Genomic DNA, 40,772 nt, shown 5'->3' with positions numbered 1-40,772 from the left:
TAGTACCTATATTAACATGAGGTTTACTTCTTTCAAATTTAGCTTTAGCCATTGTCTAAATTCCTCCCTTAATAATATTATTTTTTATTTATCTTATTGCAGTTGCAATATGTCTATGTTATGTATTTTACTATTAATCATTTACATTTTCAAGATGTTTCTCTAATTTTCTCTTCACTCTCTGCAATGCATTGTCAATAGATTTTGGTTCCTTACCTATTATGTCGGCGATTTCTTGATATGATTTACCGTTTAAGTACAATCCAAGAACCTCCTGCTCTAATTCACTAAGCAGTTTATTTATCTTATCTTCTATATTTTTTAACTCTTCCTTACTTATAATAAGCTCTTCTGGATTAGTAACCATACTAGCTGTTATTATATCAAGCAGAGTTCTTTCTGACTCTTCATCGTATATTGGTTTGCTCAATGATACATAAGTATTTAGCGGAATATGCTTTTGTCTGGTAGCAGTCTTTATAGCGGTTATTATCTGTCTAGTTATACAAACTTCAGCAAAAGATCTAAACGAATGAGCTTTAGTTTCATCAAAATCTCTAATAGCCTTATAAAGTCCGATCATACCCTCTTGTATTATATCTTCTCTATCTGCTCCTATTAGGAAATAAGACTTCGCTTTAACCCTTACAAAATTTTTGTATTTTGCCATTATGTACTCAAGAGCCATTCTATCCCCATTAGCTGCTCTTTTAACTATTTCATATTCTTCTTTTTGTTGCTGATTTTCATTCTGTTCTACATTTTTTTCTTCCACTAGCTCCATCCAATCTCCCCCAATAAATATTTTATATTCAAAGGCATATATTATTTACTTTTTATTAATTCTCATTCTTTCTAATTTGTCCCAAACCTCTCTGTTTTCATGGTTCAACCTATCGCCTATAGTATTTCTCTGTATAGTTTTCTTATGACTGCTATTTTTTTCTCCTATCTTTTCCTTAGACTTCATAACATCTAACTGAAGTTCCCTAGCAGAAATTCTTGCAGCTCCTTTACCTAGTACAATCTGCTGCTCAGCGTAGTCACTTGTAGCAACTTTTAAGTCGATAAACTCCTTATTAGGCAGCTCTGCAATATACTTTTCTATATAACTATCCGCTGTCTGATGCTCTTTAGTAAATACTATCTGCACAGAATCTGATCTCTTTTCTTCATATCCAGCAGAATTCTTTACATTATAAGCATCAAATACTATAGTTGTTTTGTATCCCATATACTTAGAAAACTCTATCATATAATCTACTAACTTCTCTCTAGAGCTTTCAAGGTTTATCTTAGATAATTCATTCAAATCATCCCATGCGTTAATTATATTGTATCCATCAACTATAAGAATCTTTTTCTTTTTTTTCTTTTTAAACTTTGCAGCCATTATTTACCCGAAGTTCTCTGTCTAAATACCTCATAAAGCAGTATTCCACCTGCTACCGATGCATTTAAAGACGTTACATTACCTACCATAGGCATACTAACTACAAAATCACAGTTCTGTTTAACAAGTCTTGATATACCAAATCCTTCACTTCCTACTACTAATCCTAAAGGACCTGTTAAATCCTGTTTATAGAACACTCCTCCATCCATGTCTGCAGCTGCAATCCATAGACCTTCTTCTTTTAGCATCTTTATAGTATTTACAATATTAGTTACCTTACACACAGGAACATACTCTACTGCCCCAGCAGATGCCTTTGCAACTACAGGAGTTATATCTACTGATCTTCTCTTAGGAATTACAACAGCATGAGCACCTACTGCATCTGCTGTTCTTATTATAGAACCTAAGTTGTGAGGATCTGTTATCTCATCTAATATGATGATAAATGGATCTTCTCCCTTTTCCTTAACTTCTCTTACTACTTCTTCTATATCTTTATAGATATAATCACTTATAGTAGCTATAACACCCTGATGGGCGTGGCTAGTACTCATCTCATCTAGCTTATGTCTATCAACATACTGAATAACTATCTTCTTTTCCTTTGCCATAGCTATTATCTTCTTTATTGAACCTTCTTTTGAAGAATTAGATATAAGCAATTTTTCTATATGTCTATCGTTTTTTATCGCTTCTATTACGGGATTTCTTCCTTCTATTATAGCCATAATATTTTCCTTCCTATAAATTCTTAAATTTTTCTCTTATCTCAACAACCTTACCACAAGTCATCTTTCCTTCTGGACAAGGCCCTTTCACACATTTTGGTCCACAGTTTCTAAACATTATAGGAGCTACTTTTTTCACTTCTTTAAGCATCTGTGTAGCCATTTCCCTTATTTCCCACTGAGCTCTTTCGCAACATCTGTGGTCAAAGAAATTGTAAAGACTTCTAACATTCATAGTCATTACTATTTTTGTTTCACAAGCATTTGGGAAAACATATCTAGCATCTTCTATAGCCTTCTTCTCAGCTAATCTAGTTGCTTCTTTTTCTGATTTTCCTTCTTCCATAAATTCTTTTTTATGTTTTTCAGATAATATATCTACTATTCTATCGTAGTCTTTCTGATCTCTTTCCATAGCTTCTACAAATATCTTTTTAGCTTCCTCAGATTTTTCTATTTCTGGTGGAATTATATATTCAAACTGATCTAGTTTTACATATCTCTGAGATTGCTGGGAATAACTAGCTATTCTGTGACGAACAATCTGATGAGAACATGCTCTAGATATTCCCTCTACTCCAAAAGTAAATGACACATGCTCAAGTGGAGACTCGTGTCCTATATCAGTTAACATTTTTAAAAAACTTTCTATCTTTTCATCTGTAAGATTTTCTTCTATTCCTTCAACACCAACTTTAGAGTAACAAAGCTTTGCAGCCATTGATACAACTTTCTCTGGTTCAGGTGTATGTGCAAGTAATTTAACTTTCATTTTATCACCCCTAAAATATAATAGTCCAGTCTATATTATATCATTAAAATAATATTCTGTCGCAGTTTTTCTGAAAATATAAAACAAGAATAAAACACACTAAAAATAAAATATTTTCCAAAACAAAAAAGGAACAAGATACTAATCACTATTTCTCTTGTTCCAATTTATTATTGTTTTATTTATTTTTTCTTACTTTATTTATAATATCTATACTCACTATCCTTATAACCTGGATATTTTTCTAAAGTACACAAATCTTCTATATTTAATATATTTCCATATTTTTTATCCAACTGTTTTGCCATACAAGGTCCTTCACAATAATAATCATCTGAATACGGTAGCACATGAGCTGTTCCATATATACCTACAATTCTTTTATCTTCTAGCTTTTCATACTCTTCTACAAATTTTTTTACCATTATATTTTCTCTATAAGTTTCAGTATTTTCATCATCTTCATAATATTTCTTTCCTTGATTTATATCTTCAACAGCCTTATTATAATCATCAGTTCCAACTTTTCCATTTTCTTCCAAGTATTTTAAATATCTTTTTCCACCCGTTTTGTATGTATGACATAAATCAGTTCCGTAAAATACTGTTTCTGGATATTTTTCCTTTATTTCTTTAAAGAAGTTTATATTTTCTTCTGAATAGGCTAATGTCTTTTCATAATCTTTAAAAAGCTCATTTAAAATTTTATCATCGTCTGATTTCATCCATATATTTAAAAATTGAGCATCTACATACGAATATTCAATAAATAGGTTTCTCATACCATATTCTTTATAATATTTGCCCATAGATCTGCTTCTATTTTCTTTATGCCGTTATAATCATGGGTTTCACCATATAGAAATATTCCTTCTTTACTTTCTTTAGAAAAGTCTTTTAAATCTCTATAACTTATTTTAAAATCACCCTTGTGATTTTTTGCTTTTATACTAACTTTAACCTCAGGAGAAACTTTTACATTAAATATATCCATCGATTCATTATCAATCAAATGGTCTGATACTGTTTGATTAAATAGTTTCTTACCATTCCTATCTTCTACTATTATGTTAACTTCTCCAAATTCAGATATTACGCTGATAAATAGGTTATCTCCCTTGCCACTCATGTTGGCTTCTTTTTCACCTCTGAAAAAATTATACTCGCAGCTCCAAGAAGAGTTATTCTTTTCTTCAAGAGAATTAACTACTATTCCTTCATCAGTTTTGAATCTAAATAGCAAAAATACAAACAGAAGGATTATTGCATATACCGTCATTAAAAGTGGTGATGTTAGTATGTCTTTTAAATTTCTTTTACGCATAGCTACCTCCAGAAAAAGCATTTATTTTTAATATATAATAAAATATACTTTATTACCTTACTATTAATTCTAACATACCTACAATATTAATGATAAAAAAATAACCACTACATATTTAATATAAATAGTGATTATTTTTTTACTTTAACTTTTATGAAAATTGTATTATACAAAAGACCCTACATGATTCCATTCTTTTTTTACAAGAAGATGGTGAAGGACCTCCTCCAAGTCTTTCTTCATTTGAATTACATTGTGGTTCATTAATCCATTTCATAGCTCTATCTCCTTTACAAATAAATTTTTTTAACATCAAAACCTTTAAATGCTTCCTCTTCATGAGAAGCAAATATAATAATGCTATCGTCCTTTATTTTTTCAATCAATTTATAGAACCTTTTTTTATTTTCATAATCTAGGGCAGATGTTATCTCATCAAAAATATATACTTCCTTTTTTTCAACAAAGGCTCTTGCTATTAAAATCCTCTGCTTTTGACCACCGGATAAATTACTCTCTTTATTTATAACCGTATTATACTTATTTGATAAACTATCTATAACTTTATCTAAATCCAAAGTTTTACAAACTTTTTCTACAATTTTTTGTTCTATATTCCTATATAAAGATATATTTTCATATATTGAGTCTGTAAATATATATGAGTTTTGATCTATATATACAAGATTGTTTTTATAGTTATTAAAATCAAATTTTTCACTTTCATTTATTATAAATCTATCTGATAGCTCAGGATATAATCCTGCTAATATATCAAAAAATGTGGACTTACCTTTACCACTTTCTCCAACAATTTTATAAATATTCCCTTTTTCAAATTTAAAACTAAAATCATTTATAACACTTATATCTTCTGTATAAGAAAAGCTAACGTTATTTAGTTCTATTGAATTTATATTAGTATTTCTATCATCTATAATTGATATTGTTGAAATTTCATCTATTTTATAATTTGAATATATATTTTCTATTCTTTCTAATGAAACACTTATATCCTGTATTAACGCATTAAAATTAGATAAATTATTACTTTCTAATTTGAATTTAGATGCGTAAGAGTTAAAACTGACTAAAGTTCCTATTGTTATTATATTTTTCAAACATAAAATACTTCCTATTAATAATATTAATATACTAGATATAAAAGAGATAAAATCAACAACAATATACATATCTATTTCCATTTTTTTCTTATTTACGGCTGCTGTATATACATCATTTGTTAATACTTCAAATTTTTCATTTCGTTTATTACCTATATTAAATATTTTAAATATTTTTAAAGCATTAAGAGAGTCATTTATAAAGTTCATATATCTATCTTTCAATTCCATTAACTCTTTTAATCTATTTTTTATTAATTTTCCCATTAATATAAAAATAATAGCTTCTATTGGAACAAATAATAAAACAATTGCACTAAGTCCTATATTCATTGTTAACATTATAACTAGTATTATTACTATAGAAACTACACACTTAATAAAATTCAAAAGTTCATTAAATATGTTTGAAGCTATCATTCCATCTTCCTCGATATTATTTATTAATAAACCTTTGTCAATATTTATAGTGTCTTTATAACTAAACATTAGGATTTGAGAAAATATATCTAATTTTATTTTTTTCTCTATCCTTGCTGTTATTTTTAATAAATATATAGACTCTATTCTATATATAATAATTGTTAATATAAATAAGAATGTTAATAATAATATATACTTGTATATATCTACACTTTTTGAAGAAATACTATCTATAATACGCCCTACTATAAAGGGATCTAATAAAGAAAAAAACATTTCTATCAAGATTAATATTAACATTATAAAAAATTCATATTTTTTTATATCTAGTTTTTTTATATATTTGATTATTAATAACACATCCACACAAAATTCTTTTATTTTATAAATTATAGTAATCACTTCTTTCAAATATATAATTTATAGCCACAATATTTTAATATATTTTTATTTATTAGTATTTTTTATACTTTTATTTTTTCTATTACATTCTACAATACATATATTGCCACTAGGTGTTTTTATATCTTTTCCACCATTTACTCTATCTAAGAACTTTGATATTGATTCCACATCTAGTGGATTAAATATCCATTTCATTCCTTTCATAAAGTATCACCTTCTATTTGTTACCTTGAACTAAACAAAAAGTTTTACAAAACTTTTTGCAAAGAGCAAAAGCTTTACAAAAACTTTTTCCGCTTGCTATTTCTGCATTTTTAGGTTCATTTATCCAGTTCATATTGTACCTCCTTAAATACTGTGACTATAAATTTTAACAATTTTTATAAACTACTTTTATATGCGTTATCTAGCATTTGATCTATTAAGAATTTTTGTTCTCTGCATACAGCTTCTCCACGTTTTCTCTTTTGGAATGGACATCCTCCCATACAAATTGGTAAAAGTTTACATTCTAAACATTTTTTATCATCGAAAGGATTATAATTATTATAGAAGAAAAATGTTTCATTATATTCAAATCCATCTTTTACATTACCTATAATTCCTTCTTTTCTACCAATCTCATCCCAACATTTATATAAATTACCTTCTGGATCTATTACAAATCCATTTGAATTAACAGAAACACAAATATTAGGATTTATCATAGGTATATGATTGAAAGTTTTATTATTTTCTGTGAACTTATTATGTAAATTTGAAAATTCTTCATAAGTTAAAATAGATTTATTTTTATTTGTTTCTTCAGAATAATCATCTACTTTTGCTACATATAGAAAAACTTTATCATATATGTCATTTTCTTTTAAAATATTTACTAATTCTTCTATATAAGCTTTGTTTGTATTATCTATGTTAACCCTTATTGTTATATCAATTAAATCACACGTATTTTTTATATTCTCTATTATTTTATTAAAAGTACCTTTCCCTGAAGCAAGCTTTCTTCTAGCATCATGTATTTGCGGAGGACCATCTAATGTTATTTGAGCTGTTTTTACTTTATATTTATTTAATTTTTCCGCATACTCCCTTGTCAAAAGATATCCATTTGTTACAATTGATGCATTGTATTTATCAATATTTATATATTTAAAAACCTCTTCACTAATTTTTTCAATTACATCTATTGCTAATAAAGGCTCTCCTCCATACCAAGTTATATCTAAGTCTGAATTATTTTTCAGATTATTTCTTATGAAGTCTACTATATTGTTAGCAGTTTCATCACTCATATTTTTAAATTCAATTCCCTTTTCATAGCAATACGGACAAACAAAGTTACAAGCTTGAGTTGTTGCTATTGTAAGTCCTAAATAATCTTTATCATATCTAGCAGAATTGCTTATATATTTAATAAGTTCTACTTCATCTAAAAAATCATCTACTAGCATATTTCCCTTTATTAATTCTCTTTTTAAATCAGTATTAGTTTTATCAATAAATTTACTATTCTTTAAAGACTCATATTCTTCTATTTTTTCACCATCTAAGAAAAGTATTCCTGAACTTATTGTGTTATAAATCAACTTTCCTTTATCTACATCTCTTTCTATATTAAATGCTGAAATTTTCATAGTCTTATATTCCTCCAGTATATAAATTCATAATTAATGTTATCTTGAAGTTGGATATATTTTTGTTTTACATGCTACAGGATATTTTGATGAACATACCTTTATAACACATCTAAGCTTACATTCTTTACAACTTTCCTTTCTCTTGCTATTTTGTTTATTTGGCTCATTAATCCACTCCATAAATATTTCCTCCATTTTTTATATTTTATTATCATAGTACTTTACTACATCTATATATTTAATATGTTTTAAAAATAACATTCCCCCAAAAAATATTCAATATATTATCTCCAACTGGTCATTTTAAAGCTCCAACTGGTATTAATTTTACTGCATGAAAGCAATTCTTTAGCTAACTATATCTCCTAACATATATGTAAACTTTGTTTTAAGTCCTTTCATTCTATATCTACTTACACTTATTTCTTCTTCTCTAATATATACACTATGTTTATTTATACTATTTATATATTCCATATTTATCAAATAACTTTTATGACATCTATAAAAATTATATTTTTCAAAATCTTGCTCTATCTTATCAAGACTTCCTTGTGTGTAATAATTAGAATCTACTGTATGTATTGTTAATTCTTTTTTCTAACTTCTATATAAGTTATTTCTTTTATTGATATTCTTCTCATACCATCTCTATTTTCTATTATAAAGTTTCCCTTTTTCCTTTTTATATCTGATATACAATTTAACAAATGTTTTTTAAGCTCTTTGTATTCTATAGGTTTTATTAAATATCTATACGCTCTAACTGTGTATCCATCTTGTACATACTCAACTAAAGATGTTACAAATATTATTTCTGATCTATCACTTTCTTTTCTTATTAATTTTGCTAAATCCATTCCTGATAATCCATTCATTTTTATATCTAATAGAAAAATATCAACTTCTTTTAATATAACCCCACTTGATAATAAATCCTCTGCCGATTCAAACTCTATTATTTCTATTTCCTCTTTATATTCATAAAATATTTTCTGAATATACTCTTTCAATTTTTCTCTTTGTAATATTTCATCCTCACAGATAACAATTTTAAACATTTTTTTCTCCTATAAGTTATACTCGTTCTGTTAACTTATTTATTATTGAATCTCAATCCCCGTAGGGTTTACAATAGTTTCACCACAAAATAAATTCCCCCTACAGAAAGGAGTCGAAAAAATTGAAACCTAAATTTAAATGCCCTGTTTGTGGTATTAGCTATAGTCATCAAGAAAAAGTTAATTGGTTTATAAAATATTGCATACGCAGCCTAAAAATTTTATAATTTTCTTAGGTTTAATTGTTGTGTATTTTTTTATATTTTAAAACTTTTCAAAACCTATCGATTATTTTTTCGGTTCAAATTCTATTCAATTTTTATTTTTATCATAACAAGTTAACAAAAACAAATACTTTTTAATTATATTTAATATTATACTATTTTTTATTATTATCTATTACAACCATAAAAAAACTGCTATAGAATATTTTTAAGTTTTCTATAGCAGTTTTTTTATTTAAGTTTTCTAAATTTATCAACGTCTTTTGGAACTGTGGGCTGATTAGCAATCCACATTGATGTTGTATTTGCCGATAAAAATAACATACAAATAGCCAATGAACCTATACTCTTCAATATCCTATTTAATATTTTCTTCATCTTCTACCTCCAAACTCTTGCTTAATAATTCCCATTATCAGCATAATAAATATACATATAATAGATGATGCTACATAATATATAAATTTATATGCGTTGTTATATCTTATTCCTATCCATACTAAAAATACAACAATACTTGCTAAAACTACCGCTACTCTCTTGAATATTTTTAACTCTTTTTTACTTAAAGGATTATTTCTATGTTCTAATGGAGCTAAAAAACAAATCCCTATATAACTCATTATCATCTCAAACAAAATTAAATAATCTAACTTATAGTAAAAAACAAATTCAACAAAGCATATATTAACTATATAAAGTAGCATAAATGCTAATAAGCATCTTTTGTAATTATCTGCGTGATAACCACCTGTAAATTGCCTAATTGGACAATAACATAATAAGAATAGTACTGTTTCCTTAAATATATTTAACGAATAAGCTATAATCAATATTGCTGATATATTAACTAAAAAAGCTATTAATATACTAAATGCGTATGAGTATAATTCGCTTTCTTTTTCTTCTATTGCCTTATTAGAAATTAAAAAAGATGTTATCTTGTTAGCAATGGATTCGACCATTTTAGTCCACCTCCATATCTTTTATGCTTACAAAATAACATCTTTTTTCTGAATATTCAACGATTTATCCCCAACTGGTCGTTTTAGAGCTCCAACTGGTATTAATTTATGTCTATAGGTATATAAATTATCATTACAAACCTATTTTCTTCTATCTTTATTTCTACATTTCCATTATATTTTTCTACTGAGTTTCTTATGCTGCTTATACCAATCCCATGTAAAAAGCTATCCTTTTTATCTGTAATTATATTGTCTTTATCTATATTAATAGGATTTACTTTTGTATTTTCACACCTTATCACAAAATATTTATTTACAATTGCACCTCTTAATTTTATCTTTCTTTTTATATCAGGGCTTTCTATCTTTTTACAAGCTTCTATCGCATTATCTAGCATATTTGAAAATATACTACAAAGATCTGTAGCTTCAATAAAACTACATTTTTCAAAGTTTAAATCAACTTCAAACTCAATATTATTCTTTTCACATATAGATTTTTCTTCTTCTAATATAACATCCAAAATCATATTTTTTGTACTAAATGTATTTCCACAAGATTTTATTTTATCTTCTATGTCTTTAATATAATCATTTGTAGCTTCATTATTTTCATACATACTTTTTATACATAATATATGATTGTTCATATCGTGATAAAGGCTTCTTGTTTTTTCTTGAGATTCTTGGATTCTAGAATAATATTTATACTGCATATCCATCTTTTCCTTTATAATTTCATTTTCTGCTTCTAGTTTACTTTCATTCATTAATCTACCTACAACTTTAATTATTGAAATATTTGAAAATAAAAAAACAATGGATAAAACGATTATAAGAATATGCTCTATGTGGCTTGTATCTTTATCCATTAAAATATATCCAAAGATAACAACAATACTTATAATATTTGTACTTATCGGTATCACCAAATCCATATAATCTTTTTTTAGATTTGATAAATCTATCTTAAAAATTTTGATTATCGGAACTATAAGTGTCAACATAAACTTTGACAATATAATAAGCTCCAATCCATAAATATTGTTTCCTACTATACCACTCATATCTTTTGTATTGTTCAAAAATCCAACTAAACTAATTCCTATAATATCAAATCCCATTAAAAGTAAATAATATATTAAAATTACAAATAACGCTTTTTTCAAACTTACATCATAATTGTATAGATATACAATATATGAAATAATAATTCCTATCAATAATTTTAGGTTCATCTCAAAATTTATAATCGTCAAAACTATTATTATAAGTGCTGCTATTATAAAACTTGTATTTATTTTAATCTTATTTACCTTTTGATTACTTATTTCATCCAATACTAACTTCAACACTATCCATTCTATAGCAGTAGATAAAACTGTTACCACATTCCAAAACACACTTAACATAATATATCTCCCAACATATATGTAAACTTTGTTTTAAGCTCATTCATTCTGTGCCTGCTTACATATATTTCCTCTTTCCCAATAAATACACTATTTTTAGTTATACTCTCTATATACTCCATATTTATTAAATAGCTCTTATGACATCTATAGAAGTTGTACTTTTCAAAGTCTTGCTCTATCTTATCTAGGCTTCCCTGTGTATAATAGGTAGAATCTACTGTATGTATTGTTAATTCTTTTTTTCTCACTTCTATATACATTATTTCTTCTATTGGAATTTTTCTTATTACATCTCTATTTTCTATTATGAAATTCCCCTTTTTCCTTTTTATATCTGATATACAATTTAACAAATGTTTTCTAAGCTCTTCATATTCTATAGGCTTTAGTAAGTATCTATAAGCTCTGACTGTGTATCCTTCTTGAATATACTCGACTAAAGATGTTACAAATATTATTTCTGATCTATCATCTTCTTTTCTTATCAGCTTTGCTAAATCCATGCCTGACAATCCATTCAATTTTATATCTAATATAAAAATATCAACTTCTTTTAAAACAATATTATCCGATAATAAATCCTCTGCTGATTCAAACTCTGTTATCTCTACTTTTTCTTTATTATCATCAAATATTTTCTGAATATATTCTTTCAATTTTTCTCTTTGTGATATTTCATCCTCACAGATAACGATTCTAAACATTACTTTCCCCTCTAAATATTTTGCCAAAAATTTATAACTATTACTTTAAGTTTTCTTTAATTATTTCTGACTAACTAAAAAATTATTATATTAATTACTTCATAATATTATATTACTATTTAATTTCTAACGATTCAACATATCTGGGCGTTTTGTAATGATTTGTGCATTTAAAAATTAGCAAACAAAAAATACTGCCATAGTTTATCTTTTATTAAGATATTCTTATGACAGTATTTTATAATAAGTCTTTATTACCAAATTTTAATTCTTTTCTAGTAAAACTACTTTTGTTGATATTTCCTTTATATCCTTATCATGTGTTGCAACAATTATCGTTTTACCTTTTTCATTTTCTTTTTTTAAAAGCTCTAAAATTACCTGCTTATTCTTTTCATCCAAAGATCCTGTAGGTTCATCGGCAAGTATTATATTTGTATCGTGTAGTAACACTCTTGCCATAGCCACTCTCTGCTGCTCTCCACCAGATAGTTCATATATAAAGCTTTTTATCTTATCACTCAATCCAACATACTTCAAAACTTCTCTTATTTTTTTGTCCTTTTCAGGTTTAGAGTGTTTCCTATATTCTAATGCCAATTTAAGATTATCATACACAGTCATCTCATCTATAAGAGCATAACTCTGAAAAAGATAGCTTATCTCATTTCTTCTCATTAATATAGCTTCTTTTGAATCTATCCCTATATTTTTTCTTCCATTTATTATTACATCACCAGAGTCAAATTTTTCTAACAAGCCTATTATATTTAATAGCGTACTCTTTCCGCTGCCACTCTCTCCATATATAGAAACAAACGCTCCTTCTTCAAACTCTATACCAAAATCTTTAAAGACAGTTCTATTTCCATATTTTTTATTAAGTTTATCTATCTTTATCAAAAAATCACCTACTTCAAATCTATATAGCTTATATCTGTTTTTCTTATCTTAATAAGAAGGTACACAAACTCTAAAACAACTAGTCCTACATATATTAAAATAACTGGAGTAAAGTCCATCTTATAATAGAAGTTCATTTTTATATACATATAGAACTCTCTCCAAATTATAAGAATATACGCAAAAGAGAATATATTTTTTAAAGCATAACCATTGAAATAAGATTTAAATATTTTCATCCTGTTATATCCTAAGAAATATTTTATACCTATTTTTTTCTTATTGCTTTCTATATATTCATCTAAGTCTACTTTTATCATTCCTAATGAGAAAATTATCATCAACACTACAAGAACCGAATATGTTATCAGACTTTTTCTTAACATAATTGTCGCTCTATCTTCCATTCCTTGTATTGTGTCAATTCTTGAAAATCTATCTAACAACTTTGTTTCATAAAGTATTTTCTCTACTTCTTTCTCTGGATTTTTTATATCATCAACTTTAAATTTCATATATCCATTGTTTATAGCTGAGAAATACATACTATTTCCAGCATATGATTTATTTCCCATATCACTAAAGTTTTCAGAGTTTATAACAAATGCTATAGGGGATATTATATAATTTGTTTCTCTTACCATTTCATCATTTAATGGAAATTCATTGCTAAGTGAATCAAATTTTTGATTGTCATCAATATATATTATTTTCTCTTTTAATTTATTTGCTTCTTCTCCAATATACTTTCTCTCTATAGTGGCAAAATAATTTTTATATTTCAAATACTCTTTATATGTATCTATTTCATCTTTTCCTTTATCATATAATGGAATTGATCCTTCAGATACTCTAAATAGGTGGTCATCTTTTATAAATTTTAAAACTTCTTTATTTCCTTTATATCTTTCAGGAATCAAAACTGTAATTGTGTATTTATCATCATCTATATTTTTTATTCTATTCCCATTTTCATCATATATTTTTATCTTTTCAAGATAGTTATTATTTATATAAACATAATCATCTAAAAATCTTGCTTCCTCAAAAGTTGTTATATTTGCCAAAGGTTTATTTCCTGGTCTTAAATATAGTCCACCCTGTTCGTTTGATAACTTCCATTCTTCAGCTTGCTTTTCCATAACTTCAAAAGTTGTATCCAAATCTCTACTTTCTAGAATTCTAAAGTCTGTACTTATAGTTACATAATCGTTGTTTCCCAATCTACTTCCGATATCTCTATTTTTATATTCAAAGAAATAATTTGCAAACATACCTACAAGAGCTACAGCAAATGCAGTAAATAAGGACATTAAAACTTTATTTACTTTTGTATATTTTATCTTTTCTTCCTTATTTATAGTATTTATATTTACTCTATATACCATAATAGTAGAAATCATCAAGTTTAATGTAAATAAAATGACTAAATACATTATTGTTGGCTTCAATAAGTATATTAAATACCTAAAATCTATAAATTGTGGATATGTTTTTAAAACAAAAAATACAATAAAACATATAATTGCTGTTATAAGACCTATAATATTTTCATTTTTATTTATAGTTAGTATTATTTTTGTATTTGAATAACCAAACATTTTATATACATAAATTTTCTTTCTATATATTTCTTTATTCTTACACATCATAACCAAGAGAATAAGAGATGATACAATAAATGCAGCAGAGTATAATATATCCATATCGTTAGTAAATCCAAGAATATATTCTGATTTTGGAATTATTGTCGCTTCAAACTTATTATCTTCGTTGATTCTATTAACAAAATTTGATACATTCCCATTAACTAAATATTCACCATATATTCCAGTATTATCTATACTTTTATAACTACTTTCTCTTATTACAACATCATTACTTTTTATTTCTTTTGTATTATCTCCGTCATTAAAATTATATAGGTTTATTCTAACTTTTCCATTTTGATAATTTAATAGAGTTCCTATCTTTTTTATATCTAATTCTTTTGATATTGATTTTAAATATTTTATCTGTTCATCTTTAGAGATATATTCCGTTGTTTTATATTTATTTGTTTTTTCTTTATCTTCACATATATATACTATTTGAGAGTCTTTTTGAAAAAGTATGCTATTTATTTGATTGTACATACTCTTAGTATCTACAAACGAAAGTAGAAATATGAAAGAACATACAAAAAATGTATATAATGCTTTATTTTTCTTCTTCATAAGCACCTCTTTTAAACATATAGTTTATTTACATAAAAAGTGCTGTTATAAAAATATTAACATTAATAACAGCACTTTTATATCATTATTTTTTTAGTAGATTATTTAGCCCCACAAAGAAACTAATTCCACCTATAACAATAGGAGCAAGTGAAAAACAGAAGAAACTAATCAATTCTATATTTCCATATCCATCTGGATAGGCACTTTGAAAAAGAAAGTTTCCTATAGAATCACACGAAAATACTAGTATTACACCTATTACTATTAAAAATAAACTTAAATTATTATTTTTATCCATATAAATTATCCCCCTTATTTTTTATACTCATAAAATAACATATTTATTAATATAATTTCAACAAAAATGCCCAACTGGGCATTTTATAGCTCCAACTGGGCATTTTTACTAATCGGTATACATATAACAACAGTAAATTTATCTTCTTCAAACTTAAATTCTACACTTCCATCATATTTTTTCACTGAACTCTTTACACTATTTATTCCTACTCCATGCAAATCCTTATCTTTCTTATCTGTCATTATCTTATTTCCAGATAATAGAACATCGTTCTCTTTTGTATTGATGCACTTTACAACAAAAAAATCATTTACAACAGTTCCTTTTAATGTAATTTTCTTATCTTTATCTTTGCTTTTAATTTTATTACACGCTTCAATAGCATTATCTAAAATATTAGAAAAAATACTACAAACATCTACCATATCCATAAAATTACATTTATCAAAGTTTATATCTACTAAAAAATCTATCTTATTCTTATCACAAATATATTTCTTCTCACTTAGAATTATATCTAAAACCATATTCTTACTATTAAAATTATAATTACAAAAATATATTTGATTGCTAATATCTTCAATATACTCACTCGCTGCACTATTATTTCCGTACATCTTCTTTATACATATCATATGATTATTAATATCGTGATGGATTTTTTTAATAGTTTCTTGTGATTCTTGTAAGCTTAGATAATGTTTATATTGCATATCCATTTTTTCTTTTATTAATCTATTCTCTGATTTAATCTCGTTATCTTTCATAATACGAGATATCATCCTGATTAATGATATATTGGAAAACAATAGCACTAGAGATACACATAATATCAATATATGATATATGTTATTTGTATCTTTGTCTTTTAATACATGTCCAAATATCACAACAATACTTATGATATTTGCAAATATTGGTATTATCAAATATGCATAATCTTTCTTTAATAATTGTAAATCTAACTTTATAACTTTTAACGTTGGTACAAATAGAGTTAACAATACTTTAGATATTATTATTAACTCTATTCTATAGAAATTACTACTAATTAATTGACTCATATCTTTAATATTATTTAAACACGCAACTAAACTTAACCCGATAATATCAAACCCTATTAAAATCAATGAATATAACAAACTTACAAACAATATTTTTATTTTATTTTCATTATAATTATAAAAATATACTAAATACATTATTAATACGCCTAAGCCCAATTTTAAATTAACATTTAATTTTATATAAGTCAAAATAAAGAATGTTAAAAAAGCAAATAAAAAACTAATATATAATTCTACTTTTTTACTTTTTCTTTCACTTATTTCATCTAATATTAACTTTAATACAAACCATTCAATCCCTGTAGAAATACATTCTATGATCATCCAAAATATATCTACTTTTAACATATTATATCACCTAATAATAACGTAAATTTTTTCTTAAAATCTGATATTCTATGCTTACTAACAGGAATTTTATTACCATTTATTATTATTTCATTTTTATCTATTGTTTCTATATACTTCATATTAACCAAATAGCTTTTATGACATCGATAAAAATCGAATTTTTCTAGTTCTTTTTCTATTTTATCCATACTACTTTTAGTTTTGTAGCTATTTTCTTTTGCATATATTGTAAGTTCTTTTTTTGCAACTTCTATATACATTATTTCATTTATAGGTACTTTATGTACTATCCCTTTATTTTCTATCATCATAAAGTTATCTTTTTTCTTTTTTATATCATTTATACAACTTAACAAATGAGTTTTTAATTCTTCGTAGTTTATCGGTTTTAGTAAATATCTATATGCCCTAACAGTATATCCTTCTTGAATATAATCAACTAAAGAAGTAATAAATATTATCTCTGAAATATCATTTTCTTTTCTTATAATCTTTGCCAAATCCATCCCTGACACTTCATCCATTTTAATATCTAAAATAAATATATCTGTATCCTTTAATACCTCTTTTTCTTTCAAAACATCTTCCGCAGAATTGAATATTAAAAGTTCTAATTCTTCTTCAACCTCTTCAAACACTTTATAAATATATTCTCTTAATTCTTCTCTTTGTAACAACTCATCATCACAAATAACAATCTTAAACATTACTTTTCCCCCATAAAAAAAGGACTATATATAACTAAAGTTAATATATCAATCCTATTTATTTTGTAACATTATATTACTAATGAAAGTTTAATTTATCAATATGTTTTGCTATTTTGTAATAATTTGTATCTATTTATATAATATCTACTAATCAAATACAGTTACTTTATTAATAGGCAATATTCTAATAGCAACTTTCCCTATTATATCCGATATCTCTATTGTTCCAATTGAACTATCTCTACTATCTCTGCTGTTAGATCTATTATCACCTAAAACAAATATCTCATCGTTAGGTACAATAATATCTATATTGCCCATTGTATAAAAATTATCTAAATATTCTTCATCTAATTTCTTATCATTAACATATACATATCCATCTTTTATAACTACATGATCATTTGGCAATCCTATTATTCTTTTAACTATTTTTTTATTTTTATTGTTTTCATCCAATAATTTTGATTTCGCTACTATAATATCTTCTCTTTCAGGTTCATCTAACTTATACATAAACTTATTTACTATTAGATAATCCTTATCTTTAAGCGTTGGAAACATAGAGCTACCATCAACTAAAACAGGCTGCACAAATATAGATACTGTTACAGCAATAACTATAGCTGTTACAATTATTTTTATCCGTTCTTTAATTTTATCTCTCATTTTTATATTATCCTTTACTCAGACTAAATTTTACATTTCTATCTTAAATATATCTATCTTTTTATTGTAAACCGTCAAATAATACCAAAAATATACCATATTTTTTATATAATTACAACAAAAATGCCCAACTGGGCATTTAAAAGCTCCAACTGGGCATTTTTTCATTTACATATCTTCTTCTATTATCGCAATTCCTCTTCTAACAATCTCTTCAAGTCTATCTATCTGCTTATCAAGATAAAGATAACCAATCAGAGCTTCAAAACCAGTTGCGTGTTTGTAGTCTACTATATCCATATTCTTTGGAGCTGTGTTAGACTTCTGGTTTCTTCCTCTCTTAAAGATTCTCATCTCTTCCTCAGTTAAATCATTCTCTATAGTGTGAATAACCTTAGACTGAGCATTTGCATTTACATATTTTATCGCCTGCTTATGAAGAGTGTTCACCTTGTTATTGCAATTTTTTTTAATTAAATATTCTCTTATATAAGATTCATACACAGTGTCCCCAAGATAAGCAAGTACCAATGGAGACATAGTTATTAATTCACTTTTTTCCATTTTCTATACTCTTTTCCATTTAACACCCTGTCTAGTATCTTCAAGAACGATTCCCATATCAAGAAGCTGCTGTCTTATAGCATCTGCTTTTGCGAAATCTTTATTCTTTTTAGCATCAGTTCTCTGCTGTATTAAAGCTTCTACTTCTGCATCTACAGAGTTGTCTTTTTCTTTATTTACTATATTTAAAACTCCTGTAAGTTCGTTAAATTCAGCTAAGCATTTTTCTGCAAATTCTTTAGAAGAATTTTCGTCTACATTTAAGTTTATAAATTTAGATAATTCAAATATAGCAGTTATAGCATCTGCAGTATTTAAGTCATCATCCATAACTTCAACAAATTTCTTTCTAAATCCGTCAAGTTCTTCAACTAATGCTTTTTCTGCATCAGTCATTTCACCTTCTAAGTGAGATAATGTAAATACTAATTTTTCTTTAGTATTGTAAAGTCTTTCAAGTCCTGCTCCAGCCTGTGCTAATAAGTCGTCGCTGAAGTTTACTGGGCTTTTGTAATGAGCTGATAATAGGAAGAATCTAACTATTTCAAGATCGTATTTTTTAGATATATCTCTTACAGTGAAGAAGTTTCCTTTTGATTTACTCATTTTTTCGTTGTTTACATTTATATAACCATTGTGCATCCAGTATTTAGCAAATGGTTTACCACTTCTAGCTTCACTCTGAGCTATTTCGTTTTCGTGGTGAGGGAATGTTAAGTCCTGTCCACCTGCGTGTATATCTATAGTTTCTCCAAGATATCTCTTAGACATAACAGAACATTCTATATGCCAACCTGGTCTACCTTCGCCCCATGGACTATCCCATCCTGGTTCGCCTTCTTTTTTAGCTTTCCATAAAACGAAGTCCATTGGATGTCTTTTCTGTTCATTTACTTCTATTCTTGCTCCAGCTTCTAGGTCATCTATATTCTGTCCAGATAATTTTCCATATCCTTCAAATTTTCTAGTGTCAAAGTATACATCTCCGTTTACTGCATAAGCGTATCCTTTTTCTTCTAGTTCCTGGATAAATTCTATTATCTGTGGAATATTCTGTGTAACCTGTGGATGAACTGTAGCTCTTTTTATTCCTAGTCCATCGCAGTCAACAAAGTATTCTTTTATATATTTTTCAGCTACTTCTTCTGGAGATATTCCTTCTTCGTGGCTTCTTTTTATTATTTTATCGTCTACATCTGTAAAGTTCTGTACATAAGTTACATCATAACCCTGATATTCTAAGTATCTTCTTAAAGTATCAAACATTATGAATGGTCTTGCATTACCTATATGTATATAGTTGTACACTGTAGGCCCGCACACATACATTTTCACTTTTCCTTCTTCTAATGGTACAAATTCTTCTTTTTTATTTGTTAATGTATTGTATACTTTCATCCTTATCACCTCTTTGGCTTTTTGTTATGTCTAAGTATATACCCAAACATTCTTTAATATATCAAGACTTTTCTTATATTGTAACTAATCTTTGTTTTAATACTAGTTTAATTTGTCTAGTACGTTAGCTTTTACATAGTCAAGTCTTCTTAGGCAGTTTTCTTTACCTAATACTTCCATAACTTTTGGGATGTCTGGACCATGCATCTGTCCTGTTAACATTATTCTTGATCCCATGTATAGGTTTTTACCTTTTATTTTGTATTCTTTCTGTATTGATTTTAGTATAGCGAAGTTGCTATCTGCATCAAAGCTTTCTGCTGCTTCTATTTTTTCTCTTAAAGCATCGAATAGTGTTGGTATATGTTCTAATTTTAAGAATTCCATACCTTCTTCAGTTTCTATTTCGAATTTATCTCCAAAGAATATAGAAACGTGGTCAGTTATTTCTTTTGCATAGTGTAATTTTTCTTTAACTGCACTTACTATTTCTTTAACTAAATCCATTTTAGCTTCTTTTTCATCTTCTGCTATGTATCCAGCTTCTACTAAGTATGGCATACATAACTCAGCTAAAACAGCATCATCTGCTTCTTTCATGTAGTGGTGGTTAACCCAATTTAATTTTTCAGTATCGAATACTCCTCCACTCTTAGATACTCTTTCTATAGAGAAGGCTTTTTCTAATTCTTCCATAGAGAATATTTCCTGATTGTCTTCTGGTGACCAACCAACTAGAGCTACGTAGTTTACAAGACCTTCTGGAAGGTATCCTTTTTTCTTGAAGTCTTCAACAGCTACATCACCCTGTCTTTTACTTAATTTTTTCTTTTCTGTATTTAATATGTTTGGAAGGTGTACAAATACTGGTTTTTCCCATCCAAAAGCTTCGTATAGGTATACGTGTTTTGGAGTTGAAGAAACCCATTCTTCCCCTCTTATTATATGAGTTATTTTCATTAAATGGTCGTCTACAACAACTGCAAAATGATATGTTGGGAATCCATCAGTTTTTATAAGTACCTGATCATCTAAGTCATTTGTGTTGAATTCCATATCACCTCTTACTAAGTCAGTGAAGGTTATTTTGTGGTCTTCTGGTAATCTAAGTCTTATAACGTATGGTTCACCAGCATCTATTTTAGCTTGTACTTCTTCTGGAGTTAAATCTCTACAATGTCCATCGTATCTTGGAGTTTCTCCAGCTTCTTTCTGCTGTTCTCTAACTGCATCTAATCTTTCTTTTGTACAGAAGCAGTAGTATGCTTTACCAGAATCTAAAAGTTCTTTTATGTATTTCTGGTATATGTCTAATCTTTCAGACTGTATATATGGACCGTATTCACCTTTCTGTGTTACATTTCCATTTTCATCTAACATAACACCTTCTGTGTGGTTTACTCCTGCCCATTTCATTGCATTAAGCATGTTTTCTATAGCACCATCAACAAGTCTAGTTCTATCAGTATCTTCTACTCTTAGTATATATTCTCCACCTGCGTGTTTTGCGAATAAATAGTTGTAAAGAGCTGTTCTTAAACTACCTATATGTACAAATCCTGTTGGACTTGGTGCAAATCTTACTCTTACGTTGCTCATATTATTCCTCCTAAAATTAAACTAATTCGGCAAAATTGCCTAAAATCTCATTATTATACAGTTTATTATAACATAAATCGGAGCTAGAGAGGGTTGTAAACTTATAAAAATAGGGAGATAACTCGACTAACACGCTCGTCGCCTGTATAGGCGCAAGTGTTAGTTGAGTTACTCCCTCTTTTCTTATAATAATCTATCTCTTACTATTTCTGCTGCATCTACTGCAGATATTAGTTCTCTTTCTTCGCTATTTCTAAACTTCATTTCAACTAAACCTTCTTTTAAATCTCTTCCAACAGTTATTCTCACAGGAATTCCTATTAAATCAGAGTCTTTAAACTTAGTTCCTGGTCTAGCATCTCTATCGTCTATTAAGACATCCACTCCCATGAGTTTAAGTTCTTTATAAATTCTTTCAGCAGTATTTACAACATCCTCATTTTTTAAGTTTACAGGAATTATCTCTACTTCAAATGGAGCTACACTAAGTGGCCAAACTATTCCGTCTGCATCAAAGTTCTGCTCTATTATTGTAGCAGTTAGTCTTTCTGTACCTATTTCATAACATCCAAGCTGGATATATTCATCAGTTTCTTCTTCACTTCTGTACATTGCGTTCATATTTTCAGAGAATTTCTGACCTGCTTTGAATATATGTCCTATTTCGATTCCCCTTCTTATTTTTAGAGGAGCACCACATTTAGGGCATTTATCCCCTTCTCTAACAGTTCTAAAATCTCCAACAGTTCCTTCAAAATCTCTTCCAAAGTTTGCATTTTTAAAGTGGTATCCAGTTTTGTTTGCACCTGTTATTAGGTTTTTGCCGTTTGCTATTTCTTCATCTATAAGTAGTATGTCAGAGTTTATTCCTATTGGTCCAGCAAATCCAACCTCAGATCCTGTTACATCTTTTACCATTTCGTCTGTAGCAAGTCCAAATTCTTCTACTTCACCAATAGCTCTTCTCACTTTGTTTTCGTTTACTTCTCTATCGCCTCTTACAACAACTGTTACAGTTTTTCCATCGGCGTAGTATATTATTGTCTTCGCAAATCTATTCCCTTCAGCACCAAAGAATTCTTCTAAATCTTTTATTGTTCTAGCATCTGGAGTGTGTACTTCTTCAAGTGTTCCTAATTCCTCAGCTTCAAATTCTCTTGGCATACATTCTGCACTTTCTCTGTTTGCTGCATAAGTACAATCAGAACATATCGCTAACTCATCTTCACCTATTTCAGATTTGACCATGAATTCTATTGAAGATGGTGCTCCTTCTATTCCTGATTCTGCTTCAACTAAGCTATATTTAACACCACATCTGTCAAATATTCTTTTGAATGCTGCTATCATTTCTTCATAAGATTTGTTTAGGCTTTCTTCGTCTTTGTCAAAGCTGTATGCGTCAAACATTGTAAATGATTTTGTTCTTATCGCACCAAATCTAGGTTTTTTTTCATCTCTATATTTACTCTGTATCTGGTATAGTTTCACGGGTAACTGTTTGTATGAGCTTACTTCCTGTCTAACTATATCTGTAAATACTTCTTCGTGTGTAGGCCCTAAGCAGAATTCTTTGCCAGTTCTGTCTTCAAGTCTAAACATTTCTGCTCCTCTTCTAGCCCATCTTCCTGATTCCTGCCATAATTCTGATGGAATAAGTGCAGAACAAAGCATTTCCCGGAAATCTGCGTCCTCTACTTCTTCTTTTATTATATTTTCTATTTTTCTCTCTACCTTTAATCCTAAAGGTAACTGGTTGTATATTCCAGAAGCAGATTTTTTTATCATTCCAGATCTTATCATAAGTTTATGACTTTCTATTTCCACATCTGTAGGTATTTCTCTTTTTGTAGGTATGAACATTTTTGAAAATCTCATTTGCATCACCTCAGCAATTTTTTATATAAACATAAAAAGCCTGCCATCAAAGAATCCGGCAGACTTTTCAGGCTTTATTTAATTTCTATTCTTAGTATGCTTTAGCTATTATAACCATATCTTTAGCTTCTTTTCCACAGTATACACATTTGTTAGTTCCAAGATCTTCCTGTTCGAATGGTATACATCTTATTGTTGCTGTAGTTTCTTCTTTTATTTTAGCCTCACATTCTGGGCATCCACACCACATAGCTTTTATGAATCCTGGTTTTTCTTCTAAAGCAGCTTTGAATTCAGTCATATCTTTAGCTACAGAAGTTCTGTTTTCTCTATGTTTTCTAGCTTTTTCTAACATATCATTGTGTATAGTATCGAATAATCCAGTTACATATTCAACTAAGTTGTCTAAAGATACTGCTTCTTTTTCTAATGTATCTCTTCTGAATACCATAGCCTGGTTGTTTTCTATATCTTTTGGTCCTATTTCTATTCTTACTGGTATACCTTTCATTTCGCTGTCGTTTAGTTTGTATCCAGTTGAGTAGTTTGGTCTATCGTCAACTTCTACTCTAGCACCTTTTTCTTTTAATGCAGCGTATAATTCATCAACTTTTTCCATTACTCCACCTTTGTTTGCAGCTATAGGTATTATCATTACCTGAGTTGGAGCTATTCTTGGAGGTAGTACAAGACCTCTGTTGTCAGAGTGAGTCATTATAAGTCCACCTATTAATCTAGTTGATATACCCCAAGAAGTGTGGTATGGATGAGACATTCCACCTTCTCTATCTGCAAATGTTATATCGAATGCTTTAGTGAAGTGCTGTCCTAAGAAGTGACTTGTTCCTGACTGTAATGCTTTACCGTCGTGCATCATAGCTTCTATTGTGTATGTTCTTTCTCCACCAGCGAATTTTTCACTTTCAGATTTCTGTCCATCTATAACTGGCATAGCTAATAAGTCTTCACATACTTCTTTGTACATCTGAAGTATATCTAATGTTTCTTTTTCTGCTTCTTCGTATGTTTCATGTAGAGTATGACCTTCCTGCCATAAGAATTCAGAAGTTCTTAAGAATGGTCTAGTAGTTTTTTCCCATCTTACAACTGAACACCACTGGTTGTATAGGTATGGTAATTCTCTGTATGATTTTAACCATTTAGCATACATTGTACATATTATTGTTTCAGAAGTTGGTCTAACACATAGTCTTTCTTCTAAAGTTTTGTTTCCACCCTGAGTTACCCAAGCAACTTCTGGAGCAAAACCTTCAACGTGTTCTGCTTCTTTAGTTAATAAGCTTTCTGGTATTAATAGTGGGAAGTAGCAGTTTTTGTGTCCTGTTGCTTTTATTTTAGCATCGAAGAATTCCTGTATTTTTTCCCATAATGCGTATCCATAAGGTTTTATAACCATGAATCCTTTTACTGGAGCGTAGTCAACTAAGTCAGTTTTAGTAACAACATCTGTATACCACTGAGCAAAGTCTACCTCCATAGGTGTAATTTCTTCAACGAACTGTTTATCATTTTTTGCCATCTTTTTTATTCTCCTTTTTGATTTTATAGATTAATTTTTAATAATTATTTTTTATAATAAAAAAAGCCTTTCATCTCTTAATAGAGACGAAAGGCATAGTTTCCGCGGTACCACTCTAGTTAATCACAAAACATGTGATTCTCTTGCTGGAGTATAACGGCTCCATCCGTAGAGGTTGCTACCCCTCTAAGCTAAAAGATTGGTTCAGTTGCTTCCATCTAGAAATTTCTCATCAACATTTCCTCTCTGTAAGACTTTCACTACCTACTACTTCTTTATCATTGCAATCATATAAATTTTCTATAGATAATATAGTTTTATCCTATAGTCTATAGTTGTGTTATTTGTTTCACTTATACTCTCAATGATATATTATTTATTAAATTCTGTCAATAATAAACATATACTTTGTGCAGAAATTCCCTCACCACTTCCAGTAAATCCTAGTTTTTCTTCTGTTGTAGCTTTTACGTTTATATTTTTTATGTCTGTGTGCATTATTCTAGCAAAGTTTTCTCTCATCTGTGGTATGTGTGGAGCCATCTTTGGAGCCTGTGCAATTATAGTACAGTCTATGTTTCCAAGTATATATCCTTCTTCTTTCATAATTTCATATACATGTTCCATAAGTTTTAAACTGTCTGCTCCTTTAAACTTTGGATCTGTGTCTGGGAAGTGTTTACCAATATCTCCCATAGCCATAGCCCCAAGTATTGAGTCCATAACTGCATGTGTAAGTACATCTGCATCAGAATGTCCTAGCAATCCTTTTTCGTGAGGAATTTCAACTCCACCGATTATAAGCTTTCTATCTTCTACAAGTCTATGTACATCATATCCCATTCCAACTCTCATGTTATCTCTCCTATCTGTTTATAAAATTCCATTCATTTCTGTTTATTAAAATTCTACAGTTCCTTCAAAACCTCTTTTACTCACTTTATCCAAGATTTCATCTGGTATTTCTTTTAATGCATTGTCTAATTTTTCAATAATAGTTTCTTTATCTTTGGATAAGTTTCCGTGTAATCTTACAGCATTTGATGGATGTAATCCAAAGAATTCTATATCTCTTTCATCTAGTTTCTCGATAAACAATTTTTCTTCTTCTATGTTTTCTCTAAGAGTATTCTCATTGAATTTTCCTGTTGCCTTTAATTTTTCCAACTTACTTCCCTCATCAGCGTGAATACTTCCCACAAATACTATCTTTGGATTTAATTCATTGACAAGTTCCGCTGTTTTTATCGCATTTTCTCTACTCTTATCACTTCCACCACAGCCAGTTATTATGTTTATACTATAGTCCATTCCTGCATTTTCAAGTCTTTTAAACTCTCTTTTGGCAACTTCTACAGTATATCCCTTATTCATAAACTCGACCGCTTCTTCTAATCCAGACTCTATCCCTACATTTAAATTGTTTATTTTAAGTTTTCTAAGCTCTTTTAACTCATCATCCGTTTTATTAATGATATTCTTTATTGTAGCAAACATAGAGATATTTTCCACTTCAGGAATAATCTCCTCTATCTTTTCAGCAATCTGTTTTAACTTATCTGCACTTAAAACAAAAGGATCTCCATTTTCTAAAAATACTTTCTTTATTCTTTTTCTTCTCCCCCTCGCTTCTCTTAAATCAGCTTCAATCTGTTCCATACTTTCAACTTCAAAAGGAACATCTTTGTACATAGTGCAGAACGTACACTTATTGTGGCTACACCCTGCTGTTACTTGGAGCAAAAGAGAATTAACTTCAAATGGAGGTCTGTAAGTCGTTCCTGTGTATTTCATAGAATCACCTACTTTTAGTATCTTAGCTTTTTTATTCATTACTTTTTTATTATTTTTGTACTATCTTAATATTTATATGTTATTTTTAAGAATTTATTCCCCGGGAAATAACTTCTGATATAGGCAGATCCTCAGGACTAGTTATCTTAATATTGTCGTAACTTCCCTGAATCATATACACCTTATGACCTGCATGTTCTGCAATCATAGCATCATCAGTTCCATAGAAACCATCTCTATATGCAAGCTCATAGGCTTCTTTTATCAAGTTAAAATCAAAAGATTGTGGTGTCTGAGCAGCCCAAAGATTTGCCCTATTTGGAGTATCTACTATCTCATTTCCATCGACAACCTTTATAGTATCCTTGACCATAACACCGACAACAGTTGCCTTTAACTTCTTAGTTTCATTAACAGCATTCTCTATAATCTCATCTGTAACAAAAGGTCTCGCACCATCGTGGATAAGTAAAATATCACAATCAGGACTAACTTTCTCAAGACCATTGTTTATAGTATCCTGTCTCTCCTTACCCCCGTAAGATATAACTATATCCTTAAACCCATACTTCTCTATTATATTCTCTCTAACAAACTCTTCTTCCTCCTCCTTAATACAAAGAACAATCTCTTCTATCAAAGGAGAATTATAAAACCTCTCTATAGTATGAGCAACAATCTCTTTATCATTTATCTTTATAAACTGCTTATTCATCCCTGCATTCATCCTCTTACCACTACCAGCGGCAACAATCATAACAGTATTCATATCGTATATCCTTTCCAAAACATAATCATCTAACCTTATTTTATCATTATTTACAAAATATAAAAAGGAACATCAAAAGACGTTCCTTTAAACTGACTTTTTAATAGTTATTTTTTATTATACAGTTTAACATTTTACCAGATAAGAAAATAGGAAAAATATTAATAGTGATTATCTGCAGACATGTGCAACCTCTAAAAAGCTCCGCTTTTGCACATGTCGAAGCCATGAACATTAATATTCTTCCTATTTTCTTATCATCCATCTCATTTTAAAAACTTCCCTTTGCATTATCTCAATGTAAATATATTTAAAAATGTAGATGAAAAAAAGAGAAACAAATTCGATAGCGACAATCGGCTTGCCGCCTGGAGCATCGAATTGTTTCTCTTTTTGAGTCTCTCTATTTTAAATTATTTACAAGCTTTAACTATGTCTGCTGCAGTTAGTCCGTAGTGTTCTAGTAATGCAGCTGGTGATCCTGACTGTCCAAATACGTCTTTAACACCTATTCTAGTTACTTTAACTGGATGTTCTTCTGCTAATAATTCACATACTGCAGAACCTAATCCACCTATTATACTGTGTTCTTCAGCTGTAACAACTTTTCCTGTTTTCTTAGCTGATGCTAAAACAAGTTCGTTGTCTAAAGGTTTTATTGTAGATATGTTTATTACTTCTGCATCTATTCCATCTGCTTTTAAAGTTTCAGCAGCTTCTAATGCTTTAGCAACCATTATACCTGTAGCTATTATAGATACATCTTTACCTTCTTTAACTACTTCACCTTTTCCTAATTCGAATTTGTATGATTCGTCATGTATAACTGGAGTAGCAGCTCTACCAAATCTTAAGTACATTGGTCCAACGTATTCAGCTGCAGCTAATACCATCTGTCTAGCTTCAACAGCATCTGCTGGGTTTAATACTACCATGTTTGGTAAACTTCTCATTAGTGAAATATCTTCTATTGCCTGGTGACTTCCTCCGTCTTCCCCAACTGTAACACCTGCATGAGTAGCAGCTATTTTAACATTTATATTTGGGTAGCATATAGAGTTTCTTATCTGTTCAAATCCTCTACCTGCTGCGAATATTGCAAAAGTACTTGCGAAAGGTATTTTTCCAGATACTGCAAGACCTGCTGCTGTACCCATCATATCACCTTCTGCTATACCCATATCGAAGAATCTTTCTGGGCATGCTTTTTTGAACATTGCAGTTTTTGTAGCTCCTGCTAAGTCTGCATCAAGAACTACTATATCTTTATTTTCAACTAATTCTACTAGTGTTTTTCCATAAGCCTCTCTAGTTGCTATACTTTCCATTATTTAAGTCCTCCTTCTAAGTCTTCTAATGCTTTAGCTGTTTCTTCAGCGTTTGGAGCTTTACCATGCCATCCAGCCTGGTCTTCCATGAATGAAACTCCTTTACCTTTTACTGTTTCACATATAACTATAGAAGGTCTTCCTTCTTCTTCTTTAGCCATTTCTATAGCTTTTTTTATCTGATCGAAATCATGTCCGTCTATAGATATTACATTCCATCCGAATGCATCGAATTTTTTAGCTATTTTTCCAAGGCTCATAACTTCATCATTAGAACCATCTATCTGTAAACCATTGTGGTCTAAGAAAGCTATTATGTTATCTAATTTGTAGTGAGCAGCACTCATTGCAGCTTCCCATATCATACCTTCCTGAACTTCTCCATCTCCAAGAAGAGCGTAAACATTGTAGTCTTTACCATCTAATTTAGCTGCTAAAGCCATTCCGTTTGCTGCTGATAATCCCTGTCCTAAAGAACCTGTTGACATATCAACACCTGGAGTTTTTTTCATATCAGGATGTCCCTGAAGCATAGCACCAAATTTTCTAAGTTTTAGTAATTCTTCTTTAGGGAAGTATCCTCTTTCAGCTAATACTGCATATAAAGCTGGTGCACCATGACCTTTAGAAAGAACGAATCTATCTCTGTCTTCCCATTTTGGGTTAGAAGGGTCTATATTCATAGCATCAAAGTATAATACTGTTAGTATATCTGCTGCTGATAATGATCCTCCTGGATGACCTGATTTTGCTTCTGAAACTGACTTAATAATGTCAATTCTTACTTCTTTTGCAATAGCTTTTAATTCATTATTGTTCATTTCACTAATTCCTTTCTAATTTTTATTTTCTCTATTTTGAAAGTAGCCTAAGCAACTTTACACTATCATTTTTTATTTTACAATTAATTCTTAGGTTTTGCAAATATCATTCTACCTGCTGGTGTCTGAAGAACAGATGTTACTAGTACTTTTATAGTCTGACCCATGTATTTTTTACCACCGTCTACAACTATCATAGTACCGTCATCAAGGTATGCTATACCCTGCTGAGCTTCTTTACCTTCTTTAACAACCTGTACTACCATATCTTCACCTGGTATAGCAACTGGTTTAACAGCATTTGCAAGCTCGTTTATATTTAGAACCTCAACGCCCTGGAACTGGGCAACTTTGTTTAAATTGAAGTCATTTGTAACAACTTTTCCACCTAATACCTGAGCTAGTTTTAATAATTTACTATCTACTTCAGCTATTTCTGGGAAATCCTGTTCGCTTATTTCAACTTCTATATTTAATTCCTTCTGGATTATGTTTAATATATCTAGTCCTCTTCTACCTCTTACTCTTTTTAAGTCATCAGCAGAGTCGGCTATGTGTCTAAGCTCCTCTAGTACGAATGCTGGTATTATTAGTTTACCTTCTATAAAGCCTGTCTGGCATATATCTGCTATTCTTCCATCTATTATTACACTTGTGTCTAATACTTTTGGAGGAATTGCTGCACCACAATCTTTGACTTCTTCTTTTAATTTTTCACATTCTTTTTCTTGCTCTTTTTCTTTAGCAAGAGAAACTGCTAATCTTTTGTTTAATTTACCAAAATTGGCAAGGTCATTTTTACTCTTAAGAGCTATTCTAACTCCTAAGTATCCCAGTACTAAGTATACAAGTACTGATATTGCTTTACCTACTATAGGTATAGAGTTTATAAGTCCACTTACAAGATAGGCTATTACAAAACCAACTATAAGACCTACAGATCCAAGTAGTATATCAACCTGAGGGTATCTTGATATTTCTTTTTCTGCGGCCCTAGCTATTTTTCTAATTTTGTTCATAACCCAAGGCTCTATTAAATAAAATATGATTCCTAATACTAAACCTGCTACTACAGCTGCTACTGCTTCGTATGTTTTATTGTTATATGTTAATACTTTAAAATTCTGTGTTACTGATACGTAAGTAGAAGAACCTACGATTAAACCTAATCCACCAATTAAAAATCTTACTATCTTCTTAATCAATGTATCACCTCCCCTATTATATTTTATTATTATAGACTAAATTTTAACTTATGTACAACAAAATTAGCAAACTTCACCAAAATTTCACCAATTTTGCCACATTTTTCCCCAACTTAGTCTATTATATCATTTTTTTATATAAATTGTATAATTGCATTTTTATTCCTCAGGTTTTAAATATGTCTATCCAATAATGCTAGCTGTTTCATTTTTACAAGCCCATTTCTTATGTAAGTAGCTCTTATTTCTCCTATTCCTTCTACCTCGTCTAACTCTTCTATTGAAGCACCTAGTATATCTTGGAAATTATCAAAATAATTGACTAAGTTTTCTATTATTGTTCTAGGTAATCTGTGAATCTTATTAAGTACTCTATAACCTTTTGTTTTTATAGGCATATCCATATTTTCCGATACGCCTGTATAGCCAAGCAGTCTAGCTATATTTGTAAGGTCTAGTAGTTCATCTTCTGTAAGGTTTGCTAATTTTTCCTTAAATTCACTAGAAGCTACCTGTGTTCCATAGTCTTTTAATACTAGCTCCCGGTCTTCTCTTGTACTACCCATAAGTTCTTCAAGCTGCATTTTTATAAGTGCACCTTCGACTCCTAATTCTAGTAAATAACTTTCTATTATATCAGTAACCCTCATTACCATTTCAATTTTTTGTAATACTAACGCTACGTCGTATATAGTTACAAAACCATTGAATTCAAGCGTGTTTAAGCTCGCAACTGCTTGGTCTAATACAGATTTATATTTTTCAAGAGTTTGAAGTGCCTGATTTGCCTTAGTGAATATTTTTGATATGTCTTCAACTACATACTTCTGATCCCCTTTATAGACAGATATTACATTTCTTCTCTGTGATATTGCAATTACAATAGCTTTAGTCTGTTTTGCAACCCTCTCAGCAGTTCTATGTCTAGTACCTGTTTCTGATGTTTTTATAGAATAATCTGGAATTAGTTGCGTGTTTGCGTATAATATCTCATCTACATCAGAATTTAACACTATTGCACCGTCCATTTTTGCAAGTTCATAAAGATATGACGGAGTATATTCAACGTGTATAGCAAATCCACCGTCTACTAAATTCATAACACTTTCATCATTTGCTATTACTATAAGTCCTCCTGTTTTAGCCTTTAGGACATTATCTAGTCCTTGTCTAAGAGGAGTCCCTGGAGATATCATTTTAAGTACTTCTTTTCTCATTGTTTTATCTGTTACATATACATCCATGTACTAACTACTCTCCCCTCAATACCATATTTATAGCCTGTCTTACATTTTCAACTGGCCATATTTCTATACCTTTTACATCTTTTACAGCTTCATAATTAGATTTTGGAATTATTATTTTTTTGAAGCCTAATTTTCTGCATTCAGATATTCTTTTTTCAATGTAGCTTACTCCCCTTATTTCTCCAGTAAGTCCAACTTCTCCAGTAACAGCAACTTCTCCGCTTATCGGTATGTTTCTAAATCCAGATGCAACTGCTAGTATAACACCTAAATCCATAGATGGCTCATTTATCTTTATTCCACCTACTATGTTTAAGTATACGTCTTGATTTTGTATCTGCATTCCAGCTCTTTTTTCAAGCACCGCAAGTAGTAAATTTACCCTATTAAAATCTATTCCTGTAGCTGTTCTTCTAGGTATACCAAAGCTAGTCGGCGATACAAGTGCCTGAAGCTCTAGTAACATCGGTCTTGTACCCTCTACAGTCGATACTATTACTGATCCAGATGCGTTTTCTGGTTTTTCTGAGATAAGCGCTTTTGATGGGTTTTCAAGCTCTTGTAGCCCTTTTTCACTCATTTCAAATACACCTAGTTCATTTGTAGAACCAAATCTGTTTTTTACAGCTCTTATAAGTCTGTATGTATTATATCTCTCCCCTTCAAAGTAAAGTACTGTATCGACCATGTGCTCCATTATCTTTGGACCTGCTAAAGATCCTTCTTTTGTTACATGTCCAACGACAAATGTAGATATTCCCATTTTTTTAGAAATTCTCATAAATCTAGAAGTACCCTCTTTTATCTGGCTAACTGTACCCGGTGCCGAAGCTATATCCGGTGTAAATACAGTCTGAATTGAGTCCAATATTATAAGATCTGGGTCAAATCCTTCTAAGTTATGTTCTATTATGTTTAAGTTGTTTTCTGCCATTATATACAGATTTTCTGATTTCGCATTTAATCTTTCGGCTCTCATTTTTATCTGAGATTCTGATTCTTCTCCAGATATATATAGCACTTTCTTTCCTGACTGTGCAACACTTTCAGATACTTGTAAAAGTAGTGTTGATTTACCAATCCCAGGGTCTCCACCTACAAGTACAAGTGATCCTCTAACTATTCCACCACCTAATACTCTGTTTAACTCATTTATTCCACTAGAGAATCTTTCTTCATGTTTTATTGTTATTGAGTTTATGTTTACAGGTTTCTGTGATGATTTATCTATTACAAAAGTTTCTCTATGATTACTTTTTGAACTTTTATCTTCTATTTCCTCCACAAATGTGTTCCACTTCATACATTCTGGACATTTTCCAAGCCATTTTGGATTTTCGTATCCACATGACTGACATACGTATTTTGTTTTTATTTTTGCCATTATAAATTTCCTTCTTCTATATTTTTACAAAAAAATATTGTCCTATATAATTTTATCACATATATAGGACAATATCTTAAAATATTATGTTAAACTCTAAGTTTTTTGTTCAAATAAATTTATTTTTTAGCTGCTGCAACTATTTTTTCAGCTATCTGGTTAGGAACTTCTGCATATCTAGCAAATTCCATTTCAAAGTATCCTCTACCCTGAGTCATAGCTCTTAAATCTATTGCATATTTGAATGTTTCCGCCTGAGGAGCTTCAGCTATTAATAACTGTTTTCCATTGTCAGTAGGTTCCATACCTAGTATTTTACCTCTTCTCTTGTTTATATCTCCCATAACATCTCCCATGTATTCATCTGGTATTGTTATAGAAAGTTTCATGATTGGTTCAAGAAGTACTGGCTGTGCTTCTTCCATACCTTTTTTGAATGCTATAGAAGCTGCCATTTTGAATGCCATTTCAGAAGAGTCAACATCGTGATAAGAACCATCGTAAAGAGTAGCTTTTATGTTACTTACTGGGTATCCAGCTAGTATACCTTTTGCCATACTTTCTTTTAATCCTTTTTCAACTGCTGGTATGTACTGTTTTGGAACTGAACCACCGAATATTTCTTCATCAAATTCAAATTCATTTTCACATCTTTCAAATCTGATTTTTACATCTCCGTACTGTCCATGTCCACCAGATTGTTTTTTATGTTTTCCTTGAACATCTGATTTACCTTTTATTGTTTCTCTATATGCAACTTTAAGGTCGCTAAGTTCTACTTCTGTACCAAATTTGTCTTTCATTTTGTTTATTATTGTTTTTAGATGAAGTTCACCCTGTCCACCTAGAAGAGCCTGTTTTGTTTCAGCATTTCTATAGAAGTGAAGTGTTGGATCTTCTTCTGTTAGTTTAGCTAATATTGTACCAACTTTTTCGTCGTCGTTTTTGTTTTTAGGACTAACAGCATAGTATATCTGTGGTTTAGGGAAGTTTATTTCATCTTCTGGTATTTCATCTTTGCAAGTAGAGATAGTATCTCCTGTTTTTAATGTTGGAGATTTAGCAACTATTATTATATCTCCTGCTTTTGCTGATTCAAGTTCTATAAGTTCGCTTCCGTTTATAGAGTATATATTTGCTAATTTATCTTTTACTTCTCTGTTTAGGTTGTATACTTCTGTTTCTTTCTTAACTGTACCCTGAACTATTTTTATGTAAGACATTTTTCCTACGAATGGGTCTACTACAGTTTTGAATACCTGTCCTTTGAATGGACTTTCATTGTCAAGATATGTAGGTTCTATATAGTTTGATATAGTTTCTATTATTTCTTTTGTTCCTACGTTATTTATAGTTGATCCAGATATAACTGGTATTATGTCACCTTTATGAACTCCTATGATTATACCTTTCTGTATTTCTTCTTTCGTTAATTCTTCTCCACTGAAGTATTTTTCTAAAGTTTCATCGTCAGTTTCAGCTATTAATTCCATAAGAGCTTCTTTCATGCTTATTGCCTGTTCTTTGAATTCGCCTTCTAAGTCATCTACATTTTCAAAAACATTGTGTAGTCCGCAGAATTTTTTGTCTTTGTATATTGGGCTTATCATAGCTATTATTTTATGAGCGAATTTTCCGTTTAGCATTTCTATAACGTCTTTATATCTAGCTTTTTCATTATCTATTTTATTTATAAACATTAGTTTTGGTATTCCTTCAGTAAGCTCTATTGCTTTTTCAGTTCCTACCTGTAATGGATCTGTTGCATCTATTACTATAACAGCTAAATCACATACTTTTAAAGCTGATATAACATCACCACTGAAATCAGAATAACCTGGAGTGTCCAGTAAATTGAATTTATAGTCGTCGTATTCTATTGGGATAAGACCCATACTATAAGTCATATTTGCTTTTGCAGTAAGTTTAGGTATTTTTTTTTCATTTGCTACGTGAGATATTGTTTCTATAAGATTTGTTTTCCCACATCCACTGTGACCTAATATTGCTACATTTCTTATCATTTTGCTATCATATACTTTCATATGAACACCCACCTTTGAGAATAGTAATTTTTTTAAATTAATAAAATAATTTGCAATTTGTTTAGAGCCGAAGAACAACTCTACAATGTATTAAATTCTATATATAAATACGTTTTCCTCTTTTATTTTGAAAATTTTTTAACTTTTTCGAAAAATATTTTTCTCAACTAATTTTTTGTCTTTTTATGATAATTTTTCTATTTCTCAACGACTTCTTTTACTTTATTTTTAAGTCTAGTTAAATCGTCTTCATTTGGGTGATTTAAAGCTTCTTCAAAGTTTTTAATTAAACTTAGTATTTGTTCGTCACCTGGTTTTTCAGCTAACATTTTTTCATATCTAGCTTTAACACCTTGCTGCATTTTACCCTGGCACATAAATTCACCGATTACTTCACAGCTTTTATTTATTTCTTTTTTTACATTGTTTATTACCATGTTTAGATAGTCTTCATCTCCAGCTCCAGCTGATCCAAATATGAATACTTTTTTATCTTTTAATTCTGATATAAAGTCTTTTATTTCTTCGTTACAAGTTCCCTTATCTGTCCAAAATCCTATAAATATTACATCTGATTTTTTGGCTTTTTCATCTGGCTGTCCAAAATAAACACATTCTGAACCTAGTACTTCTTCCACATTATCTGCTAATAATTTTGTATTTCCTGTAGATGTTGCATAAACAACTGAATAATTCATATCTATTTCCTCTTTTCTATAAATAATTTTACTAACTAAATTATATCACTTTTTAATAATTATGTTTTAAAATATTTTATTGAGATTCTAATTAATAATATACTATTTTTTATTTTATAAATGTAAAAAATAAGGAATAAGTTTAATAACTTATTCCCTAGATGTATTGCTTTTATTAATTTATTCTGTTTCTTTCATTATCATAAGTAACTGTTTGTCTACTACCATGTCACCGTCTGCAACTTTGATAGATTTTATTACACCATCAGTTTTAGCAACTATGTTAGTTTCCATTTTCATAGCTTCTATTACTATTAATGGCTGGTTCTTAGTTACTTCGTCTCCTTCTTTTACAAGAAGTTTAACCACTTTACCTGGTATACTTGCACCTATCTGAAGTGGATCTCCCATATCAGCTTTTTCAACATGGTTTATAGCTCCTGAGAAGTTGTTATCTTTGATTTCAACAGATCTCATCATTCCATTTAATTCAAAGTCAACTGTTCTGAATCCATCTTCTTTAACGTCACCTATATCAGTAAGTCTTATAGTTAGGTTTTTACCTTCTTCTATTTCAACTTCACATTCTTCATTTTTGTTTAATCCGTAGAAGAATACGTCACTTTCTAGTTTAGATATTTCATTGTATTCATTGATATGTTCTAAGTATTCTTCATATACTTTTGGATATAATGCGTAGCTTATCGCCTGAAGGTCTGTTACTTCTTTTAGTTCGAATTTTTCTTTTAAGTGCTGTTTTATAGCATCGAAATCTTCTGCTGGTAGAAGTGAACCTGGTCTTACAGTTATAGCTTCTTCACCTTTTAGTACTACTTCTGATAATTCTTTTGGTACTCCACCTTCTGGCTGTCCTATCATACCTTTGCAGTAGTCAACTACTGAGTCTGGGAATGCAAGGTGTTTTCCTTCTTCGTATATGTTTTCTTTTGTTAAGTTGTTTTTAGACATGAATATTGCTAAGTCCCCAACTACTTTTGATGATGGAGTAACTTTTATTATGTCACCAACTATTTCATTTGCAACTTTGTAGTTTTCTTTTACTTCATCGAATCTACCTACTAATCCTAAGCTGTCTGCCTGAGGTTTTAAGTTAGTGTACTGTCCACCTGGTATTTCGAAGTTGTATATTTCTGCACAAGAGTTTGTAAGGTCTGATTCAAATCTTTTGTATACTTTTCTTAAGTCTTTGTAGTATCTTCCAAGCTGATCATATCCGTATAAGTCTATTCCTGTGTCTCTTTCTGTGTGTTTTAATGCTTCAACTATAGCATTTAGAGAAGGCTGACTTGTTAATCCTGCCATTGATTCTAATGCACAGTCTATTATGTCTACTCCTGCTTCTGCTGCCATTAAGCAAAGTGCAACACCGTTTCCACTTGTGTCGTGAGTATGTAGGTGTATAGGAGCTTTTACTTCTTTTTTAAGTTCTTTTACTAGAGTGTATGCAGCATAAGGTTTTAATAGACCTGACATGTCTTTTATTGCTATTATGTCAGAACCTAATGCTTCTAATTCTTTGGCCATTTTTATGTAGTATTCTAGGTTATATTTAGATTTGCTCTTATCTAATATATCTCCTGTGTAGCACATTGTACCTTCTACTATTTTTCCAGTTTCTAAAGCTGTTGTTATAGATGGTTTCATGTTTTCTACCCAGTTTAGTGAGTCGAATATTCTAAATACGTCTATTCCTTCTCTTGCAGATGCTTTTATGAATTCTTCTATTACATTGTCTGGATAGTTTTTGTATCCAACAGCGTTAGAAGCTCTTAGTAACATCTGGAAGTTTATATCTGGTATAGCTCCTCTTAATTTCTGAAGTCTTTTCCATGGAGATTCTTTTAGGAATCTATATGCAACGTCGTATGTAGCTCCACCCCACATTTCAAGTGAGAATAAGTCTTTCTGATATTTATCAGTTGCTTCTGCTACGTTTAAGAAGTCATTAGTTCTAAATCTAGTAGCTAGTAATGACTGATGAGCATCACGCATAGTTGTATCAGTTAATAATACTTTTTTATCGTTTGCTATTCCTTCTATGTATGCTTTTTTACCAAGTCTTTCAAATTTAACTTTACTTCCTTCTATTATAGGAACTTCTCTTGATAAGTCTGGTTCATGTAATGCATCGAATCTTGGTTTTTCTGCACATTTATTTTCATTTACTATTACGTTTCCTATGTACTGTAATAGTTTAGTTCCTCTGTCTTTACTTTCCTGTATATCGAATAGTTCTGGGTTTTCATCTATGAATTTAGTTGAGCATAAACCTTTTTCAAATTGAGGGTTGTTAAGTACGTTTACAAGGAATCCTACATTTGTTTTAACCCCTCTAACTCTCATTTCTTTTATAGATCTTAGAGTTTTGTTTATAGCTCCTTTGAATGTTCTATCATAAGAAATTGTTTTAACAAGTAAGCTGTCGTAGTATGGGCTTATGTTTGCACCTGTAAATCCATTTCCACCATCAAGTCTTATACCAAATCCTGAACCAGTTCTGTATACCTGTATTTTTCCTGTGTCAGGCATGAAGTTGTTTTTAGGATCTTCAGTAGTAACACGGCACTGTATAGAGTATCCTCTAAGCTGTACGTCATCCTGAGATTTTATGTCTATTTCAGGGCTATCTAAAGAGTAGCCTTCTGCAACTAGTATCTGGCTCTGAACTATGTCTATTCCTGTTACCATTTCAGATACAGTGTGTTCAACCTGTATTCTTGTGTTCATTTCTATGAAGTAGTGGTTTCCATGTTTATCAACAAGGAATTCTAATGTACCAGCACTTGAGTATCCAACGTGTTTAGCAAGTTTTACTGCATCAGCACATATTTCCTGTCTAGTTTTTTCACTTAAAGAGAATGCTGGTGCGTATTCTATTATTTTCTGATGTCTTCTCTGAACAGAGCAGTCTCTTTCATAAAGATGTACTAAGTTTCCATACTGGTCACCTAATATCTGTACTTCTATATGTTTTGGATCTTCTATATATTTTTCTATGAATATTATATCTTCACCAAATGCTTTTCTTGATTCACTACAAGCTGTTTCATATTCTAATTCTAAGTCTTCTTCACGATGAACGATTCTCATACCTCTACCGCCACCACCGTTAGAAGCTTTTATCATTACTGGATAACCTATCTGAGCTGCAACTTCTTTAGCTTCAGCTGTAGATTTTATAGCTTTTTCTACACCAGGTATAGTCTGCACATTTACCTCGTGAGCTATTTTTTTAGAGTTTATTTTATCTCCCATAAGATCCATTATTTCTGAAGATGGACCTATGAATGTTATTCCATTTTCTTCACATTTTCTAGCAAATTCTGCATTTTCAGCTAAGAATCCATATCCAGGATGTATAGCATCTACTTTCTTTCTTTTAGCTAAAGCTATTATTCCATCTATATCAAGATATGCATCTATAGGACCTTTTCCTTCTCCTATTAAGTAAGATTCGTCAGCTTTAGTTCTGAATAATCCATATTTATCTTCTTTACTGTATATACCTACACTTTTTATTCCAAGTTCTGAACATGCTCTAAATATTCTTATAGCTATTTCACCTCTGTTAGCTACAAGTATTTTATTAAACTTTTTAGTCATCAGATTATCCTCCTTATTTATTCTTATATTGATAATATCACTTTTAATCTTATCTAAAAATATTAGACTCCACTATATAAATCTAAGGTAAATATTTTCTTTCATAAAGAATTATTTTCCCACTTTCCTATAATAATATCATTTTTATTTTCAAAATTAAAGTAAATAGTATTTTTTTTAGTGTCTTGTTTATTATAACACTAATTAAACGGCTTTTTACTTTTATTTTTAAATTTATTAATAAATAAGTGATTTTTTTGAAATTTTCAAAAAAAAATAACTCTCCTCAATTAGAGAGTTATGATTATTAATCATTTTAATATATAAGCTTTTCATCGTTTTAATATTATATTTTTACATAGTAGCAATAAATATATAATATTTTATTAACAATCTTATTAAAATACTATTTTTTATTTTTCAAAAAATAAAAAAAGATTACGTGGCTACGTCCTACTCTCCCAGGGGCCT

38 protein-coding genes and 1 other annotated feature are annotated in these 40,772 nt (G+C 29.6%); all 38 genes read right to left on the bottom strand.

Annotated elements, in window-relative coordinates:
* Positions 1–133: 133 nt before the first annotated feature.
* The 38 genes from sigH to DWX74_RS07700 all read right to left on the bottom strand — a co-directional run bounded on the left by sigH (position 134) and on the right by DWX74_RS07700 (position 40,301).
* Positions 134–784, bottom strand: coding sequence for an RNA polymerase sporulation sigma factor SigH (sigH, locus tag DWX74_RS07870; RefSeq protein WP_118549487.1), 651 nt, complete (start codon positions 782–784; stop codon positions 134–136).
* Positions 785–829: 45 nt separating this feature from the next.
* Positions 830–1,393, bottom strand: a complete 564-nt coding sequence (locus tag DWX74_RS07865) for an NYN domain-containing protein (protein ID WP_118549486.1) — start codon at positions 1,391–1,393, stop codon at positions 830–832.
* Positions 1,393–2,127: a 23S rRNA (guanosine(2251)-2'-O)-methyltransferase RlmB gene (rlmB, locus tag DWX74_RS07860; protein ID WP_006440479.1), complete on the bottom strand. Its 735-nt coding sequence runs from the start codon at positions 2,125–2,127 to the stop codon at positions 1,393–1,395. The genes DWX74_RS07865 and rlmB overlap by 1 nt, the downstream gene beginning before the upstream one ends.
* Before the next feature lie 13 nt (positions 2,128–2,140).
* Positions 2,141–2,899, bottom strand: a complete 759-nt coding sequence (gene thyX, locus DWX74_RS07855) for an FAD-dependent thymidylate synthase (RefSeq protein ID WP_006440478.1) — start codon at positions 2,897–2,899, stop codon at positions 2,141–2,143.
* 197 nt (positions 2,900–3,096) lie between these two features.
* Positions 3,097–3,708 (bottom strand): hypothetical protein, encoded by a 612-nt coding sequence (locus DWX74_RS07850; RefSeq protein WP_118549485.1) that lies wholly within the window; start codon positions 3,706–3,708, stop codon positions 3,097–3,099.
* Positions 3,678–4,223: a hypothetical protein gene (locus DWX74_RS07845; protein ID WP_118549484.1), complete on the bottom strand. Its 546-nt coding sequence runs from the start codon at positions 4,221–4,223 to the stop codon at positions 3,678–3,680. Before DWX74_RS07845 ends, DWX74_RS07850 begins: the two co-directional genes overlap by 31 nt.
* 290 nt (positions 4,224–4,513) lie before the next feature.
* Positions 4,514–6,070 carry an ABC transporter transmembrane domain-containing protein gene (locus tag DWX74_RS07840; RefSeq protein WP_147382058.1) on the bottom strand — a complete coding sequence of 519 codons (1,557 nt, stop codon included), beginning with the start codon at positions 6,068–6,070 and terminating at the stop codon, positions 4,514–4,516.
* Between the two features lie 147 nt (positions 6,071–6,217).
* Complete coding sequence (locus DWX74_RS11085) at positions 6,218–6,379, bottom strand: hypothetical protein (RefSeq protein ID WP_158573250.1); 162 nt, start codon at positions 6,377–6,379, stop codon at positions 6,218–6,220.
* Between the two features lie 176 nt (positions 6,380–6,555).
* Entirely contained in the window at positions 6,556–7,812 is a 1,257-nt protein-coding gene (locus DWX74_RS07835) for a radical SAM/SPASM domain-containing protein (RefSeq protein WP_118549482.1), read from the bottom strand.
* Positions 7,813–7,851: 39 nt separating this feature from the next.
* On the bottom strand, positions 7,852–7,995 hold the full coding sequence (locus tag DWX74_RS11080; RefSeq protein WP_158573249.1) for a hypothetical protein: 144 nt from the start codon (positions 7,993–7,995) through the stop codon (positions 7,852–7,854).
* Between the two features lie 168 nt (positions 7,996–8,163).
* On the bottom strand, positions 8,164–8,352 hold the full coding sequence (locus DWX74_RS11440) for a LytTR family transcriptional regulator DNA-binding domain-containing protein (RefSeq protein WP_442952067.1): 189 nt from the start codon (positions 8,350–8,352) through the stop codon (positions 8,164–8,166).
* 50 nt (positions 8,353–8,402) lie between these two features.
* On the bottom strand, positions 8,403–8,876 hold the full coding sequence (locus DWX74_RS07830; protein WP_199647622.1) for a LytR/AlgR family response regulator transcription factor: 474 nt from the start codon (positions 8,874–8,876) through the stop codon (positions 8,403–8,405).
* Positions 8,877–9,331: 455 nt separating this feature from the next.
* Positions 9,332–9,478 carry a cyclic lactone autoinducer peptide gene (locus tag DWX74_RS07825; RefSeq protein WP_118549481.1) on the bottom strand — a complete coding sequence of 49 codons (147 nt, stop codon included), beginning with the start codon at positions 9,476–9,478 and terminating at the stop codon, positions 9,332–9,334.
* Positions 9,475–10,065, bottom strand: coding sequence for an accessory gene regulator ArgB-like protein (locus DWX74_RS07820; protein WP_118549480.1), 591 nt, complete (start codon positions 10,063–10,065; stop codon positions 9,475–9,477). The genes DWX74_RS07825 and DWX74_RS07820 overlap by 4 nt, the downstream gene beginning before the upstream one ends.
* A 101-nt stretch (positions 10,066–10,166) precedes the next feature.
* The gene (locus DWX74_RS07815; protein WP_118549479.1) at positions 10,167–11,480 is read right to left on the bottom strand and encodes a sensor histidine kinase; all 1,314 of its coding nucleotides are present in this window, start codon (positions 11,478–11,480) and stop codon (positions 10,167–10,169) included.
* Positions 11,474–12,187, bottom strand: coding sequence for a LytR/AlgR family response regulator transcription factor (locus tag DWX74_RS07810; protein ID WP_118549478.1), 714 nt, complete (start codon positions 12,185–12,187; stop codon positions 11,474–11,476). The genes DWX74_RS07815 and DWX74_RS07810 overlap by 7 nt, the downstream gene beginning before the upstream one ends.
* Positions 12,188–12,451: 264 nt before the next feature.
* The gene (locus DWX74_RS07805; protein WP_118549477.1) at positions 12,452–13,090 is read right to left on the bottom strand and encodes an ABC transporter ATP-binding protein; all 639 of its coding nucleotides are present in this window, start codon (positions 13,088–13,090) and stop codon (positions 12,452–12,454) included.
* A gap of 8 nt (positions 13,091–13,098) precedes the next feature.
* The gene (locus tag DWX74_RS07800) at positions 13,099–15,306 is read right to left on the bottom strand and encodes a hypothetical protein (RefSeq protein WP_118549476.1); all 2,208 of its coding nucleotides are present in this window, start codon (positions 15,304–15,306) and stop codon (positions 13,099–13,101) included.
* Positions 15,307–15,391: 85 nt separating this feature from the next.
* Positions 15,392–15,607: a hypothetical protein gene (locus tag DWX74_RS07795; protein WP_118549475.1), complete on the bottom strand. Its 216-nt coding sequence runs from the start codon at positions 15,605–15,607 to the stop codon at positions 15,392–15,394.
* A gap of 83 nt (positions 15,608–15,690) precedes the next feature.
* Positions 15,691–17,025, bottom strand: a complete 1,335-nt coding sequence (locus tag DWX74_RS07790; RefSeq protein WP_118549474.1) for an ATP-binding protein — start codon at positions 17,023–17,025, stop codon at positions 15,691–15,693.
* Entirely contained in the window at positions 17,019–17,735 is a 717-nt protein-coding gene (locus DWX74_RS07785; RefSeq protein ID WP_118549473.1) for a LytR/AlgR family response regulator transcription factor, read from the bottom strand. The genes DWX74_RS07790 and DWX74_RS07785 overlap by 7 nt, the downstream gene beginning before the upstream one ends.
* 150 nt (positions 17,736–17,885) lie before the next feature.
* Positions 17,886–18,407: a signal peptidase I gene (gene lepB / locus DWX74_RS07780; protein ID WP_118549472.1), complete on the bottom strand. Its 522-nt coding sequence runs from the start codon at positions 18,405–18,407 to the stop codon at positions 17,886–17,888.
* 168 nt (positions 18,408–18,575) lie between these two features.
* On the bottom strand, positions 18,576–18,971 hold the full coding sequence (locus tag DWX74_RS07775; protein WP_118549471.1) for a Mini-ribonuclease 3: 396 nt from the start codon (positions 18,969–18,971) through the stop codon (positions 18,576–18,578).
* Between the two features lie 3 nt (positions 18,972–18,974).
* Positions 18,975–20,369, bottom strand: a complete 1,395-nt coding sequence (cysS, locus tag DWX74_RS07770; protein ID WP_118549470.1) for a cysteine--tRNA ligase — start codon at positions 20,367–20,369, stop codon at positions 18,975–18,977.
* A gap of 102 nt (positions 20,370–20,471) precedes the next feature.
* The gene (gene gltX, locus DWX74_RS07765; protein ID WP_118549469.1) at positions 20,472–21,968 is read right to left on the bottom strand and encodes a glutamate--tRNA ligase; all 1,497 of its coding nucleotides are present in this window, start codon (positions 21,966–21,968) and stop codon (positions 20,472–20,474) included.
* Positions 21,969–22,151: 183 nt separating this feature from the next.
* Positions 22,152–23,846, bottom strand: a complete 1,695-nt coding sequence (locus DWX74_RS07760; protein ID WP_118549468.1) for a proline--tRNA ligase — start codon at positions 23,844–23,846, stop codon at positions 22,152–22,154.
* Positions 23,847–23,937: 91 nt separating this feature from the next.
* A complete protein-coding gene (gene proS / locus DWX74_RS07755; RefSeq protein ID WP_006440468.1) occupies positions 23,938–25,386 on the bottom strand; it encodes a proline--tRNA ligase in 1,449 nt (482 codons plus the stop codon).
* Positions 25,387–25,465: 79 nt separating this feature from the next.
* Positions 25,466–25,677, bottom strand: a binding site (T-box leader).
* An 81-nt stretch (positions 25,678–25,758) separates the two neighbouring features.
* Complete coding sequence (gene ispF, locus DWX74_RS07750; protein WP_118549467.1) at positions 25,759–26,241, bottom strand: 2-C-methyl-D-erythritol 2,4-cyclodiphosphate synthase; 483 nt, start codon at positions 26,239–26,241, stop codon at positions 25,759–25,761.
* A 45-nt stretch (positions 26,242–26,286) separates the two neighbouring features.
* Positions 26,287–27,219 (bottom strand): radical SAM protein, encoded by a 933-nt coding sequence (locus DWX74_RS07745; protein ID WP_118549466.1) that lies wholly within the window; start codon positions 27,217–27,219, stop codon positions 26,287–26,289.
* Between the two features lie 46 nt (positions 27,220–27,265).
* Positions 27,266–27,949 carry a 2-C-methyl-D-erythritol 4-phosphate cytidylyltransferase gene (ispD, locus tag DWX74_RS07740; RefSeq protein ID WP_118549465.1) on the bottom strand — a complete coding sequence of 228 codons (684 nt, stop codon included), beginning with the start codon at positions 27,947–27,949 and terminating at the stop codon, positions 27,266–27,268.
* 413 nt (positions 27,950–28,362) lie between these two features.
* The gene (locus tag DWX74_RS07735) at positions 28,363–29,277 is read right to left on the bottom strand and encodes a transketolase family protein (protein ID WP_118549464.1); all 915 of its coding nucleotides are present in this window, start codon (positions 29,275–29,277) and stop codon (positions 28,363–28,365) included.
* Positions 29,277–30,098 (bottom strand): transketolase, encoded by an 822-nt coding sequence (locus DWX74_RS07730; RefSeq protein WP_006440463.1) that lies wholly within the window; start codon positions 30,096–30,098, stop codon positions 29,277–29,279. The genes DWX74_RS07735 and DWX74_RS07730 overlap by 1 nt, the downstream gene beginning before the upstream one ends.
* Positions 30,099–30,181: 83 nt before the next feature.
* On the bottom strand, positions 30,182–31,303 hold the full coding sequence (locus DWX74_RS07725; protein WP_118549463.1) for a PIN/TRAM domain-containing protein: 1,122 nt from the start codon (positions 31,301–31,303) through the stop codon (positions 30,182–30,184).
* A 173-nt stretch (positions 31,304–31,476) separates the two neighbouring features.
* Positions 31,477–32,547: a DNA integrity scanning diadenylate cyclase DisA gene (gene disA / locus DWX74_RS07720; RefSeq protein WP_199647620.1), complete on the bottom strand. Its 1,071-nt coding sequence runs from the start codon at positions 32,545–32,547 to the stop codon at positions 31,477–31,479.
* 7 nt (positions 32,548–32,554) lie between these two features.
* Positions 32,555–33,934, bottom strand: a complete 1,380-nt coding sequence (gene radA / locus DWX74_RS07715; protein WP_118549462.1) for a DNA repair protein RadA — start codon at positions 33,932–33,934, stop codon at positions 32,555–32,557.
* Positions 33,935–34,053: 119 nt separating this feature from the next.
* The gene (locus DWX74_RS07710; protein ID WP_118549461.1) at positions 34,054–35,979 is read right to left on the bottom strand and encodes an elongation factor G; all 1,926 of its coding nucleotides are present in this window, start codon (positions 35,977–35,979) and stop codon (positions 34,054–34,056) included.
* A 197-nt stretch (positions 35,980–36,176) separates the two neighbouring features.
* Entirely contained in the window at positions 36,177–36,677 is a 501-nt protein-coding gene (bilS, locus tag DWX74_RS07705; protein WP_118549460.1) for a flavodoxin family protein BilS, read from the bottom strand.
* Between the two features lie 180 nt (positions 36,678–36,857).
* Positions 36,858–40,301, bottom strand: a complete 3,444-nt coding sequence (locus tag DWX74_RS07700) for a pyruvate carboxylase (RefSeq protein ID WP_118549459.1) — start codon at positions 40,299–40,301, stop codon at positions 36,858–36,860.
* Positions 40,302–40,772: the final 471 nt, after the last annotated feature.

The sequence above is a fragment of the Peptoclostridium sp. AF21-18 genome (genome assembly GCF_003478825.1).
Taxonomy (GTDB): domain Bacteria; phylum Bacillota; class Clostridia; order Peptostreptococcales; family Peptostreptococcaceae; genus Peptacetobacter.
Note: the sequence above shows the minus strand (reverse complement) of the source record. Positions and strands in the feature narration are given on the sequence as shown.

Bases quoted from the DNA above. Each gene is read 5' to 3' on its own strand.
- sigH (WP_118549487.1), bottom strand. From the start codon at position 784: ATGGAGCTAGTGGAAGAAAAAAATGTAGAACAGAATGAAAATCAGCAA.
- DWX74_RS07865 (WP_118549486.1), bottom strand. From the start codon at position 1,393: ATGGCTGCAAAGTTTAAAAAGAAAAAAAAGAAAAAGATTCTTATAGTT.
- rlmB (WP_006440479.1), bottom strand. From the start codon at position 2,127: ATGGCTATAATAGAAGGAAGAAATCCCGTAATAGAAGCGATAAAAAAC.
- thyX (WP_006440478.1), bottom strand. From the start codon at position 2,899: ATGAAAGTTAAATTACTTGCACATACACCTGAACCAGAGAAAGTTGTA.
- DWX74_RS07850 (WP_118549485.1), bottom strand. From the start codon at position 3,708: ATGGGCAAATATTATAAAGAATATGGTATGAGAAACCTATTTATTGAA.
- DWX74_RS07845 (WP_118549484.1), bottom strand. From the start codon at position 4,223: ATGCGTAAAAGAAATTTAAAAGACATACTAACATCACCACTTTTAATG.
- DWX74_RS07840 (WP_147382058.1), bottom strand. From the start codon at position 6,070: ATGTTAATATTAATCTTGATAGAAATGTTTTTTTCTTTATTAGATCCC.
- DWX74_RS11085 (WP_158573250.1), bottom strand. From the start codon at position 6,379: ATGAAAGGAATGAAATGGATATTTAATCCACTAGATGTGGAATCAATA.
- DWX74_RS07835 (WP_118549482.1), bottom strand. From the start codon at position 7,812: ATGAAAATTTCAGCATTTAATATAGAAAGAGATGTAGATAAAGGAAAG.
- DWX74_RS11080 (WP_158573249.1), bottom strand. From the start codon at position 7,995: ATGGAGTGGATTAATGAGCCAAATAAACAAAATAGCAAGAGAAAGGAA.
- DWX74_RS07830 (WP_199647622.1), bottom strand. From the start codon at position 8,876: ATGTTTAAAATTGTTATCTGTGAGGATGAAATATTACAAAGAGAAAAA.
- DWX74_RS07825 (WP_118549481.1), bottom strand. From the start codon at position 9,478: ATGAAGAAAATATTAAATAGGATATTGAAGAGTATAGGTTCATTGGCT.
- DWX74_RS07820 (WP_118549480.1), bottom strand. From the start codon at position 10,065: ATGGTCGAATCCATTGCTAACAAGATAACATCTTTTTTAATTTCTAAT.
- DWX74_RS07815 (WP_118549479.1), bottom strand. From the start codon at position 11,480: ATGTTAAGTGTGTTTTGGAATGTGGTAACAGTTTTATCTACTGCTATA.
- DWX74_RS07810 (WP_118549478.1), bottom strand. From the start codon at position 12,187: ATGTTTAGAATCGTTATCTGTGAGGATGAAATATCACAAAGAGAAAAA.
- DWX74_RS07800 (WP_118549476.1), bottom strand. From the start codon at position 15,306: ATGAAGAAGAAAAATAAAGCATTATATACATTTTTTGTATGTTCTTTC.
- DWX74_RS07795 (WP_118549475.1), bottom strand. From the start codon at position 15,607: ATGGATAAAAATAATAATTTAAGTTTATTTTTAATAGTAATAGGTGTA.
- DWX74_RS07790 (WP_118549474.1), bottom strand. From the start codon at position 17,025: ATGTTAAAAGTAGATATATTTTGGATGATCATAGAATGTATTTCTACA.
- DWX74_RS07785 (WP_118549473.1), bottom strand. From the start codon at position 17,735: ATGTTTAAGATTGTTATTTGTGATGATGAGTTGTTACAAAGAGAAGAA.
- lepB (WP_118549472.1), bottom strand. From the start codon at position 18,407: ATGAGAGATAAAATTAAAGAACGGATAAAAATAATTGTAACAGCTATA.
- DWX74_RS07775 (WP_118549471.1), bottom strand. From the start codon at position 18,971: ATGGAAAAAAGTGAATTAATAACTATGTCTCCATTGGTACTTGCTTAT.
- cysS (WP_118549470.1), bottom strand. From the start codon at position 20,369: ATGAAAGTATACAATACATTAACAAATAAAAAAGAAGAATTTGTACCA.
- gltX (WP_118549469.1), bottom strand. From the start codon at position 21,968: ATGAGCAACGTAAGAGTAAGATTTGCACCAAGTCCAACAGGATTTGTA.
- DWX74_RS07760 (WP_118549468.1), bottom strand. From the start codon at position 23,846: ATGAGATTTTCAAAAATGTTCATACCTACAAAAAGAGAAATACCTACA.
- proS (WP_006440468.1), bottom strand. From the start codon at position 25,386: ATGGCAAAAAATGATAAACAGTTCGTTGAAGAAATTACACCTATGGAG.
- ispF (WP_118549467.1), bottom strand. From the start codon at position 26,241: ATGAGAGTTGGAATGGGATATGATGTACATAGACTTGTAGAAGATAGA.
- DWX74_RS07745 (WP_118549466.1), bottom strand. From the start codon at position 27,219: ATGAATAAAAAAGCTAAGATACTAAAAGTAGGTGATTCTATGAAATAC.
- ispD (WP_118549465.1), bottom strand. From the start codon at position 27,949: ATGAATACTGTTATGATTGTTGCCGCTGGTAGTGGTAAGAGGATGAAT.
- DWX74_RS07735 (WP_118549464.1), bottom strand. From the start codon at position 29,277: ATGGAAAGTATAGCAACTAGAGAGGCTTATGGAAAAACACTAGTAGAA.
- DWX74_RS07730 (WP_006440463.1), bottom strand. From the start codon at position 30,098: ATGAACAATAATGAATTAAAAGCTATTGCAAAAGAAGTAAGAATTGAC.
- disA (WP_199647620.1), bottom strand. From the start codon at position 32,547: ATGGATGTATATGTAACAGATAAAACAATGAGAAAAGAAGTACTTAAA.
- radA (WP_118549462.1), bottom strand. From the start codon at position 33,934: ATGGCAAAAATAAAAACAAAATACGTATGTCAGTCATGTGGATACGAA.
- DWX74_RS07710 (WP_118549461.1), bottom strand. From the start codon at position 35,979: ATGAAAGTATATGATAGCAAAATGATAAGAAATGTAGCAATATTAGGT.
- bilS (WP_118549460.1), bottom strand. From the start codon at position 36,677: ATGAATTATTCAGTTGTTTATGCAACATCTACAGGAAATACAAAATTA.
- DWX74_RS07700 (WP_118549459.1), bottom strand. From the start codon at position 40,301: ATGACTAAAAAGTTTAATAAAATACTTGTAGCTAACAGAGGTGAAATA.